This window comes from Brevundimonas bullata (genome assembly GCF_014207965.1).
Taxonomy (GTDB): Bacteria; Pseudomonadota; Alphaproteobacteria; order Caulobacterales; family Caulobacteraceae; genus Brevundimonas; species Brevundimonas bullata_A.
This window is the reverse complement of the sequence record NZ_JACHLM010000001.1, coordinates 721,309-775,241: the sequence shown is the minus strand read 5'-3', so window position 1 is coordinate 775,241 and position 53,933 is coordinate 721,309. Positions and strand designations below refer to the sequence as shown.

Here is a 53,933-nt window from a genome sequence, read left to right as displayed (position 1 = left end):
GTCCGCGTCGGCCAGGTGGTGCAGGCCGGCGGACAGATGATGTCCATCGTTCCCCTGCAAGACACCTATGTCGTCGCCAACTTCAAGGAGACCCAGGTCGGCCGGATGCGCCTCGGCCAGCAGGTCGAGATCAAGGCTGACGCCTTCCCCGGCCAATCCATCCTTGGTCACGTCGACAGCTTCGCCCCCGCCACTGGCTCCGAGTTCGCCCTGATCCCGGTCGAGAACGCCACCGGCAACTTCACCAAGATCACCCAGCGCGTGCCGGTCCGCATCGTCGTCGACCGCCGCGCCTCGGGCGAGCCTGTCGCCCTGCGTCCCGGCCTGTCGGTCGAGGTCAAGGTGGACCTGAAGAGCCAGGGCGGCGCCGCCTTCGCCGACGCCCATCTGGGCGAGGTCGCCGTCGCCTCGCTGGACCCGGCCCGGTGAGAGACGGCGTGCTTCCTGCGGACGCCCCAGCGGTCGCCGACAAGCCGGAGATCAACTGGACGGTCCTGCTGCTCGGCTTCGCCGGCATGGTCATCGGCCAGTTCATGGCCATTCTGGACATCCAGATCGTCGCCGCCTCCCTGCCCCAGATTCAGGCCGGGGTCGGGGCCTCGGCCGACGAGATCAGCTGGATTCAGACCGCCTATCTGATCCCCGAGGTCGTGATGATCCCCCTGTCGGGATACCTGTCGCGGCTCTGGGGCACGCAGAAGCTCTTCCTGGCCTCCTGCATCGGCTTCCTGATCATGAGCGTGGCCGTCGGCCTGTCGACCTCGGTCGAGATGATGATCTTCTTCCGTGCGCTGCAGGGCTTCCTCGGCGGGGCCATGATCCCGACCGTCTTCGCCGTGGCCTTCACCGCCTTCCCGCCCGAAAAGCGCGTCACCGCCAGCGTCATCATGGGCCTGATCGTGACGCTCGCCCCCACGGTCGGCCCGACCCTCGGCGGCCACCTGACGGAATGGCTCAGCTGGCGCTGGCTCTTCTTCATCAACATCTTCCCCGGCGTAGTCGTCCTGTTTCTGGTCGGTCGCTACGCCCATTTCGACAAGGGCGACGCCAGCCTGGCCAAGGGCTTCGACTGGTGGGGTCTGGGCCTGATGGCCGCCTTCCTGATGAGCCTGCAGTTCGTGCTGGAGGAAGGGGCCAAGAACGACTGGCTGGCCGACGACCACATCCTGCTGCTCAGCCTGGTGGCCCTGATCTGCGGCCCGGCCTTCATCTGGCGCTCGCTGATCTATTACAACCCGATCGTCGAGCTGCGCGCCTTCGCCAACCGCAACTTCGTCGTCGGGGTGATCATGACCTTCATCGTCGGAGCGGCCCTGTTCGGCGGCACCTTCCTGCTGCCGTTGTTCCTCGGCCGGGTGCGCGACTATTCGGCGGCCGAGGTCGGCACCACCATGGTGGTCTCGGGCCTGGCCATGTTCGCCACCGCCCCCTTCGCCGGACGGCTGGTGCGCAAGCTCGACCCGCGCATCCTGATGTTCGTCGGCTTCGGCCTGTGCGCCTGGGGCATGTGGGACGCGCGCCTCGTCACCAGCGACTGGGGCTTCTGGGAGTTCGCAGGGGTTCAGGCCGTGCGTGGCTGCGGCGTCATGATCGCCATGATCGCCTCGCAGCAGGTGACCATGTCCACCCTGCCGCCGCACATGGTCAAGAACGCCTCGGGGCTGGTGAATCTCAGCCGCAACGTCGGCGGCGCCTTCGGCCTGGCCATCCTCAACACCTCCCTGACCCAGAACACCGCCCTGCACATGGTCGAGCTGACCAGCGCTATCAATCAGTCGGACGTCGCGGTGCGCAACATGATCGCGGGCATGGCCCAGCGCTTTTCGGGCTCCATCGACCCGCACGCCGCCGCCATGAAGGCCTTCTACGGCATGCTGCAGAAGCAGGCGACGATCCTGGCCTTCGGCGACGCCTTCGCCCTCCTGGCCATCGCCTGCGCCGGCGCCGCCTTCGTCACCCTGCTGTCCAAGCCCGGCAAGGCCGACCCGTCCGCCGGTCCGTCCGAGGTCCACTGATGCCCCGCGCTCCCGGTCAGGTCGATGAGCTCAAGAGCGCCGCCATCCTTCAGGCGGCCTCGGACCTGTTCGTGGAAAAGGGCGCGGGCGCCTCGATGGCCGAGATCGCGCGCCGCGCCGGGGTGTCGAAACAGACCCTCTACAACCGCTTTCCGGCCAAGATCGATATCGCTCGGGCCCTGGCGGCCCAAAGATCCGACGCCGTCACCGCGCCCTTGAAATCCGGGGCAGCGCCGGAAGACGTGCTGACCGCCATCGCCGAGACCCTGATCACCAAGATCTGCCGCGAGGGCAAGGGCGCCTCCCTGCGCGGCGTGGCCTTGATGTCCCCCGAAGCCCCCGAACTGGCCCGCGCCATCTATGACGCCGGGCCGGGCGAGAGCGTGCGCCGCATCGCCGCCTGGCTGGCCGAGCAGGACCGTCTGGGGCTGCTGTCCGTGCCCGATCCCGCCGCCGCCGCCGAGATGTTCTCCGGCATGGTCCTGGGCCACGGCCATCTGCGTTCGGTCCTGGGTCTGCCCCATCCGCATCAGGACGAAGCCCCGGCCCGCGCGCGCGAAACCGCCCGTCGCTTCATCCGCGCCTTCGCCCCTGACTAGGCTTGTCCGGTTTGGCCCTTTGGCCGGATCGGCGTAAAGCGCAGGCCTCTTTCTGCCCCCCTCGCGGAGTTCCCCATGCTGATCCACCTGTCGTCCTGGCCCGAAATCGACGCGCGTCTGAAGTCCGGCGCCGCCCTGTCCAAGACGGTCATCGTGCCGATCGGCTCGAACGAACAGCACGGCCCGACCGGCTTGCTGGGCACCGACTGGCTCTGCCCCGAGATCATCGCCCATGCCGCCGAGAAGGGCGACGAGAACCTGATCGTGGCCCCGACCTTCAACATCGGCATGGCCCAGCATCACCTGGCCTTCGCCGGCACCATCTCCTTGCGCCCCTCGACCTTCATGGCCGCCATCACCGACTGGGTGGCGTCGCTGGCCCGCCATGGCTTCGAGCGCATCTATTTCCTCAACGGCCACGGCGGCAACGTCGCCACCATCGAGGCGACCTTCGCCGAGATCTACGCCGACTGGTCCTTCGTCGAGGAACAGCCGCCCTTCGTGCTGAAGCTGCGCAACTGGTGGGACCTGCCCGGCGTGCACAAGCTGTGCGAGGAGATCTTCCCCGTCGGTCACGGCGCCCACGCCACCCCGTCCGAGATCGCCGTGACCCAGGCCGGCTATCCCGACCGGATCAAGACCGCCGACTACAGCCCCAAGATCGCCCCCATGGGTCCGATCCGCGACGCGCTCGACTACCGCGCCCGCTTCCCTGACGGCCGCATCGGCTCGGACCCAGCCCAGGCCAGCCCGGAAAAGGGCCAGCGCATCATCAACGCCTCGATCCCGGCGCTGATCCAGGACGTCTCGGCCTTCGCCGCCGAAGTCCTGCCCTGAGCCTGACCGGTCTGTTCTGCTTGCTCGACAGGCGGAACAGGCCCACGGTCCCCGCATGACCCCCATTGATCGCGCCGCCCGCACCATCCGCGCTGGACAGGAAACGGCTGAGGCTTCGGCCCAGGTCATCGCCCGTCGTCTGACGATCATGGGCGAGGCCATGGCCAACCCCCTGCGCGCCGACCACGCCGAACTGGGGCGGATGGGCTCGGAGAAGGTCGAGGCCCTGACGGCCTCCGCCGGCGCCGTCGCCGCCGGCGCCATGGATCTGGCGGACCAGGGCCGCCGCATCGCCGACCGCGAAGGCGCCGAGGCCTCGGCCCACATGACCCGTCTGGCCAGCGCCGACAGCCTGGCCGGCGCCGCCGCCTTGCAGGCCGCCTGGGGCATGGGCGTCTGGTCGCGCGCCCTGTCCGACAGCTGGACCATGGGCGAGTCTATGCTGAAGCTTCAGGCCAAGGCCCTGTCGCCGATCCACGCCGCCGCGGTCGCCAACGCCAAGCGCCTGAAGCCCTAGTCAAGCCGCCGTGATGGAACGGCGATGCATGGCCCGTGTTGCTTGCTGTAGTCCAGCAAGGAGCCCGACATGGCCGAGCAAGACCCGAAAAAGACCGACCCCCATCCCGGCATGATGGGCGACGGCACCGAAGAACAGAATCTCAACCAGCCCGGCGACCCGTCCAAGCGGATCACCGAGGAAGAGGTCGACGACGCCTTCACCAAGGACCCGAAGATCGTCCCGAAGGAATAGTCAGGCCGTTCGGATGACGCCGCCCCGCGCCTCGACCGGCCAGGGCGTCAGCTTGCCGCCCGCGCAGGGCCCGCCGACGCAGGCGCCCGACAGCGGCTCGAACACCGCCCCGTGCCAGCCGCACATGATCAGCGCCCCGTCCGGCGTCAGATAGCGGTCCAGCTCCATGGCGATGGGGAAGCCCGCGTGCGGGCAACGGTCGACCCAGCCCGCGACCTGGCCGTCCTTCCTGACCACGAAACCGTGGAAAAAGGCCTCGCCGATCTGCAGCACGAAGCCGCGCGAGCCGGGATCGACGATGTCGTCCTCGGCGCACAGGGCCACGTTCGGCGGCGTCTTCCAGACGCGCTTGCGCTCGTCAGTAGCGGGTTGGTCGGTCATCCCAGACCCCGCTCATCCCCGCGGAGGCGGGGACCCAGTGCTTTGGCCAGAAGTGCTTTGGCCCCAAGGCGTGCGAGTTGAATAGTCATCGGCATAGGTTGCGAAACGGCTCAAACTGGGTCCCGGCCTCTGCGGGGATGCGCGGAAAATAGGGTCTGGCTATTCGCGTTCGGGCTTGAGCGGCCGGGTCAGCAGGGCCTCGATGGCCGCGTCCACCGTGGTCTCACCCGCCAGGACGGCGGCGACGGCCTCGCAGATGGGAGTTTCGACGCCCAGCTTGCGCGTCAGCTCGCGCACCGCGGGCGCGCTTTCATAGCCCTCGGCCACGGAGCGCTTGCCGGCCAGGGCCTGCTCGACGCTCATGCCCTGACCCAGGGCCAGGCCCAGGCTCATGTTGCGCGACTGGGGGCTGGAGCAGGTCAGGACCAGATCGCCCAGACCGCACAGGCCGGCGACCGTCTCGGCCTTGCCGCCCAGGGCGATCGCCACGCGGGTCATTTCAGCGAAACCGCGCGTGATGACGGCGGCGTGGGCGCTGCGGCCCAGTTCGCGACCCTCGACGATGCCGCAGGCGATGGCCAGGACGTTCTTCAGCGCCCCGCCGGTCTCGGCCCCGATCAGATCGTCGGCCAAATAGGGGCGGAAGACCGGCCCCGACAGCGCGGAGGCCAAAGCCACGGCCAGGGCTTCATCCTCGCAGGCCAGGGTCACGGCGCTGGGCAGGCCGCGCGCCACCTCGGCGGCGAAGCTCGGCCCCGACAGGACGGCGGGCGTGGCCGACGGGATGGTCTCCGCCAGCACCTCGGTCATCAGCTTCAGCGAGCCGCGCTCGATCCCCTTGGCGCACAGGACGATGGGCAGGCCGGGCCGGGCGTAGGGCGCAAAGGCGGCCAGCGTCGCCCGCATATGCTGGGCCGGCGGCACCGCCAGAATCAGATCGCAGTCGGCCAGATGGGCCAGGTCCGAGGTGACGTTGATGGCCGAGTCCAGCTCGATCCCCGGCAGGAAGGCGTCGTTCATCCGCCGCGCGCGGATGCTCTCGATCACCTCGGGCTCGCGCGCCTGCAGCACGACCGCAAGGCCCGCCGCTGCTGCGCTCTGCGCCAGGGCCGTGCCCCATGCGCCGCCGCCGATTACGCCTGCCGTATGAAATTCCATGTCTTCTCCGGTCCCCCGACCACCGCTCAAACCCCGGCTGATCAAGCCTTGGCGCCCTTGCGGCCCGTTTTCTTGTGCACAGGATCGGCGTTCGCGCGCGCCTCGTCCAGAGGCCATCGCGGCCGGGCGGCGACATCAATGTCCGAGGTCAGCCCTTTTTCCAGCCGTTCGGCCCCCGCTAGGGCGATCATGGCGGCGTTGTCGGTGCAATAGACCATGGGCGGAGCCATGAAACTGAAACCATGTTTCGTCGCCAGATTCTCCAGCGTGCACCGGATGGTCTTGTTGGCCGCCACCCCGCCCGCGACGACGAAATGCAAAGCCTCATGCGCCTCGGCATAGGCCAGCATGGCCCGCTCGGTCCGCTCGGCCAGCTGGCGCGCAATCGCCTTCTGCACCGCGTCGGCCAGATCGGCCTTGTCCTGATCCGTCTCGCAGGTCTGGGCCAGGCGCGAGGCCGCCGTCTTCAGTCCCGAGAAGGAAAAGTCGCAGTCCTTCCTCCCCAGCAGCGCCCTCGGCAGCTCAAAGCGCGAGCCGTCGCCAGACGCCGCCATTTTCTCCAGCGCCGGCCCGCCCGGATAGCCCAGCCCCATGGCCTTGGCGATCTTGTCGAAGGCCTCGCCCGCCGCATCGTCGATGGTGGTGCCCAGCCGGCTCATGTCGCCGATGCCGCGCACCTCCAGCAACTGACAGTGCCCGCCCGAGACCAGCAGCAGCAAAAACGGATAGGTCGTCTCCGCCCCCAGCCGCGCCGACACCGCATGGCCCTCCAGATGGTTGACCGCGATCAGCGGCAGACCGCGCGCCAGGGCCACCGCCTTGCCGTAGCTGAGGCCCACCATGACTCCGCCGACCAGTCCCGGCCCAGCGGTCGCCGCCACCCCGTCCAGGGCGGCGTAGTCGATCCCGGCCTCGCTCATGGCCCGGCGCGCCACCCCGTCGATCATCTCGACATGGCTGCGGGCGGCGATTTCCGGAACCACGCCGCCAAAGGCCGCGTGCTCGTCGATCTGGCTGTGGATGACGCTGGACAGGACCTCGGCCCCGCTCGCCGACAGGCGCACCACCGAGGCGGCGGTCTCGTCGCAGCTGGTCTCCAGACCCAGAACCGTCAGCCCGGCGCCGGGGGCGCGGCTTTCGGCCCCAGTGCTCGGGGAGGCCAGCTTGGTTGCCCCCGTGGTCCCGCTGCTATAGTCCGCGCCAGTGTTCATCGGGTCGAGGTAGCGGCCCGGTTCCCCTTTCGCAACGGCTGCGCGACCTCATGACCCCGCTTCTTCGCATCGGCACCCGCCGCTCCAGGCTGGCCCTGGCCCAGTCCGGCATGATGCAGCGCGCCATCGGACGCGCGCTCGGCGTGGCCGAAGCCGACATCGAGGCCTTGGTGCCGCTGGTCGAGATCGTCACCACCGGCGACCGGATTCAGGATCGCCGCCTGCTGGAAGTCGGCGGCAAGGCCCTGTTCACCAAGGAAATCGAAGAGGCCCTGATCGACGGTCGCGTCGACGTCGCCATCCACTCGATGAAGGACGTGCCCGCCGAACAGCCCGAGGGTCTAGCCATCGCCGCCGTGCCGGAACGCGAAGACGCCCGCGACGGCTTCATCAGCGAGCATTTCGCGACCTTCGCCGACCTGCCCCAGGGCGCCCGCCTCGGCACCGCCTCGTTGCGGCGTCAGGCCCAGGCTCTGGCCCTGCGCCCCGACCTGCAGATCGAGATGCTGCGCGGCAATGTCGACACCCGTCTGAAGCGGCTCAAGGACGGCGACTTCGACGCCATCCTGCTGGCCTGCTCGGGCCTGAACCGTCTCGGCTTCTCCGAGGTCATCCGCGAGCGCCTGTCGCTCGACGCCTTCCTGCCCGCCCCGGGCCAGGGCGCCCTGGCGATCCAGACGCGCGAAGGCGACGCCGACGCCGACTGGACCCGCGTCCTCAACCACGGCCTGACCTCGCTAGCCGTCGCCGCCGAGCGCGGGGCCATGACGGCGCTGGAGGGTTCGTGCCGCACCGCCATCGGCGCCTATGCGGCGATCGAAGGCGACGTTCTGCGCCTGACCACCGAAATGCTCAGCCCCGACGGCTCTGCCCGCTGGCGCCGCGCCGGTGAAATCTCAGGCTTCACCCCCTCTTCCGCCCTCGACGACGCCCGCGCGCTCGGCCTGCGCCTCGGCGCCGAGGTCCAGGCCGAGGCCGGCGACCAGAAGATCGCCCTCTAGGCCATGCGGCCGATCCGCCGCGTCTGGATCACCCGCGCCCAGCCCGGCGCCGCGCGCAGCGCCGCCCGGCTGACGGCGCTCGGCTTCGAACCCGTCGTCGCCCCCCTGCTGGCCATCCGCCCCCTGCCTGACGCCCTGGCCCATGCGCCCGACTTCGTCACGGTCGCGGCCCTGGCCTTCACCAGCCCCAACGGCGTCGAGGCCTTCGCCGCCCTGACCCCGGACTTGCGCGACCGCCCCGTCTTCGCCGTCGGCGACGCCACCGCCCAGGCCGCCCGCGACGCCGGCTTCACCGACGCCTGCTCGGCCGCCGGCGACATCCACGCCCTGGCCGCTCTCATCGCCGCCACGCCGCCCGACGGCCTGATCCTCGCCCCCGGCGCCCGCGAGCCCGCCGGCGACCTGCCCGCCCTCCTGTCCGACCACGCCGTTCAGCGCCTGCCGGTCTATAGGGCCGAGGAAACCGGCGCCGCCGTCCCCGCCGATTTCGACGCCGTCCTGCTCCATTCCCCCCGCGCCGCTCGCGCCCTGGCCACGGTCCTGACGCCCGACCTCGCCGCAAACCGCGTCGCCGTCTGCATTTCCGCCGCCGCCGCCGCCCCGCTGGCCGCCCTCAGCTTTGCCGAAAAACGCACCGCCGAGGCGCCCGACGAAACTTCCATGCTGACAGCGCTTGGCAAGTCCGCCGGAGCCGTATAAAGACCCGACCTCGCGCGGCCCTCGACACTCGTCAGGCCGCCGACCGGAGCCGCTTTAGCTCAGCCGGTAGAGCACATCATTCGTAATGATGGGGTCAGGTGTTCGAGTCACCTAAGCGGCACCACTCCTTCCAGACATCATAAATCTGAGAAAACCGGCCCAGGCCGTCGATGCGCCCTGCTGCGCGCCCGCGATGATTCCGCGCTACGTTTCGGTCATCCCTTGAACGTATAAGCATATCTTTATATGTCTGTCGGCCTCACCGTCTTGCAGGAGCCTGCCTTGGCCCGTTCGTCGTTTCTGTTTACCTCCGAGAGCGTCTCGGAAGGCCACCCCGACAAGGTCGCGGATCAGATCTCCGACTCGATCGTCGATCTGTTCCTGTCTAAAGATCCCGAAGCGCGCGTGGCGTGCGAGACCCTGACGACGACCAACCTGGTGGTGATCGCCGGCGAGATCCGCGGCAAGGGCATCATGGACACCGAGGGCAACTGGGCCCCCGGCGTTCAGCAGGAGATCGAGGACACCGTGCGCGGCGTCGTGCGCGACATCGGCTATGAGCAGGACGGCTTCCACTGGAAGACCTTCCAGTTCCAGAACCACCTGCACCCGCAGTCGGCCCACATCGCCCAAGGCGTGGATGCGGCCGAGGACAAGGACGAGGGCGCGGGCGACCAGGGCATCATGTTCGGCTACGCCTCGAACGAGACGCCCGAGCTGATGCCGGCCACCCTGCAATACAGCCACAATATCCTGAAGGCTCTGGCCGACGCCCGCCACGCAGGGACCGAGCCGGGCCTGGAGCCCGACGCCAAGAGCCAGGTGACGCTGCAGTACGAGAACGGCCGCCCGGTGCGCGCCACCTCGATCGTCGTCTCGACCCAGCACAAGGCCAACCTGAGCCAGAGCCAGGTCTCCGACATCGTCAAGCCCTACGTCGAGAAGGTGCTGCCGGAAGGCTTCATCACCGCCGAGACCGAGTGGCACATCAACCCGACGGGCACCTTCGTCATCGGCGGGCCTGACGGCGACGCCGGCGTGACGGGCCGCAAGATCATCGTCGACACCTACGGCGGCGCGGCCCCGCACGGCGGCGGCGCCTTCTCCGGCAAGGACCCGACCAAGGTCGACCGTTCGGCCGCCTACGCCTGCCGCTACCTGGCCAAGAACGTGGTCGCCGCCGGCCTGGCCGACCGCTGCACCATCCAGATCTCCTACGCCATCGGCGTGGCCAAGCCCCTGTCGGTCCACGTCGACCTGCATGGCACCGGCAAGATCGACGCCGCTGTGCTGGAGGCCGAACTGCCCAAGCTGATCGGCGGCGCCACCCCGCGCGCCATCCGCGAACACCTGGGCCTGAACAAGGCCATCTATCGCCGCAGCGCCGCCTACGGCCACTTTGGCCGCACCCCCGACGCCGACGGCGGTTTCAGCTGGGAGAAGACCGATCTGGTCGACCAGCTCAAGGCCCTCGTCTGAGGTCAGCGTTCGCCTGAATGAAGAAGGGCGTCGCGGCTTCGGTCGCGGCGCCTTTTTCATATCTGCGGCCCACGACACAATCATGCCCTTGCATCAGGGGGCGTCTGGTCCTTTAAGCGCGCCAGATACGCCTCCCCGCGCCGATAAGGATTTTTCAACCCATGACCTCGCCCGCCCCCAAAGACCGGCCGATCAAGAAAGTCGTCCTCGCCTATTCGGGCGGGCTGGACACGTCGATCATCCTGAAATGGCTCCAGACCGAATACGGCGCCGAGGTCATCACCTTCACCGCCGACCTGGGCCAGGGCGAAGAGCTGGCTCCGGCCAAGGAAAAGGCGCTGAAGCTGGGCATCAAGCCCGAGAACATCTTCATCGACGACCTGCGCGAAGAGTTCGTGCGCGACTTCGTCTTCCCCATGTTCCGCGCCAACGCCCTCTATGAAGGCCAGTACCTGCTCGGCACCTCGATCGCGCGTCCGCTGATCGCCAAGCGCCAGATCGAGATCGCCCGCCAGCTGGGCGCCGACGCCGTCTGTCACGGCGCCACCGGCAAGGGCAACGACCAGGTCCGCTTCGAGCTGGGCTACTACGCGCTCAACCCCGACATCCACGTCATCGCGCCCTGGCGCGAGTGGGAGTTCCGTTCGCGCGAAGCCCTGCTGGACTTCGCCGAGAAGCACCAGATCCCGATCTCCAAGGACAAGCGCGGCGAGGCCCCCTTCTCGGTCGACGCCAATCTTCTGCACTCCTCGTCCGAGGGCAAGGTGCTGGAAGACCCGGCTGTCGAGGCCCCCGAGTTCGTGCACCAGCGCACCATCTCCCCGGAAGCCGCGCCCGACGTGGCCACGGTCATCACCATCGGCTTTGAAAAGGGCGACGCCGTCTCGATCAACGGCGAGGCCATGTCGCCGGCGACCCTGCTGACCGCGCTGAACCAGTACGGCCACGACAACGGCATCGGCCGTCTGGACCTGGTCGAGAACCGCTTCGTCGGCATGAAGTCGCGCGGCGTCTATGAGACCCCGGGCGGCACGATTTTGCTGGCCGCCCACCGCGGCATCGAGTCCATCACCCTGGACGGCGGCGCCATGCACCTGAAGGACGAGCTGGCGGTCAAGTACGCTCACCTCGTCTACAACGGCTTCTGGTTCTCGCCCGAGCGCGAGATGCTGCAAGCCGCCATCGACCACAGCCAGCAGAAGGTGTCCGGCACGGTCACGGTCAAGCTCTACAAGGGCAACGCCACGGTCATCGGCCGCGAGAGCGAGAACAGCCTCTACGATCAGGACCTCGTCACCTTCGAAGAAGGCGTCCAGGCCTATGACCACCACGACGCCGAGGGCTTCATCAAGCTGAACGCCCTGCGCCTGCGCGTCCTCGCCAAGCGCGACGCCCGCAACAAGGGCTAAGACCCTGCTTAGGTCTCCTCCTCGTCGGCGCCGCCGATGGGGAGGGGACGAACTGCACACTGGCTGAAAGCGGCATAGCCAGAGCCAGCCCGATGTAGAAAGGCTTACCAACTCCTTTTTACATACTAGAGTTATTTAAAGCTCGACTTCACAGTCCTCACTGGCCCAAAAGGGCCGACCAAGCTGGGGGGCTGAAGCGTGAATCGTCGCACAATATCTTTTATCGGGGCCCTGACTCTGACTGCGGTCGCGGGCCTATCCATGCCCGCCATGGCTCAAGTGTCAGCGGCCACCTCGGTCGATCGGGTCGGATGCACTGGCGGCGCCTTCTCATTAAACCGGATTGGATCCGGCTATGACGGCGGGCAATATACCGTGCGTTCAAAAGCCACCATTGGTGGCGTCATCTACCAAGACAGCGCCTTTCTCAGTAACCTCCCCAACGGACCGGCAACCAGCCAGGTGATCGTGACGGGCGCCGTCGGCGCCTGGCCGATGCCGGAAAACCAGAGCCTGACCATCGAGCAGTCAATCGAAAGGCCCGCGGGTACAGTCCTGACTACCTGGCGGACCGTCGTCGACGGCTGCAACACCGGCAACATCACCTTCAATGCTCAGGTCTATCCGGCCCCTATACCGAGTCTGACCACATGGGCGCTCCTGGGTCTGATGGGGGGCCTGATGCTGATCGGCCTGGTGCGCGTCCAGCATAGACGACGCCACGGCTAGGCTACTCTCAGCCCGCAACCGCTTCGTCATGAAGAACAGCGGCCTGCATGAGCTCCCCTGCAGACTGTGATCAAGGCCGGGCGATCCTCAGGATCGCCCGGCTGCGGTCGTCCGTGACCCAGATCGAGCCGTCGGCCGCGACCGCCATGACCACCGGCGAGCCGCGCGGCTGACGCCCGGCCACGCGATCCCAGCCCGGCGTCAGCACCCTGCCCTTCACGCTCGGTGCCCTCTCTGGATAGGCCAGCGACCCGCGCGGGTAGATGGCGTAGCGCCCGCCGACGTCGGTCAGGGGCGCACCCTCCGCGTCCGTTTCCACCGCCGTGATCCGGCCCGCCGTGCGGCGATAGCCATGCCAGGTCATCAGCAGCCGCCCGCGCAGTTCGGGGAACATCGCCCCGTCGTAATAGATCATGTCCAGCGGCGCCGCGTGCGGCGGCAGCAGGGCTGTCGGCCGATCCCGCTCGCCACACCGCGCCTGACGCGCGGGCCAACCCGGCAGCGGCGTCTGCAGATCCACGCAATAGGGCCAGCCGTAGTGCCCGCCCTGCCGCAGCACATTGACCTCGTCGAACGGATGCTCGGGTGTGGTCAGATCAACCGAGTTTTCGGCCTGAAGGATGGTCCCCGACGGGTGCCGCACCAGGGCGATCGAGTTGCGCAGGCCCGACGCGAAGACCGTGCTCTCCTCGGCCCAACGTCCATTCCCCAGATAGGCGTGACGCCGTACCTGGGCGGTCGCCGCCTCCTCGACGCAGGATCCGCGCGCATTTGTCCTAGGCTTGCCCTTGGCGTCCAGGCAGCGGTCGCTGGGCGCCCCGACATTGACCAGCAGGTCGCCGTTCCCGTCGAAGACAAAGCTCGACAGCGGGTGGCGGTTGTCGTGGAGCCGGTTGTCCGGCAGGTCGCCGATCACTGTCCTGACCGTCGCCGCCGGATCGGCCGCATCGGGGTCCAGCGTCAGGATGCGGTTCATCTCTGACACATAGATGCGCCCGTCCGGCCCGCGCGCCACGGTGTGCGGCATCGACAGCCCGCCCGCCAGGCGCCGCCAGCGCGCCGCGCCGTCGCTGGCGAACGACATCCGCCAGACCGCGCCCTTGCCCGCCTCCCAACCGCCCAGATCGGTCACCAGCCAGTCGCCGTCGGCCAAGGGCATCAAGCCGCGCGGCATCCTCGGCCCTTCTGCGCCCGTCCCCTGCCACACCAGACCCAGGCAGAACCCCGGCGCCAGGCGCACCGTGGTCGCCGGCCGGCCGCCGCAATCGCCCTGGACCGCATAGGCGCGCGCGGCGGTCTGCCCCGTAGCGTGTTCAGCGGCGAGCGGTGCGACCGACAGGATCAGAGCGGCGACGGCGAGCGGGATCAATTTCATACCGGCATGCTGACGCTTGCGCTCGCCTCGTGGCAAGGCCAACTTGCGCCCCTCTCCGGTCGTCCGAGCCGGTGTTTTGTTTGACCGGCCCCAGCCTGTCCCCTTCCGGAGTTTCTCCATGTCCCGCCTGACCCTCGCCGCCGCCGCCGCGGCCCTCATCGCCTGCGCCGCGCCCGCCGTCGCCCAGGACGTCGCCCCTGCGGCCCCGGCCGTCGCCGCCGCCCCCGCCATGTCCCCCGAAGAAACCGCCTTCGAGGCCAAGGGCCAGGCCTTCGACGCCGAATCTCGCCAGATGGGCGTGGAACTGCAGGCGGTGATGGAAGACGCCAGCCTCGACGCGGCGACCAAGAAGACCCGCACCGACGCCATCATCACCCGCTACGAGCCCCGGTTCGAAGCCTTCGCCGGCGAGCTGGAAAGCTTCCTGCGCGCCATGGCCGCCGTGCCCGAGCGCGCCGCCCAGAAGGATCAGATCCTCGCCGCCGCCGAAGCCGCCCCGGCCCAGCTTCGCGCTGTCCCGGCCCAGATCCGCGCCAGCATCGACCAGGCCCTCGCCGCACCGGCGGCGCCCGCCGCGCCGAACTGATCCGGACAGGCGACAGCTTGCCTTACCGCGATTTCACTTGAGCTGATCCCTCCTTCGGCAGACCTTGCAGCGTCCGCCGAAGGAGAGATCCATCATGATCCGCGCCCTGTCGCTCGCCGCCGCCCTGGCCCTGCTGCCCGTCTCCGCCGCCGTGGCGCAGGAGAGCAAGACCGCTGCGGAGGTCCAGCTGGAGGCGGCCGCCGCCGCCTTCGAAAAGAAGATGGAAGAGTTCGGCGAACGCGCCGAAGCCATTCAGGACGACGACGCCATCGATGAAACGGTCAAGGGTCTGCGCGTCGCGGCCCTGTGGTCGGAATACCAGCCGCACGTCACGGCCTTCACCGCCGTAGCCGCGCAGCAGGCCGGCGAGATCGCCAACCAGGCCCTGGCCGAGATCGACATCGACGCCATCGTGACCGAGACCCTGGCCGGCGTGGCGCCCATGGTGAACGGCCTGGCGAGCAACAGCGCCTGGGCCACCCCCGATCCCGATCAGATGGTGACCTATGGCCTGATGGCCGACTACGCCGTCGGCCAGTCGATGGATGCGATCGAAGAGGTCAACGAGGCCTTTGCCGCGCCGGTCGTAACCCCGGCGCCGCCCGCGCCGCCCGCCGACGCCTGACCACCCTCGACAAGGCTTGACCTGACCGGGCCTCCGCCGGAAAGGGTCTTATGGCCGCGCTTCCCGTCGATCCACATCTCTACGCCGCCTTCCTCGGCGTCATGGCCGTCATGGCCATCACGCCCGGCCCCGCCAACCTGTTCGCTGTGGCGACCGGCATGGAGAAGGGCCGCGCCTCGGCCCTGATCGGCGTGGTCGGCATGAACGCCGCCACCCTGGTCTGGTTCGGCGCCGCCGCCCTGGGCCTCGGCGCCCTGGTCGCCGCCTTCCCCCAGGTCTTCCGCCTCATCGCCGTGCTCGGCGCCCTCTATGTCGCCTGGTTAGGCGTCAAGGCGCTGAAGGGCGCCTTCGCCACCGCCGCCGAGCCGGATCATGTCGAGGTCCGGCGCGGGCGCAGCGCCCTGATCGACGGCTTCACGGTCCAGATCGCCAACCCCAAGGCCATCCTCTTCTTCACCGCCGTCCTGCCGCCCTTCCTGGACATGAACCGCCCGGTCGCGCCCCAGCTGGCCCTGTTCGCCCTGGCCACCATCGGCATGGACGTGATGTCGATGAGCGCCTACGGCCTCGGCGGCGCCGCCCTGGCGGACCGGATGAACCAGCCCCGCTTCAAGCGCGGCTTCGGAATTTTCGTCGGCGCCCTGCTGATCCTTGCAGCCATCCTGATCATCACCAGATTGCACGGTTAGGTCATCTGTGTTCGCTTCAAGGAACTTGGCCGTTCACGCCTCGTTCAGACCCACAGACGTTCAATGGACGTTCAAGGAGAACCTCCCATGAAACATCTTCGCAAAGCCCCGGTTCTGCTCGCCGTCGCCGGCGCCCTGGCCCTGGGCGCCTGCGCCACCGCCACCCCCTATCAACCCGCCGGCTACAACGGCGAGCGCGGCGGCTACGCCGAGCAGCGCCTGGAAGCCAACCGCTACAGCGTCAGCTTCTCGGGCAACTCGGTCACCTCGCGTGACCAGGTCGAGATGTCTCTGCTGCTGCGCGCCGCCGAACTGACGGTCGAGAACGGCTACGACTGGTTCGCCACCGTGACCCGCGCCACCGACCGCGACACCCGCTTCTATACGACGCCCGATCCCTTCTACTACGACCGCTATGGTCCCTACTGGGGTCCCCAGTGGCGCTTCTATCAGCGTGGCTACTGGAGCACCTGGGATCCCTACTGGGGTCGTGACCGCGACATCCGTCAGGTCGACCGCTACGAGGCCACCGCCGAGATCGTCATGGGCCGCGGTCCCAAGCCCGCCGGCGACCCCAACGCCTTCGACGCACGCGAGGTCATCAACAACATCGGCCCGCGCGTCCTGCGGCCCGCGTCCAAGTAAGAGCGCTATCGCGAGCGACGCGGTCGCTCGCTGCTTGAGCGCATTCTTGTGGCGCTAACGGCCTTCGGCCGGCTTGAGCGCCGAACTAAAAACGCCCGCCTCAGCGATGAGGCGGGCGTTGTTGTTTCTAGTCTGGGGCCTCAAGTAGCGCGAAGCGCGATAGGCCCCCTCAGGAAAGACGCCTAGGGTCGGCGTCAGCCGACCCTAGGCGTCTTCAGCCGGCGCTTGTTGGCGTGGGTCGCGGGCGCAGTGCCCAACGCCTCGGGCACCTCGCCCTTGAAGTAGAAGCGCTGCCAGGCCTCCTTGGCCGCGTCGGGATCGCCCGAGGCCAGGCGGGTGTTGAAGTCGGTGCGCGCCCGGTTCCAGGCGTCGAACTGGCCCCTCATGCCTGGATTGGACTCCAGCGAGCGGATCACGGGCTCGAAGGCCTCCACCTTGCGATGCTCGACCGGCAGGATGAAGCAGAAGGGCTCGCCCTTCTCGAACTTGACCTTGCCGGGCCGGGTGAAGATCCAGTTCATCGTGAAGGGGAAGGGCAGCCAGTCGGTCTCGATCAGGCCGGTCAGCGGCTGGATGCCGTCCTTGACGTGGTTGGGCGAGCCCTGCGCCAGCATGCCCCAGCCCGGCGGCGTGCGGAACAGATACTGCGGGTGCATGGTCAGCACCCCGCGCGAGAAGTGCGAGGTGACGAAGTGGTCCATCTCCGGCTGATGCCGGTCGGGGGTGATCTTGATGTCCGACTGGGCCGGGCCGCCGTTCCACTCGGCGGTGAAGCCGAACGGGACCAGGATCTCCCAGCCGGTGGTGTTGGCCATGGTCAGCGGCAAGCAGCGATAGGGATGCCGGCTGGCGAAGGCGTCCATCCAGTTGCGCGACTGGCGGCCCGGCACCAGGTCGCACGGCCGGGCGGTCATCGGATAGCATTCCAGTTCCAAGTCGCGGCTCCCAAACAGGTCGAACAGAGGATAACGATAGTCCTCCCCTATCGCCCCCGCCGCCCGCCCGACAAGGCCGAGATGACCGACACCGCTTCCGAACTGCCCGTCCAAGACACTGTTCCCGCCTATGACCGCGCCCGCCTGCTCGCCTGGATGGCCGAAAACGACGTGGTCCAGACCACCCGCGACCACCCCGCCGTCTTCCGCGTCGAGGAGGGGCTGGAGCTCAAGGCTGACCTGCCCGGCGTCCACACCAAGAACCTGTTTCTCAAGGACAAGAAGGGTCGGCTCTGGCTGATCTCGGCGGCCCAGGACACGGTCATCGACCTGAAACGCGCCCATCGGACGCTGGGCTCCGACCGCCTGTCCTTCGGCAACGAGACCCTGATGTGGGAGACCCTGGGCGTCCGCCCCGGCTCGGTCACCGCGCTCGCCCTGATCAACGACGCGGATCGCCGCGTGACCTTCGTCCTGGATCAGCGCCTGTGGGAGGCCGACATCGTCAACTTCCACCCCCTGACCAACACCGCAACCACCGCCCTGGACCAGGCCGACTTCCGCCGCGTCCTGTCACTGCTGGAGCGCGAACCCCTGGTGGTGGATTTCGACGCCCTCTGAGGCTGGAGGCCTTCATCGACGCTGGCGCGCCTTCCGAGCTTGGCTATAAAAGACCCCAAGTCGGGGAGCAGCGTATGACGAATTTGAAATGGACGGCCCTGGCGATCGCCGGCTTGGTCGCAAGCCAGGTCCAGGCCCAGACGCCCGCGCCGCTCCCCATACCCTTCGGCGACAGCCTGGCCCAGGCCGCGACTCCCCTGGCCGTCGGCCCTGAGGGCCTTTCCGGTCCCGGCGCGACCGTCCTGTCCGAGGCCGTCGCCGCCAGCCGCTATGTCCTGATCGGCGAGAGCCACCTTTCGCGCGAGATTCCGGCCTTCACCACCCAGATCTGCCGCCTGATGGCGCCGTCAGGCCTGACCGCCATGGCCGTCGAGATCGGCCCCGAGGCCGCCCGCGTCGTCAACGCCCACATGCGCGCGCCGGATCGCGAGGCGCAGATCGGCGCCTTCATGCGCAGCCATCCCGACGCCATGGCCTTCTTCAACGGCGCCGACGAGGGCCGGATGGCCGCCGACTGCGCCGCCGCCGCCGGTTCCGACTTTTCGCTCTGGGGGCTGGATCAGGAATTCCTCGGCGCCAGCGGCCACCTGCTGGAGCAGATGCTGGCCGCTGACCCCGGCCCCCTCGCGCGCGCCGAAATCGAATCCCTGATGACGCTGGAGCGCGCCTCGACCCGCGCTGCTCTGGAATCCGGCTCGCCCGGCGACCTGTTCCTGTTCACCGTCACGGACGAAGCCCTCGACAAGGCCCGCCTCGCCGTGGCCCAGGACGGCGGCGCCCGCGTCCAGGCGCTGTTCGAGGGTCTCAGCGAGACCCACGCCATCTACCACGCCTCTCAGGCGCAGGAAGGCGACCCGAACGGGCGTCGTGCGCGCCTGATGAAACGAACCCTGGCGGCCCATCTGCAGGCCCATCCCGGGGCCCGCGTGTTGATGAAGTTCGGCGCCTGGCACGGCTACAAGAGCCTCAACCCGCTCAACCAGCGCGACCTCGGCGCCTTCGTCGCCGAACGCGCCGACGGCGAAGGCGAGAAATCCCTCCATGTCATTGTCCTGGGCGCTCGCGGCTCGGAAGCCAGCTACAACGGCGTCGGCCGTGAGGCCGCCGTGCAGGCGTTCGACGTCATGACGTCCGAGGACGCCGACTGGCGCAAGGATGTGACCCTCGCACGGCGCGCCGACATGGCGCCGCAGGACTGGATCCTGGTGGACCTGCGCAAGCTGCGCACCCGCGCCGTCGAAACCTACACGCCCGAGTGGCGACAGCTGGTGCTGGGCTACGACATCGCCCTCCTGGCGCCGACCCTCACCGCAACCCGCTTTCTCGGCGCTCCGGAAAAGACCGCGCCCTAGATCCGCGCCGCGAAATATGCGCCGCTCGCGCGTCCCCTTCTGACGCAGGCGCCTGCTATGGCGAGCTTCATAGCGGGCCGCGCGGCGGTCGATTTCAGACGATTCAGACGAATTGGACTCTGTTTTTTCGCCGCCAGGTCCAAAGCCTCGCGGCGCGGCGCCGACTGCGTCCATTTCAACGCTTGATGGCGAGGCATCCCGACGCCATCTGATCCGTTACGATTCTTCGACCCTTATGCGGACCCGATCATGACCTTCGCCGATCCGACCACCACGCCCGACGACCTGATCAAGGACGGCACCGACGCCTCCTTCATGACCGACGTAGTCGAGGCCTCGAAACATCAGCCGGTCATCGTCGATTTCTGGGCCACCTGGTGCGGCCCGTGCCGGACCCTGGGCCCCGCACTGGAAAAGGCCGTTCGCGGCGCCCAGGGTGCGGTGAAGATGGTCAAGATCGACGTCGACGCCAACCCGGCCTATGCGGGCCAGCTCAAGGTCCAGTCGATCCCGACGGTCTACGCCTTCGTCAACGGCCAGCCGGTCGACGGCTTCCAGGGGGCCATCCCCGACAGCCAGATCAAGGCCTTCATCGACAAGCTGACCGGCGGCGCCGGCGTCAACACCGACATCGAGCAACTGCTGTCGCTGGGCGAGGAATCCCTGTCGCTGAACGACCTCGGCGGCGCGGCTCAGGCCTTCGCGCACGTCCTGACCATGGAGGCCGACCACCCCAAGGCCATCGCCGGCATGGCCCGCGTCTACCTGGCCGAGGGCGACACCGAACAGGCGCGCCAGACCATCGCCATGGCCCCCGCCGATTCCACCGACCCCATGGTCCAGAGCGTCCGCGCCCAGCTGTCGCTGGCCGCCTCGGCTCCGACCGGCGCCACCGCCGAGCTGGAGGCCAAGATCGCCGCCGACCCCAATGATCATCAGGCCCGCTACGACCTGTCGCTGGCCCTGGCCTCGGCGGGGGATCTGGGCGGCGCCGTCGATCAGCTGCTGGCCATCGTCAAGGCCGACCGCGAGTGGAACGACCAGGTGGCGCGCAAGCAGTTGCTGACCGTGTTCGAGGCCGCCGGCGCCACCAGCGAGGTCGCCCGCGACGGTCGCCGCCGCCTGTCCTCCATCCTGTTCGCCTGACCGGAGAGAGCGGCGATGGCGCAGGGCTATATCAAGGCGATTGAACTGCCCCAGGTGATCCCGGTGTTTCCGCTGCCGGGCTCCATCCTGCTGTCGCGCGGCCAGCTGCCGCTGAACGTGTTTGAGCCGCGCTATCTCAACATGGTCGATGACGCCATGGCGGGGGATCGGATCATCGGCCTGATCCAGCCCCTGACCGGGCTGGACAACCCCCAGCCGCCGCTCGCCCGCGTCGGCTGCGCCGGGCGCATCACCAGCTTCAACGAAACCTCGGACGGCCGCTATCTGATCACCCTGACCGGGGTCTGCCGGTTTCGCGTGAGCAGCGAGCTTCAGGTCAAAACCCCCTATCGTCAGGTCCACGCCGACTTCGCCCCGTTCGAAGCCGACCTGCGCGCGCCCGACCCCGCCGCCGACTTCGACCGCGACCACTTCCTCGACGCCCTGCGCCCCTATCTGGAGCACCGGGGCCTGAACGTAGACTGGGACACCGCCGAGATCGCGCCTCAGGAAGCCCTGATCAACAGCCTGGCCATGGCCCTGCCCTTCGAACCCGCCGAGAAACAGGCCCTGCTGGAAGCCATCACCCTGGAAGACCGCGCCGAGGCCCTGACCGCCCTCCTCCGCATCGAAGCCGCCGCCAGCGACGACGACGACGGCCCGGCGATGCAGTAGGCGCCGGGGCTCAAGTAGCGCGAAGCGCGATAGCCCCCTAAGAAGCCACTTCCTCAAGCAGCGAGCGCCCGCGGCGCGAGCGATAGGAAACAAAGAAGATCATGAGCGACGCCTTCAACACCCCCGTCTCGGTCGATCCCCGCCTGCTGGAGGTGCTGGTCTGCCCCGTCACGCGCGGCCGCCTGACCTATGACCGCGAGCGCAATGAGCTGATCTCGGCCGGCGCCAAGCTGGCCTTCCCGATCCGCGACGGCGTGCCGATCATGCTGGCCGAGGACGCCCGCCCTCTGGACTGATCCTTTACGCCGCGCTTAGGCGGGCGCCCGCTTTCCGCATCGCGCCCTTACGCCCCTTGGGCGTCTTCTTCAGGCTCTGAAGGAGACCCCCATGAGCCGCCGCGCCCTGCTGAACCAGTCCCTTAACCGCGCCGCCCCGCCTAGAGCCCCATCCAGCGTCTGGCGCATGACCCAGACCGTTCTGACCCTCTATCTCGGCTGCACCCCGCGCGACCCCGCCGACCGGAGCCGCCCGCGATGATGAGCGGCTATCCCGACGCCGGCGTCCCTGAAATTCAGGCCGAGGCCGTGCCCCACAGCAGCCGCACCTATGGCGTCGTCGCTCGCGACGGCGGCTGGTGCGTCACCCTGGACAGCTGCGCCACGCGGCCCTTTCCTGACCGCGAGGCGGCGCTGCGCATCGCCAAACAGCTTCAGCGCCAGGCTGACCGCCTGAACCACGCCGAGGCCAGGTCATGACCGCCCAGCCCCTGGCCTCGTCGCCCCGTCCCGTCCTGTTCGAGATCCAGAGAGCGGGCCGGGTCTGGCGCCTGGCCTCCTCGGACGGCCTCTTCTTCGGCCTGTTCCAGAACCGCGCCTCGGCCCTGCGCTGCGCCGTCGAGGAAGCCGACCGCCGCGACGGCGGCGACGTGCTCCTGCACACCCACGACTAGCGCCAAACGGGCCTCAAGCAGCGAGCCGCCGCGCGGCGAGCGATAGGCCCCCTTCTTAAAGAGCCTCGCCTCGCAAGAGGCGAGGCAAATCCCCCGTCGCCCCGCCCGCCTCGTGCATGAAGGCGCGGCGGAGGGGGGCGACGCGGTTGACCGCCGCCATGCCCAGATCGCGCGCCAGCCGCACCGGCGCCAAGTCATTGGAGAACAGGCGCACGAAGCCGTCGAAGCCTGCCGCCAGCGCCGCATTGTCGAAGCGGCGCCAGCGGGCGTAGCGCTCCAGCACCAGCTCCGAGCCGATGTCCTCGCCGATCCGCACGGCGTCGGTCAGGACCTCGGCCAGGGCGGCGGCGTCCTTCAGCCCCATGTTCAGCCCCTGCCCCGCCACCGGGTGCACGCCATGGGCGGCGTCGCCCAGGATGGCGATGCGCGGCGCGGTCAGCTTCTCGGCCAGTTGCAGGGACAGCGGATAGACAAAGCGCGGCCCCACGACCTCGACGCCATCGAGGAACTCGCCGAAGCGCCGCATCAGGTGGGCGTGGAAGGCCTCGTCCGGAGCCGCCTTCAGCGCCTCGGCCCGGCGCGTGCTCTCGGTCCAGACCAGGCTGGCGCGCTGCTCCGTCAGGGGCAGGATGGCGAAGGGCCCGTCCGGCAGGAAATATTCATGGGCGACATTGCCGTGGTCGCGACCCAGCCTGACCGTCGCCACCACGCCGCTCTGGCCATAGCCCCAGCCAAAGGTGTCGATGCCGGCCGCACGGCGCACGGTCGAGCCGCGCCCCTCGGCGCCGACGACCAGAGGCGCACTGATGGTCGCGCCGTCCTTCAGGGTCACGGTCGCCAGGCCCGGCCCGACCTCGACGCCACCCACCGAAGCCGGCGCGCGGACTTCGATCCCGGCGGCGGTGACGGCCTGCGCCAAGGCCGTGCGGATGCGCCGGTTCTCGAGCATATAGCCCAGGGGCTCGCCGCCATTGCGGTCGCCGATCTCATCGGCGTCGAAGCGAATATAGGCCGGCGACGGCGGGCGGCTGGCGGCGCCGGGGCGCTTGCCGTCCGTCACCAGAATGCGGTCCATGCGGCAGGCGTGGGGGCGCAGGCTCTCGCCCAGGCCAAGCGCGTCCAGCATGCGGAAGGTGGAATAGGCGATGGCGGTCGAGCGCCCGTCGAAGGTCGGCGCCAGTTGGGCGTCGAACGGCTGGGGATCGACCAGCACCGGCTTCAGCCCGCCCTGCGCCGCCGCCAGGGCGAACGTCGCCCCCGCCAGTCCCGCGCCCGCGATGATGATGTCGTAATCCGTCTGAGCCATGCCGCCTGTGTCGCGCCGATGGCCGCCCGCGTCCAGAGCCCAGACGTCGCGGTCGCCTGATCGATGGCTGGTAAACAGCCCCTTAACCCTGTCGCGCGACAAGGGAGGCCTAGTCTTCTGAGGTTCGCCTTCATGTCCGCCGCCCTCGCGCTCGGCCAACGCGCCTGGTCCACCGCCCGCATCGTCTGGGGCGCGCCCTTCGCCGTGCGTTTCCGCGGCGTGCTGCAAGCCCTGCTGTCGACCCTGTTGCTGGTCGCCATGATCTCGTGGAACCCGGCGGACCCCAGCTGGAACGCCGCCTCGACGCAGGGCGCAACCAACTGGCTAGGCGGAGCGGGCGCGACCCTGGCCGACCTGATGATGCAGTCTCTGGGCCTGGCGGCCTGGCCCGCCGTCCTGCTGCTGATCGCCTTTGGACTGGCCACGGCCATCGGCGACGCCCTGCAACACCGGCTTCAGCCCACGGCCTTCAAGGTCTTTTGCTCAATCTCCGGCGTCCTGCTGCTGTCGGCGGCGCTTTCCGCGCTGGCGGCGCCCGCCAAATGGCCGCTGGCCGCCGGGCTGGGCGGCCTGTGGGGCGACGGCGTCACGGGCCTGTCGGCGCAAGGTCTGGCCGCCCTGCACATTCCCGCCGGGCGCTGGATCGCCGGCGGCCTGTTCCTGATCCTGGGCCTGTGGGCCCTGGGCTATGCGGTGGGCCTGCGCCTGCGTGACTTCACCGACACCGCCGGCTGGGCTGCCGAGAAGCACGCCGCCCACCGCGCGGATCGCCCCGCCAAGGTCAAGACGCCTTCAAAAGCCGGCCTCAAGGGCGACGCCCGCATCGTGGCCGAGGCCGCCGCCCCGTCTGCGCGAAGGCCTCGCCGCGCGCCCGAACCGGAAGCCGCGCCCGCCGACCATGCGGCCGAGGACAATCCCTACGCCGCCGATCCCTATGCCGACGACGAGGCGCCCGGCGCCTCGGTCCCGCCGTGGGAAGACGCGGCCCCCGTCGCCCCCATCGCGCCCCCCTCAGCACGCGGCGCGACCCGCCCGGCCGAGCCCAGGGTCGCCGCTGTCAAGGCGCCCCGCCCCGCCCGCGACGCCGACCAGCAGACCTTTGAGTTCGAGCCCAGCGACGGTTTCGACCTGCCCTCGCTCGGCATCCTGGCCAAGCCGCAGCAGCGCGTCGGCGCCGTCGATGAGGAATCGCTGAAGCAGAACGCCAAGATGCTGGAGGGCGTGCTGCAGGAGTTCGGCGTGCGCGGCGCCATCGACCAGATCCGCCCCGGCCCCGTCGTCACCCTCTATGAACTGGTCCCCGCGCCGGGCGTAAAGCACGGCCGCGTCGTGGCCCTGGCCGACGACATCGCCCGCTCCATGTCGGCCCGCGCCTGCCGCATCGCCGTGGTTCAGGGCCGCAACGCCATCGGCATCGAACTGCCCAACGCCAAGCGCGAGACGGTTTACTTGCGCGACCTGCTGGCCTCCGGCGAATACGACAAGAAGAGCCATCTGCTGCCGCTCGCCCTCGGCGAAACCATCGGCGGCGAGCCTTACGTCGCCGACCTGGCGCGCATGCCCCACCTGCTGATCGCGGGCACCACCGGCTCGGGCAAGTCGGTGGGGGTCAACGCCATGATCCTGTCGATCCTGTATCGCCACACGCCGGCCGAGTGCCGCTTCATCATGATCGACCCCAAGATGCTGGAGCTGTCGGTCTATGACGGCATCCCGCACCTGCTGGCGCCGGTCGTGACCGATCCCAAGAAGGCGGTCGTGGCCCTGAAGTGGACCGTGCGCGAGATGGAGGACCGCTATCGCCGGATGTCCAAGCTCGGCGTCCGCAACGTCGCCAGCTACAACGAGCGCGCCCGCGAAGCCCAGGAAAAGGGCGAGCATTTCGAGCGCACCGTCCAGACCGGCTTCGACGAACAGGGCCGCCCGGTTTATGAATCCGAGAAGATCCGCCCCGAGCCCATGCCCTATCTGGTCGTGGTCATGGACGAGATGGCCGACCTGATGCTGGTCGCCGGCAAGGACGTGGAGGGCGCGGTGCAGCGTCTGGCCCAGATGGCCCGCGCCGCCGGCATCCACCTGATCATGGCCACGCAGCGCCCGTCGGTGGACGTCATCACCGGCACCATCAAGGCCAACTTCCCGACCCGGATCAGCTTCCAGGTTACCTCCAAGATCGACAGCCGCACCATCCTGGGCGAACAGGGCGGCGAGCAGCTGCTGGGTCAGGGCGACATGCTCTACATGGCCGGCGGCGGCCGCATCACCCGCCTGCACGGCCCCTTCGTCACCGACCAGGAAGTCGAGGAGGTGTGCAAGCACCTGCGCAGCCAGGCCGAGCCCGACTACCTCGACCTGATCACCGACGAGCCGGACGGCGACGGCGACGGCGCCTTTGACGAGGACGGCGGCGGCTCCGGCGACGACCTCTACGACCGGGCCGTGGCCGTCGTCACCCGCGACCGCAAGGCCTCGACCTCCTACATCCAGCGCCGTCTGCAGATCGGCTACAACCGCGCCGCCACCCTGATCGAGCGCATGGAACAGGAAGGCGTCGTCAGCCCCGCCAACCACGCCGGCAAGCGCGACATCCTGGCCGGCCCTCCTCCTTGACCTAGTCGGCTGCGCCGAAGCGGCAGCTTCGCTGCCGGGCGCTATCGCTCGCGACGCGGTCGCTCGCTGCTTCAGCGCCGAAGCAGACAGGGTGAAACGGAACCGCCCTCCTCCCAGACCCGTTGAAGCGCCCATGTCCTCAAGCAGTGAGCGACCGCGTCGCGAACGATAGGACCCTAAAGACAATGAACGACGCTTCATCGGGCCGCCGAAATATGGTCAGGCTGGGGTCATGGGGTCGCCGTCTGCCTGCGGCTTGATGACCATCCGAACCCTCATCCCGAACGGGAGAAGACAAGACATGACGATTTCACGCCGCGCCTTTGGTTTCAGCGCCGCCGCATTGGCGATCATCGCCGCCGCGCCTGCTTCGGCCCAGTCCAACCTGTCCGCCGAGGACCAGGCCACCCTGCGGCAGGCTCAGGCCTATCTGACCGCCCTGACGGCGGCCCAAGGCAACTTCATCGAGACCGGCCCCGGCGGCCAGCAACGCTCTGGCAAGTTCTGGCTGCAGCGCCCGGGCAAGATGCGCTTTGAATACAGCGACCCGGCGGGCCTGCTGGTCGTGGCCGACGGAAACAACGTCAAACGCTACGACCCGCGCCTGAACGTCTTCCGTCAGGTGCCGCTGGCGGCCACGCCGTTATCCACCTTCCTGGCCCGCGAGGTCCGGCTGGATCAGGGCGTGCGCGTCGATCGCGTCACCCGCATGGCGTCGGGCGCCTTCGCCATCACCGCCCGCGATGCGTCAAAGCCGGCCGAAGGTTCGGTCATCCTGGCCTTCGCCGGATCGCCGCTGCGGCTGCAGGAATGGACCATCACCGACGCGCAAGGCTCGCGCACCCGCATCCAGCTGACCTCGCTGCAGCCCGCATCTAGCCTGGCCGCCAGCCTGTTCCAGCTGCGCGATCCAACGCGTCGCCCCAGCCGCAACTAAGGCGAGCGTCACAAGGCCTGCACAGCCCTGACGTATTTTGTTGATTTGACTTTTTTCTCAGCTGTGACACTTTGAGCACAGGAACGACGGCGGTCGTTCTGTCCGCCATGGAATCATCCCCTCCCGGCGGCGAGAGAGACGAACCTGTTCAGCGCCCGGACCCGTTCCGGGCGCTTTTTTCTGGTCGCGACCATGCTAAGGCCGGGCCATGAGCCTTCGCATCGTCACCTGGAACATCAACTCGGTCCGCCTGCGCGTCGATCAGGTCGCCCGCTTCGTCGCCGAATACGCGCCCGACGTCCTGTGCCTGCAGGAAATCAAATGCACAGAGGACCAGTTTCCTCGAGAAGCCTTTGAGCAGATGGGCCTGCCCTATCTGAAGATCCGCGGCCAAAAGGGCTGGCACGGCGTGGCCATCGCCAGCAGGCTGCCGATCCTCGACGGCGAAGGCCCTGCGCTCGACGTATGCCGCGAGGGTCATGGCCGCTGCGTCTCGGGCCTGATCAACGGGATCGAGGTGCAGAACTTCTATATCCCGGCCGGCGGCGACATTCCCGACCGCAAGCTGAACCCCAAGTTCGATCACAAGATGGATTTCTATGAGCGCCTGACCGCCGAGATGAAGACCCGCGACCAGCAGAGACCTCTGGTCCTGGCGGGCGACTTCAACATCGCGCCTGGCGACAACGACGTCTTCAATCACAAATTCATGCTGAAGGTGGTCAGCCACACGCCGGGCGAGATCGAGACCCTGCGTCGTCTGCAAGACGCCGGCGGCTTCGCCGACGTGGTGCGCGATCAGATCCCGGACCCGGTCAAGCTGGCCAGCTGGTGGAGTTATCGCGCCAAGGACTTCCGGGTGTCGAACCGGGGCCTGCGGCTGGACCACCTGTGGACCTCGCCGGGCCTGACGCCCGCCGTGGTCAAGGGCAGCGCGCGCATCCTCGACACGGTGCGCGAATGGGAACGGCCCAGCGACCACGCCCCCGTGGTCATGGACCTGGCCGTCTAGAAAACGTCAGATGAGCAGAAGACAGGCGGCCGGGGGAGCGACCGCCTGTCCTTAGAACCTGGCGCGAAGATCTGAGTTCAGATGCGATCGCATCTGAACCGATTTCGCTATGCAGCTCAGGCGGCGCCGAGCAGCTTGGCGCCGGCCAGAACGCCCAGCAGGATCAGGGTGACGCTGCCGGTGAAGACGACGACGGCTTCGAACGAAGCGTCGGCGCGGGGATGCACGAGTTTCATGTCTGGGTCCTTTCGGCGGGGAGATCCGAATGCACCGAACATGGTCCATCGACCCGCTGTGGACAAACCACGGTTAGGCTGGGTCGAGTGAGTTCAGATCACTCGATGGGGCCGGCGTGGGCCTCAGCCTCGATCCAGTTCAGGAAGCGCCGCAGCTTGGGCTCGTCCGCCCGTTCAGGCAGGACCACGGCCCAGTAGGCCAGGTTGTTGGTCAGGGCGTGATCGACCGGCTGGATCAGCCGCCCCTCCTTCAGGTCGTCCGCGGCAAGGGGCGCCGACGTCAGGGCCACGCCGCGTCCCGACAGGGCGGCCTCCAGCGCCAGATGGCTGTGGCTGAAGACCGGACCGCGCAAGTGCTGGACGCGGGGATCGACGACGCCCGCGCTCTCGAACCAGGCCTTCCAGCCCATGCGGTCGGCGAACGGCAGATCGTGCCAGCTTTCATGGATCAGAACGGCGCCCAGCAGGTCCGCCGGGGTCCGCATGGCCCGCGCCGCCGCCAGCGACGGGGCGCAGACCGGGATCAGGCGTTCGCTCATCAACCGACGCGCGACCTGGCCGGGATAGGGGCCTTCGCCGTAGCGCAGGGCCACGTCGGCCTCGCCGTTCGACAGGTCGGCGATGCGGTCTTCGGCGAAGACGATCAGGTCGAGGTCGGGGTTGTCCTCGCTGAAACGGTGCAGGCGCGGCGACAGCCACTTGCCGGCCAGCGACGGCAGGGCCGAGATCCGCAGCTGTCTTGATCGGCCAGGCCGCACGGCCTCCAGGGCGCTTTCCAGCCGCTCGAAGGCGTCGGCCACGCCTTGCGCCAGACGGCGACCGTCGGCGGTCAAGACCACGGAACGGTTGAAACGGTCGAACAGACGCAAGCCCAGCCGCATCTCGAGCGCCTTGATGTGGCGACTGACGGCGCCGGGCGTGACGCCCAGCTCCTCGGCAGCCTCGCGGAAGCTGCCGAGGCGCGCCGCCGCGTCGAACGCCCGAAGCGCCACCAGAGGCGGGGTCGGGCGACGTTCGCTCATCGTCCGGTCGTCAGGGCTGCAGGCGGTAGCCGCCCGCGTCGGTCAGCAGCAGACGCGCCTGACCGGGCTCGGGCTCGATCTTCTGGCGCAGGCGATAGATGTGGGTTTCCAGGGTGTGGGTGGTGACCCCGGCGTTGTAGCCCCAGACCTCGGTCAGCAGCTCCTCACGCGACACGGGCTTGGCCCCGGCGCGATAGAGATACTTGAGGATGTTGGTTTCCTTTTCCGTCAACCGGACCTTCTTGCCCTTGTCGTCCAGCATCATCTTCGACGCCGGGCGGAACTCGTAGGGGCCGATCTGGAAGACGGCGTCCTCGGACTGCTCGTGGCTGCGCAGGTGAGCGCGGATGCGGGCCAGCAGGACGGCGAAGCGGAAGGGCTTGGTGACATAGTCGTTGGCCCCTGAGTCGAGACCCAGGATGGCGTCGGAGTCCGAGGACTGGGCCGTCAGCATGATGACCGGGGTCGAGACCCCCGCCTTGCGGATCAGGCGGCAGGCCTCGCGCCCGTCCATGTCGGGCAGGTCGACGTCCAGCAGGATCAGGTCGGCGCGAACCTCGCGCGCCTGACGCACCCCGTCGGTGGCGGTGGAGGCCTGGACGGGACGAAACTCCTCGTGCAGGGCCAACTGCTCGGCCAGCGCCTCGCGCAGGTCGTCGTCGTCGTCGATGATGAGGATCGTCTTGGGGGTCGCCATGACTAGAGAATGGCGAGGCTTGAGGGGTTCGCCAAGGGTGCTCCGCTATTTCATCGCTTTAAGAGGGCTTTAGAGGCGTATTTCGTTCCCCGAACAGGGCCGAACCGACCCGGACATGGGTCGCGCCGGATCGAATGGCGGCTTCATAGTCGCCGCTCATGCCCATCGACAGCACCGACAGACCGTTGCGGGCGGCGATTTCGCCCAGCATCTTGAAATGCGGATCCGGCGCTTCATCCGCCGGGGGGATGCACATCAGACCCTCGACGGTCAGGCCGTGGACATCGCGCGCGGCGGCGATCAAGGCGTCGGCGTCGGCGGGCAGGACCCCGGCCTTCTGCGGTTCGGCGCCGGTGTTGACCTGAACCAGGACGCGGGGGCGGCGCCCCGTCTTCTGCATGGCTGCGGCCAGGGCGCTGGCCAGCTTCTCGCGATCCAGGGTCTCGATGACGTCGAACAGTTCGACCGCCTCGACCGCCTTATTGGTCTGCAGCGGGCCGATTAGACGCAGCTCCAGATCGGGAAGGGCGGCGCGGCGCTCGGCCCAGTGCGCCTGCGCCTCCTGCACCCGGTTCTCGCCGAAAACGCGCTGGCCGGTCGCCAGAGCCGCCTCCAGCGCCTCGGACGGCTGGGTCTTGGACACGGCGGTCAGGATCACGGACGCCGGGTCGCGTCGGACCTCGACGCAGGTCTGGGCGATCCGCTGGCGCACGGCGGCGAAGCGATCATGGATGGACGGAACGACGGAAGCGGGATTAGAGGCGGTCATGACCCTGTCCGAGGACGCGCGCACGCTGTGGCAGACGGCGACGGCTCTAGCCCGTGCGGCGGCGGCTGTCAGCCCGTCGAAAGTCCCCCTGCCCCCGCTGCTCTTCTTCACCGATCCCGCGCGCACGCCGCGACCCTGGGAAACGGCGGCGCGTCTGCCGCCCGGGGCCGGCGTGGTCTTCCGTCATTTCGGGGCGACCGATGCGCTGGAGATCGGCCTGCGGTTGCGGGCGGCGACCAAGGCGGCGGGCGTGCGCCTGCTGGTCGGCCTGGACGCCGATCTGGCCGAGCGGATCAAGGCGGACGGCGTGCATCTGCCGGAACGGGCCCTGTCGGCGGCCTACGCCCTGTCCGGACGACGCCCCGACTGGCTGCTGACCGGGGCGGCGCATTCGACGAAGGCCGTGAAGGCGGCGCGCGATCTGGACGCCCTGGTGCTGTCGCCGGTGTTTCCGGCGGGCGGCGCCTCGGCCGGCAAGCCCGCGCTGGGGATCGAAGGCTTCAAGGCTCTGGCGGCGCCGGCCCCCTGCCCCGCCTACGCCCTCGGCGGAATCAGCGCGGCCAATGCCGAAACCCTGATCGGATCAGGCGCGTGCGGCATCGCGGGCGTGGACGCCGTGCAGACCGCCTTCAGGCCCTAAGGCCGGACGCAATCAGAATTTGAAGATGGTTTCCAGACGGACGCGCGGCGCGGCGCGACGGTCGGCGGCGCTTTCGGGGGCGCGGGCCGGATCAACCTCGGGCGAGGCCAGATTGGCGGCGGCGCCGACCCGCAGACGCGGGCTGAGGCGGTAGTAGGCGCCCGCCTCGACGTCGCCCCAGTCGGTCTCGCGACCGACGGGCTGGTTCAGGTTGAAGTTCAGGCCCCAACGACCGCTGTCGTTCCAGCGCAGGCCGCGACGTTGCGGGGTCGCGGTCGAATGCGGCGTCTGGGCGGCTTCGGTCAGGGAGACGGCGGGGGCCCGACGCGTCTGGGCCGAGGCGTCATGAGCCGTCCCGGCGATCGCCAGGATGCCCACAGTCGCAGCGATGATCGCAACGAAACGCATCTTCCAACCCTATAAGACCGGCTTTAACGCCGACCCATTGTTTCCTGAACCTGAGCCTTAGCTCAAGGACACAGCGATTAGACACCGCTGGTCCGCCCGGTCAACGAAACGTCGTCATCCACAGGTCGTTCCTCACGACTCTTGCGTGTCCTGTGGCCCGGACACCACGCCAATAAGTCGACTTACCGTCGCGGGAACATCGGTTCGCCTTGTCACAGCCCCTTTTCGCCGTGTTATAGAGCGTGGCTGCGGCGCAGACGTGTGCGGACCGGTGGGCGTTTGCGCCCAGGGCTCGCTCTACGCTTCGACCTCGAACCTTTACGGAGACCTCGGAATGGCATTTGTTCGCGGCGCTGCGGTCGCCCTTATCGCGTCTGGCCTGCTGCTGGGCGGCTGTTCCAGCCTGCCCTTCGTCGGCAGCAAGGATAAGGCCCCCAAGGCTGACGTCCAGCTCGGCATCGGCGTGAACGCCTATCTGTGGCGCGCGACGCTGGACACCCTGTCCTTCATGCCGCTGGCCAGCGCCGACCCCTGGGGCGGCGTCGTCAACTATGACTGGTACGTCAATCCTCAAGCGCCGAACGAGCGCTTCAAGGCGACCGTCTTCATCCTGGATCGCCGCCTGCGCGCCGACGCCCTGAACGTCTCGGTGACCAAGGAAGTCAAGGACGCCGCCGGCGCCTGGACCGCCGCCCCGGTCGCGGCCCAGACGGAAACCGATCTGGAAAACGCCATCCTGACCCGCGCACGTCAGCTTAATCTCGCCAACGCGGCTCGCTAAGAGCCGCCTTCTCCGCCACCCCAACGCAGACCTCAGGGCCGCCTCAAGCTTCGCGCCTGAGGCGATACCTCAGGATACGCCGTGGCCACTCGTTACGAGTCCAAGACCGCCGAACCCCGCCAGCAAGCCCGCTGGGCGGCTGCTGACGCCTTCTCCGTGTCGAACGAGGACACCGGTCGGCCCAAATACTACGTCCTCGAGATGTTCCCCTATCCGTCGGGCAACATCCACATGGGCCACGCCCGCAACTATGTGATGGGCGACGTGGTGGCGCGTCACAAGCGGGCGCAAGGGTTCGACGTCCTGCATCCGATGGGTTGGGACGCCTTCGGCATGCCGGCCGAGAACGCGGCCATGGAGCGCGGCGTCCACCCCGGCGACTGGACCTGGTCCAACATCGCCACCATGCGCGACCAGCTGAAGCTGCTGGGCCTGTCGCTGGACTGGTCCAGAGAGTTCGCCACCTGCGATCCGGACTATTACGGCAAGCAGCAGGCCTGGTTCCTAGAGCTGTTGAAGCGCGGTCTGGTCTATCGCAAGGACGGCGTGGTCAACTGGGACCCGGTCGACAATACGGTCCTGGCCAACGAACAGGTCATCGACGGACGCGGCTGGCGCTCGGGCGCCCTGGTCGAGAAGCGCAAGCTGAACCAGTGGTTCCTGCGCATTACTCAGTATGCGGATGATCTGATCGATGGTCTGTCGGAACTGGAAGGCCGCTGGCCTGACAAGGTCCGCCTGATGCAGGAAAACTGGATCGGCCGATCCAAGGGCCTGCAGATGAAGTGGGCCTTCGCCGCTGGCGCCGCCCCCGCCGGTCACGACGCGGTCGAGGTCTATACTACCCGCCCCGACACCCTGTTCGGCGCCAGCTTCGTCGGCCTGGCCCCTGACCATCCGATCTCGAAACAGCTCGCCGAAGCTGATCCCAAGGTCGCCGCCTTCGTCGCCGAATGCCGCAAGGGCGGCGCTTCGCAGGCCGAGATCGAACAGGCCGAGAAGATCGGCTGGGACACGGGCCTGAAGGTCGTCCATCCCTTCACCGGGGCCGAGGTTCCGGTCTGGATCGCCAACTTCATCCTGTCGGAATACGGCACGGGCGCCGTCTTCGCCTGCCCGGCCCACGATCAGCGCGACCTCGACTTCGCCCGCAAGTACGGCCTGCCGGTGATCCCGGTCGTCCGTCCTGAGGGCGCCGGCGACGACTTCGCCGTGGCCAACGAGGCCTATACCGGCCCCGGATCGCTGTTCCACTCCGACTTCCTCGACGGCCTGGACATCGACACCGCCAAGGCCAAGGCCATCGCCCGTATCGAGGCCGCCGGCCAGGGCGAGGCCAAGACCATCTATCGTCTGCGCGACTGGGGCGTCAGCCGCCAGCGCTACTGGGGCTGCCCCATCCCCGTCATCCACTGCGAGGCCTGCGGTCCCGTCGCCGTGCCGTCGGAGCAACTGCCGGTCGAACTGCCGAAGGACGTGACCTTCGACGTGCCCGGCAACCCGCTGGACCGTCACCCGACCTGGAAGCACGTCAACTGCCCGACCTGTGGCGGCGCGGCCCGTCGCGAGACGGATACGCTGGACACCTTCGTCGATTCCAGCTGGTACTTCGCCCGCTTCGCCGACCCCAAGGCGGCCGAGCCGATCAACAAGGCCGCCGCGTCCAAGTGGCTGCCGGTCGATCAATACATCGGCGGCGTCGAACACGCGGTCCTGCACCTGCTCTACGCCCGCTTCATCACCCGCGCCCTGTCGGACGCCGGTCTGATGGACGTGAAGGAGCCCTTCGCCGGCCTGTTCACCCAAGGCATGGTGGTTCACGAGACCTATTACGAAGGCCATGAAGCCAGCGGCAAGCCGCGCTGGGTCGAGCCTTCGGACGTCCGCATCGAGACGGTGGACGGCCAGCGCGTCGCCACCCGTCTGTCCACCGGCGCCGCCCTGACGATCGGCGACATCGAGAAGATGTCCAAGTCCAAGAAGAACGTGGTCGCGCCCCAGGACATCATCGAGGCCTACGGCGTCGACGCCGGGCGCCTGTTCGTCCTGTCGGACAGCCCGCCCGAACGCGACGTTCAATGGTCCGCCGGGGGCGTTGAGGGCGCCAGCCGCTTCGTCCAGCGCGTCTGGACCGAGTTCGACGGCTTCGACCCCGCCGCCCCGGCCAACCCGGACGTGGACGCCAGCCTGATCCGCGAGACGCACAAGACCATCAAGGCGGTCAGCGAGGGCGTCGAGGGCTTCCGCTTCAACTCGGCCATCGCCAAGCTCTACGCCTTCCTGGCGACCCTGCGTCAGCACGACAAGGCGGGCGGCGAGGCGAAGAAAACCGCCCTCTCGACCATGGCCCGCCTGATCGCCCCCTTCACCCCCCACCTGGCCGAAGAAGCCTGGGCGCGGTTGGGCGAAGACGGCATGGTTCTGGACGCGCCCTGGCCCGTCTATGACGCGGCTCTGGGCGCCGACGACGCCGTCACCCTGCCCGTCCAGATCGGCGGCAAGCGCCGCGGCGAGGTCGTCCTGCCGCGCGGGTCGGACAACGCCGCGGTCGAGGCCGCCGCTCTCGCCAATCCGACGGTTCAGGCCTACCTTGCCGCCAACAACCTCAGCGTCCGCAAGGTGATCGTGGTGCCCGACCGTATCGTCAATCTGGTGGCCGGCTGATGCGTCGCGCCCTCGCCCTGATGGCGGTGGCGGGCGCGGCCCTGCTGTCCGGCTGCGGCTTCACGCCCCTGTACGGCGACACGGGCGTGGCTGCGGGCCTGTCGCGCATCGCCGTGACCACGCCGGACAACCGCCTGGGCTATCGGCTGCGCGAGCAGTTGGAGGACGCCTTCGGTCGCGACGGTTCGGCCCAGCCCCTCTATCGCCTGGCAACGGAAGTGACGCAGGAGCGCCGCCCCCTGGGTCGGCGGATCGACGACACGGCCAGCCGTTATGAACTGACAGTCAAGGCGGACTGGACCCTGACCCCGGTCAGCGGCGGGGCGCCGATCAAGGGCTCGCAGACCACGACCACCACCTATGCCGCCGCCGACCAGCCCTATGCCGCCATCGCCGCCCAGCAGGACGGCGAGGACCGGGCCGCCGCCGATCTGGCGCGCCTGATCCGGCTGGACATGATGCGCGCCCTGGCGGGCCAGTGAGGCCTGTTCTGAAGGGCCCAGCCGAGGGAATGCTCGCGTGATCCTGGCCAAACGGCCCGAGGTCGATCGCTTCCTGAGGTCGCCGGACGCCGGGATCCGCGCGGCCGTGATCCACGGCAAGGACCGCTCGGGCGTCACCGAGCGCGCCCTGACCCTCTACAAGGCCATCACGCCTGACCTGAACGACCCGTTCAACGTCACCTTCCTGACTGAGGCCGACATCGACGGCGATGCGGTCAAGCTGGAGGAGGCGCTGACGGCGCTGAGCATGATCGGCGGGCGCCGCCTGGTGCGCATCCGCCTGTCCGACGGCAAGCCGAGCGTCGACAAGGCCATCGCCGCCGCCCTGACTATCCACGCCGACGGCGGCTACAATCCCGACGCCATGCTGGTCATCGAGGCCGGGGCCCTGGGTCGCGAATCCGCCCTGCGCAAGGCCGCCGAGAAGTCGCCCGGCGCCGTCGGCATCGCCTGCTACGAGGACGAGGTCGGCGACGTCGCTCGCATGACCCGCGAGGCCCTGAGCGCCGACAAGGTCGGCCTGACCGGCGACGCCCTGGATCGCTTCGTCGCCCGCCTGCCCCGCGAACGCGGCCTGATGCGTCAGGAGATCGAACGTCTGGTGCTCTACATCGGCCCCGGTTCGGGCCGCACCATCGACGTGCCGGAGCTGGAAGAGCATCTGGGCGTCGAGCCCGACGCCTCCCTGTCCGACGCCGCCCTGCAAGCCTTTGGCGGCCGCCCCGGACCCGCCCAATCAGGCCTGCGCCGCGCCCTGGCCGAGGGCGAAAGCGCCGTCATGGCCGTGCGCATGGCCGCCATCCATCTGGGAAAACTGCGCCGGATCAACGTCCTGCAAGCCTCAGGCGCCGGCGCCAAGGAAGCCGCCAAATCCGCAGGGGTCTTCTGGAAGCAGGAGGCCGAGATCCTGCGTCAGGTCCGCGCCTGGCGGCTGGAATTGCTCGACGAGGTGCAGGACAGCGTCAACACGGCCGACATCGCCACCAAGACCACGGGCATGCCCGAGGCCCTGATCGCGGAACGTCTCCTGCTGGAAATCTCCGCCCGCGCCAAGCGCATGGGGCTTTGATTTAGGGGCCTACCGGCCTTCGGCCTACTTGAGGCTCGTCTCCTCTTTCCTCCCCACTTTGTGGGGAGGGGGGCCGCGTAGCGGTGGAGGGGGCGACGCAAACGTCAGCCACTCGAGCGCCCCTCCGTCACGGCGCTATCGCGCCACGCTACCTCCCCATTCTTAGGGGAGGAAGGCTGAAATCAGCCGCGCTTCGACGCCTTGCGGAAGGCCGGCTTATTCGCCGCCGCCGCCTGACGCTGCATGGCCTTTTCGGGCGCCTTGCCGACCGTCTTCACGCCCGGCTGGCCGCCTGGGACTCCAGCCTTCTTGGCCGCGAGGGCGCGTTTCAGGGATTCGGTGGCGCTGGTCTTATCGGTCTGTTCAGTCATGGCCGCACCCTAGCACGGTCTGGTGAGAAACGCCCGTCAGCCGCGCATCAGGCGCCGGCACAGGTCGTCGAGCTGTTCCAGCGTGGCGTATTTGATGGTCAGCTCGCCCTTGCCGCCCTTGTCGGTCAACTCAACCTTCAGGCCCAGGGCGTCGGCCAGATCCTGCTCCAGGGCGGCGACGTCGGCGGCGCCCTCACCGCTCGGCATCGGCTTGGCCTTGGAGGCCTTGGGACCATCGCTGGCGCGACGGGCCAGGGCCTCGGTCTGACGCACGTTCAAGCCCTTGGACAGAACCTGTTCGGCCAGGGCCTCGGGGTTCGGGGCCGTGATCAGGGCGCGGGCGTGACCGGCCGAGAGCCGGTTCTCCATGACGTGGGTCAGGACGCTGTCGGGCAGTTGCAGCAGGCGCAAGGTGTTGGCGACGTGGCTGCGGCTCTTGCCGACCACGCCGGCCAGAGCGTCCTGGGTACGGCCGAAACGCGAGATCAGCGAACCATAGGCCATGGCCTCTTCGACCGGGTTCAGATCGGCGCGCTGGACGTTTTCGATGATGGCGACCTCCATCACCTCCACATCGTCCATCGGGCGCTCGATGATCGGCACGAATTTCAGACGGGCGGCCTGGGCCGCGCGCCAACGCCGCTCACCGGCGATGATCTGCCACATGCCGTCCTGGCCCGGCTGGGCCCGCACCAGAATGGGCTGAAGCACGCCCTTGTCACGAATCGAGGCGGTCAGCTCTTCCAGATGCTCGGCGGCGAACTGCTTGCGCGGCTGATCGGGATTGGGCTTCAGGCTCTCGATCGGGACGGCGCGCACGCCCGTCGGCTGAGCGCCGCCGTCCACCGGCGCGCTCTCGGCGACGTTCTCTCCCAGAAGGGCCGACAGACCACGACCCAGACCACGTTGACGTTCGGACAAGATGCTGATTCCGTTCTACTTAATCGGGAAAGCCGCCGATCAGGCGGCGAGCGCCTGACGGCGCTGGCGTTCACGCGCCACAAGCTCGCGCGCCAGCTTCAGATAGGCCTGGCTGCCGGTGCATTTCAGATCATAGATCAACACCGGCTTGCCGAAGGACGGCGCCTCCGAAACCCGCACATTGCGGGGAATGACGCTGTCATAGACCTTGTCGCCGAAGTGACTGCGCACATCGGCCGCCACCTGCCCCGACAGGGCGTTTCGGCGGTCGTACATGGTCAGGACCAGGCCCTGAATCTCCAGCGCTGGATTGAGGCTCTGCTTGACCATGTCGATGGTCCGCATCAGTTGGGTCAGGCCCTCCAGCGCAAAGAACTCGCACTGCAAGGGCACCAGGACCGCGTCGGCGGCCGCCATGGCGTTCAGCGTCAGCAGGTTCAGCGACGGCGGGCAGTCGATCAGGACATAGTCATACCGCGTATGACCATTGCCGCCCTGCGCCGCCAGGGCGTCACGCAGACGATAGGAGCGGCGATCCGCCTGGCTCAGTTCGATCTCGACGCCCGACATGTCGGCGTCGGCCGGCACGATAAAGAGGCCCGGGACAGCGGTTTCGACCGCCGACTGGTCGATCGGGCGGCCATCGACGATGACGTCATAGATCGTTGCTCGGCGTGTTTCACGTGGAACACCCAGACCCGTCGAGGCATTGCCCTGCGGGTCCATGTCGACGATCAGCACCTTCTCGCCAATGGCGGCCAGCGCCGTGCCGAGGTTGATGGCGGTCGTGGTCTTGCCCACTCCGCCCTTCTGGTTGGACACAGCCAGAACTCGAGTCTGTTTTTCGCGATCAGCGGACACGGCGAAGACTCCGGATGTGGACGATACGGCCGCGCGGGTCGCTGCGCGAGACGGAGAGGTCGCTGTTAAAATGCCAGACCTTGGCCGCCTCTTTCAACTCAGCTTCGGCCTTCTCGCCCTTCAGGAACAGGCCTTGTGCACCGTGCTGGAAGTAAGGTTGTGCATAAGCCAGCAGTTTCTCCATCGGCGCCACGGCGCGGGCGGTGACGATGTCGACTTCGACGTCCTGCTCCTCGGCCCGACCGTTGACGACCGTGGCCGGCAGATCCAGGGCTTCGACCACCTGATCGAGGAACCGACAGCGTTTGCCCAGGCTGTCGATCAGCCAGACATGGGCGTCAGGACGGTCCTTCAGCAAGATGGCCAAAACCACGCCGGGGAAGCCGGCGCCGGCGCCCAGATCGGCCCAGGTCAGGGCCTCGGGCGCCAAGGCCAACAGTTGGGCGCTGTCCCAGGCATGACGGTTCCAGAAATCGGGAATGGAGTCGGGGCCAACGAGGTTCATCACCTCATTGGCCTCGGTCAACATGCTGAGGAAGGTCGTCAGATCCTTGATCTGGGTGTCGCTGGCCCCGGTGTGGGTGCGGAAGACGGCGATGGGGTCCAGGGTCACGCGACGATGGTCTCGACTTCTGCGGCGAGCGACGTCGCCTTCTTCACATGGGCCAGCAGCGCGGTGAGCGCCCCCGGGGTCATACCTTCGATCCGGCCCGCCTGCCCGAGGGTGCGGGGCTGGACCATGGTCAGCTTCTCACGGACCTCGTTCGACAGCCCGCCAATGAGGGCGTAGTCGAGACCTTCGGGCAGGGACAGGCCCTCCTCCCGACGCAGGGCCTCGGCCTCGGACGCCTGACGATCCAGATAACCGGCATAGACGGCGTCGATCTCGACCTGCTCGCGCACGGCGGGCGACCAGTCGGCGACTTCCGGATGGATGGAAACGAAGTGGTCCAGCGTCACGTCCGGGAAGGACAGCAGGTCGCGGATCGAACGGCGCTGACCGTCAGCATTGACCGTGATGCCTAGGACCCCAGCCTCCTTGGGCGTGAACTGCGTTTCACGTGAAACGCGGTTCGCCCGCTCCAGCTGGCCGGCCTTCTCGAGCCATACCTTGGCGCGGTCACTGCCGACGATGCCCGCCTCGATGCCGATGGCCGTCAGGCGCACGTCGGCATTGTCGGCGCGCAGGGTCAGGCGGTACTCGGCCCGGCTCGTGAACATGCGATAGGGCTCGGTGACGCCGCGTGTCACCAGATCGTCTATCATGACGCCGATATAGGCCTGGTCGCGGCCGAGAATGATCGGGTCGGAGCCAGCCGCGGTCCGGGCGGCGTTGAGCCCGGCGATCAGGCCCTGGGCCCCCGCTTCCTCATAGCCCGTCGTGCCGTTGATCTGCCCTGCCAGATAGAGGCCAGGGCGCTTCTTGACCTCCAGCGCCGGGGTCAGTTCACGCGGATCAACATAGTCGTATTCGATCGCGTAGCCGAAACGGAAGACCTCGACGGCCTCAAGGCCCGGCATGGTTCGCAGGAAGGCCATCTGCGTGGCGTCGGACACCGAGGTCGAAATGCCGTTGGGATAAACAGTCGGGTCGTCGAGACCTTCGGGTTCCAGGAAGACCTGATGGCTGGTCTTGTCAGCGAAGCGGACCACCTTGTCCTCGATCGAGGGGCAGTAACGCGGGCCGCGACCCGACAGCTTGCCGCCATAGACGGCGCTCTCGCCCAGGTTCTCGGCGATGATGCGGTGGGTTTCTTCGGTCGTATGCGTGATGCCGCATGCGATCTGCGGCACTTCAATCTTGTCGGTCAGGAAGCTGAACGGCACAGGCTGGTCATCGGCCGCCTGCATCTCCAGCCGATCCCAGGCGATGGTGCGGCCGTCCAGGCGCGCGGGCGTGCCGGTCTTTAGACGGCCCATCATCAGGCCGGCGCCATAGAGGTCGGCGGCCAGGCCGACAGACGGCGCCTCGCCAAAGCGGCCGGCAGCGATACGCTCCTCGCCGCGATGGATGACCCCGTTAAGGAAGGTGCCGGTCGTCAGGACCACGGCTCCGGCGCGCAGTTCAGTCCCCTCGCCCGTCGTGACGCCGACCACGCGGTCGCCGTTCAGGATCAGGGCCTCGGCGGTCCCGGCCATCAGGGTCAGGTTCGGCGTCTGGGCCAGTTCGGCCTGCATGGCCTCACGGTACAGGCGACGGTCGATCTGGCTGCGCGGTCCGCGCACGGCGGCGCCCTTGGAGCGGTTCAGCAGGCGGAACTGGATGCCCGAGACGTCGGCCAGGCGCCCCATCACGCCGTCCAGGGCGTCGATCTCCCGCACCAGATGGCCTTTGCCCAGGCCGCCGATAGCCGGGTTGCAGCTCATCTCGCCCACGGTTTCCAGCTTCTGGGTCAGCAGCAGGGTGCGGGCGCCGGCGCGCGCCGAGGCGGCCGCCGCTTCGCAGCCGGCGTGACCGCCGCCGATGACGATGACGTCGAAGGTCGTGGAGGGGGAGGAAGTCATGGCCGAGCACATAGTCTATCCGGCCCGACATCGCCACAGCCACGACGCCGTTGTTTCACGTGAAACACCGAAGTTCTGTGGCTACTTGCCGATGCAGAAGGTCGAAAAGACCTCGCCGAGAATGTCCTCGACGCCGATGGCGCCGGTGACACGCGCCAGGGCGTCAGCCGCCCGGCGCAGGTCGTCGCCCGCCATCTCTGGCGCCAAGTCCAGAGCGCGACGCCCTGCCTCCACCGCGGCAAGGGCTTCGACCAGGCGACGACGATGGCGCTCGCGCGTCACCGCCGGGAAATCGGCGCCCGACAGGTCGCGCGCCAGACGGGTGGCGATCCAGCCATGGAGATCGGACAAGCCCTCCCCGCTCGTCGTGCTGACGGACAGGGCCTCAAGCCCGTCAACCGGCGTAGCGGCGCCGAGATCGGCCTTGTTCAGGATCTGCAGATCCTCAGTCTGGGCGAAGGCCGCGGCGGGGTCATCCCCCTGCCCTTGATCTGGCGCGCGGACCCAGAGGCGCAGGTCCGCGTCTTGCGCTCGAAGCCGCGCACGGCGGATGCCCTCGGCCTCGACCACGTCCTCGCTGTCGCGCAGACCGGCGGTGTCGGACAGGGTGACGGCATAGCCGCCGATCATCAGTTCGGCGTCGAGAACGTCGCGGGTGGTGCCGGCGATGGGCGTCACGATCGCCGCCTCACGCGCCGTCAGGGCGTTGAACAGCGACGACTTCCCGGCGTTGGTCTCGCCGATCAGGACGATGCGGTAGCCCTCGCGCACCCGCCGCCCCCGGTCGGAATCGGCCAGAGCCGCGCGCAGATCGGCGGCCAGCTGGTCCAGAACCGGACCGGCGGTGCGGGCCAGATTGTCGGGGACTTCCTCGTCGGGGAAATCGATCTCGGCCTCGACCAGAGACAGGGCCTTCAACAGGTCGCGACGGAAACCCGCATAGGCGGCGCTGAGGGCGCCGTCCAGCTGACCCAGGGCCTGAGCTTTCTGGGCGGTCGTCTCGGCGTCGATCAGGTCAGCGACGGCCTCGGCCTGCGCCAGGTCCATGCGGCCGTTCTGGAAGGCGCGACGGGTGAACTCGCCCGGTTCAGCGGGGCGCACATCGAGCGCGATCAGCGCGCGGCTGGCGGCCTCGAGCACGGCCTGGCCGCCATGCAGATGCAACTCGGCGGAGTCCTCGCCGGTATAGGAGTTGGGGCCGGGGAAGCGCAGGACCAGGGCTTGATCGACCGTCTCACCGTCATGGCGCAGGGTGCGCAAGCTCGCCAGACGCGCGGTCAGGCCCCCGGCCCCCAAAGCGGTCAGGGTCGCGTCCACGCCCGGCCCGGACAGGCGGATGATGGCTATGGCGCCTCGTCCCGGCGGGGTGGCCAGGGCGAAGATGGTGTCGGCGTTGGTGGTCAAATCGTCAGCCCTTGGGGGCGCCCGTGACGGCGGCTTCCATCAGGCGACGGAACTGATCCTGGGCCTGGGCGCCGAAAGACGTCCAGGTCTTCATCAATTCATCGGGCTGCAGGGACGCCATGTTGGCGTCCATCCGCTTCTGCATCTCGGCGACCAGATGGTCGTTGAGCACGGTCACGTCGGGCAGGCCCAGGAAGGCGCGGGCCTCGGCCGGGGTGCAGTCGATTTCAATGTTCAGCTTCATGTCGTCTGCCTTTCAGGCCGGACTTCGTTTCACGTGAAACATCCCCTCAAGCAGCCGCCCGCCGCGCGGGCGGCGCTAGGGCCGGGATTATGTGTTCATGGACTGGAAGAAGTCGCCGTTGTTCTTGGACTGGCGCATCTTGTCGAGCAGGAACTCGATCGCGTCCTGCGGCCCCATCGGGTTGAGGATGCGGCGCAGGACATAGGTCTTGGCCAGCTGATCCTTCGGCGTGATGAGGTCTTCCTTGCGGGTGCCGGACTTGAGCACGTCGATGGCCGGGAAGATGCGCTTGTCGGCGACCTTGCGGTCCAGAACGATTTCCGAGTTACCCGTGCCCTTGAACTCTTCGAAGATGACCTCGTCCATGCGGCTGCCGGTGTCGATCAGGGCCGTGGCGATGATGGTCAGCGAACCGCCCTGCTCCACGTTGCGCGCGGCGCCGAAGAAGCGCTTGGGCCGTTGCAAGGCGTTGGCGTCGACGCCGCCGGTCAGCACCTTGCCCGACGACGGGACGGTGGCGTTATAGGCGCGGCCCAGGCGGGTGATGGAGTCCAGCAGGATCACCACATCCTTCTTGTGCTCGACCAGACGCTTGGCCTTTTCGATGACCATTTCGGCGACGGCGACGTGGCGGGTGGCCGGTTCGTCGAAGGTCGAGGCCACGACCTCGCCCTTCACCGTGCGCTGCATGTCGGTGACTTCTTCGGGCCGTTCGTCGATCAGCAGGACGATCAGGAAGACTTCCGGGTGGTTGCGCTCGATCGACTTGGCGATGTTCTGCAACATCACCGTCTTACCCACGCGCGGCGGGGCGACGATCAGGCAGCGCTGGCCCTTGCCGAGCGGGGCGACGATGTCGATGATCCGGCCCGAGCGGTCCTTCAGCGTCGGGTCCTGGATTTCCATGTGCAGGCGCTCTTCGGGATAGAGCGGCGTCAGGTTGTCGAACAGGACCTTGGTCTTGACCATCTCCGGATCTTCGAAGTTGATCGTATCCACCTTGAGCAGGGCGAAGTAGCGTTCGCCTTCCCGCGGACCGCGCACGGCGCCATGCACCGTGTCGCCCGAGCGCAGGCCGAAGCGGCGAATCTGCGACGGCGAGACATAGACGTCGTCCGGACCCGGCAGGTAGTTGGCGTCGGGGCTGCGCAGGAAGCCGAAGCCGTCGGGCAGGATCTCCAGCACGCCCGAGGCGATGATCTCGACTTCTTCGTCGGCCAGGGTCTTCAGGATGGCGAACAGCAGGTCCTGTTTGCGCAGGTTGCCGGCGTTCTCGATCTCCAGGCTTTCAGCGAAGGCGACCAGGTCTTCCGGCGTCTTCTCGTTCAGTTCCTGCAGGGTGATGCGACCGTTGGGCACCATCGGTTCGCCGTCGTCGTCCTCATCGTCGGCCGTGGTGTCGACGCCGGTGTCGTCGTTGACGATCTGAGTTTCCTCGGCCTCGACTTCGGGCTCCGCAGGCGCCTCGACCGGCGCCTTGGCGCCGCCCAGCGTCAGCGTTTTGCGCGGACGTTCGGCAACAACTTCAACGGCTTCGGTGGACTGGTCGTTGTTTTCAGGCGTGTCGGTCATGGCGTGCTCGCTCGCGCGCTCGGACGCATTCCTGCGTCGAGGCGGTTCGTCTGTCGATGTCGCGGCCTTGCGGCCAGAGGGAGGGCGACGGGCTCCCGCAGGATCAATCCGGCAGGCGTCGCGAGAAGAGAGGGACCGTCCTGCAGCCTAGGCCGAACGGTTCATCGCCAGCGGAACCACGAATGACCGGGCGCCGTCAAGCAAGGCCATTCTTTTTGACCGCGATCAAAAGGCTCCGCCTCTTCGACCCGACGCGGCCTGGCGCTTCGCGCGCTCAGACAGCAAGCGACCGCGTCGCGAGCGATAGCCCCCTAAAATGCCCACTCCAGCGTGACGGACAGCACCATGACGATGGCCAGGATAAAGGGGATCTCATTGGTCATGCGCCAGAAGCGGCCCGAGTATTTCGACGTCCCGGCGGCGATCTTCTTCCGTTGACCGGCCAGGAAGCCGTGCCAGCCCGCCAGCAGGAAGACCCCGACCAGCTTGGTGACCATCCACGGTTGATGCGCGAAGCTCCAGTCGGCGCCGTCGCCGCTGCGCAGCCACAGCAGCCATCCGCCGAAGACGAAGGCCAGGATCATGGCCGGATTGATGATGATCCGCAGCAGGCGAGTCTGCCACAGGCGCAGCAGGGCCTGCATTTCGCCGCGCAAGGGCTCGGGCTTGGCGTTTTGCTCGGCGTCATAGGCGAACAGGCGCGGCAAAAAGAGCATGCCGGCCATCCAGGCGATCACCGCCAGGATGTGGAGCCCGCGGGCCAGGTTGTAATAGTCCATGAGGCTCCCCTCGGCCGGTCAGGCCGCCTTTGAACACCCTGCAGGACAGGCTTTCAAGCGGGCGCATGGTCCCCCCTTGGACGCCCCCTGCGGCGCCACGCCCGGCGTTTCCAGCGCGGCCTCGACGGCCTGGGCCAGAGCGGCGATGAAGGCCGGCTCTACGCCCAAGGCTGGCGCGCGCAGATAGGGGGCGCAACCGACCTGTTCGGCCAGTTCGCCATACTCGTGGTCCAGTTCGACCAGGGTCTCGATGTGCTCGGACACGAAGGCGATGGGCACGACCACGGCGCCCACCCCGTCCCGGCCCGCCTGCTCGACCGCCTCGGGCGTCGACGGCCCTAGCCATTTCAGCGGCCCGACCCGGCTCTGATAGCAGATCGCCCAGTCGGTCAGCCCCATGCGGGCGACGACGGCGGCCACGGTGGCCTCGACCTGGGCCTGATAGGGATCGCCGGCGGCGACCAGTTTTTCCGGAATGCCATGGGCCGAAAACAGCACGCGCACCGGCTGGCCCTCGGCACGATCCATGGTCTCGCGGATCAGTCGGGCCTGGGCTTCGATCAGACCTTCGGCGTCGGGATAGCAGCAGACGGCGTGGACCTCGCCCGGCCCCTTGTAGGCCTCGCGCCAGGCCTTCAGCGACGAGGCGGTCGTGGTGGTCGAGAACTGCGGATAGAGCGGCAGCAGCACCACGTGATCCGGCTGGAACTCCGCCACCGCCTTGGCCGTGTCCTCGGTGAAGGGGTGCCAATAGCGCATGGCGATGAAGACCTCGGTCTCGTCGCCCGGCGCCGCGTCGGCTAGAGCCTCCGACAGGGCCGCCGCCTGTTTCAGCGTTTCGGGCAGCAGAGGCGAGCCGCCGCCCATCCGGGCGTAGTTGGCCTGGGCCGACTTCTCGCGGCGCGACGAGATCAACCGCGCCAGAGGCGTGCGCACAATGCCCGGCAGACCGATGATGGCCGGGTCGTTGAACAGGTTGAACAGGAAGGGCTTGACCGCGTCCGGCCCGTCCGGCCCGCCGAGATTGGTCAGCACGACCGCCACGCGCCGGCCCGCTCGCTTGGTCTCGGCGGTCTGGGTCATTGGGCGCCGATCCGACGCAGGACTTGCTCCACGTGCGCGATCGGCACGTCCGGCAGAATGCCGTGGCCCAGGTTGAAGATCCACGGCCCCTGCCCCCAGGCCTCCATCAACTGATCGACGCGACGATCCAGCATCGGACCGCCCGCGCGCAGCAGCAGCGGATCTAGAGCACCCTGGATCGGCTTGAGGGCCTGAACGCGCTTGCCGACCTCCAGAGGACAGGCGGTGTCAAGCGCCACGGCCTGAACGTCGCACTCGGCGGCATAACGCTCCGCAAGCGCCGCAGAGCCTCTTGGGAAGCCGATGATCGGCACGGTGACCCCCAGGGCCCGCGCACGCGCCACAAGCGCCTGGTGAGGCTTCAGGACCAGAGTCTCGAAGAGATCGTCAGGCAGACCCTCGGCCCAGCTCTCGAAGATCTTCAGCACCTGGGCGCCGGCGTCCTGCTGCATCTTCAGATAGTGGGCGGTGGCCTCGACCAGAACCTCCAGCAGGGCCGCGACCTTTTCGGGTTCGGCATAGGCGTAGGTCCGAGCGGCGGCGCGCTCCCCCTTCATGATGGTGCGGGCTTCGCCGTCCAGCATATAGGTGGCTACAGTCCAGGGCGCGCCGGCGAACCCGATCAGAGCCTTGGACGGATCCAGTTCAGCGCGCACCAGGCTCAGGGTCTGGCCCACCGACTTCAGGGCTTCCCCAGCTCCGGATGCCAGCTCCCGCATCGACTCCACAGACGGCAGGGCGCCTAGGCGCGGACCTTCGCCGGCTTCAAACCACACCTTTTGTCCCAGGGCCCCCGGGATCAGCAGGATGTCAGCGAAGACGATGGCGGCATCGAAGCCGAACCGGCGCATCGGCTGAAGCGTCGCCTCGGCCGCCATCTCCGGGTTCATGCAGAAGGCGATGAAGTCCGGCGCCTTGGCCCGCAGTTCACGGTACTCGGGCAGGTAGCGCCCCGCCTGACGCATGAACCATACGGGCGGACGTGTCGTGGTCTGGCCCTGGAGAGCCTGGATCAGAAGAGGAGTGCTCATGCTCTCGGCTTTAGGATGCACACCCCCAAGCCTCAATCCCTATTCAAGAATAAGAATTTGAAAGAATTGGAGGATGGAAGCAGGGCGCTGGACAGCGGGGACAGAATTGGAAACTCCCGTCGATCGACAGGTTTCTCCCCGTTTTTGAGAGAACGAATCCTGGGGCCGGCTGGATGGGGTGTTCATAACGGGGATAACCCGCTTCAGGCCCGGTGTGACAGGAGTCCGATCTGGGCGCCGTTGTGGGAAAGGCGCCGGGCGCCAAATTTGGATAAGGCGCCTTATCCCCTGGTGAGGATAAAAATTCGGCGCCTGTATGAACGACTCCAGGCGCCGTTCGGCAATCGGCGCCCGTGATCCCCGCTCGCGACCGGGGCGAGAGCTTGCTAGAGGATTCGGCGCCCAGTCGGCGCCCAGCCGATGTCAAACGGCGCCCCGGCTTTTGCACAGGCTTCGGGGAAAGAGTCCGACGCTATCCGGGCGCGACAGGATGAGGAGACGATCAGAGCCATGAGCCCCGCCCGCCCCTCGTCGCGCCTCGCCACCTATTTCCATGTCCACCTGGTCTCGGACTCGACCGGCGAGACCCTGAACGCCATGGCCAAGGCCGTGATCGCCCGTTTCGACGGCGTCATTCCGATCGAACACATCTACGCCCTGGTCCGCTCGCCCAGGCAGATGGAGCGGGTGCTGGAGGAGGTCGCCGGGGCGCCGGGCGTGGTGCTGCACACCCTGGTCGACCGCGAACTGCGCGAACAGCTGGAGGAAGGCTGTCGTCGTCTGCAGACGCCGCAGATCGGGGCGCTGGATCCGCTGGTCGGCGCCCTTTCGGGCTATCTGGGGACCAATATCTCGACCCGCGTGGGGGCCCAGCACGCTCTGGACCACGGCTATTTCAACCGTATCGGCGCCCTGGACTTCGCCATCGCCCACGACGACGGCCAGGGGACGCTGGAGCAGCTGGAGCATGCTGACGTGGTCCTGTGCGGTGTCAGCCGGACCTCCAAGACCCCGACCTGCATCTATCTGGCCAACCGCGGCATTCGCGCCGCCAACGTCCCCCTGGTGCCAGGCCAGGAAGACGGCGAGCGGCTGACCCAGTTGAAGAACCCCCTGGTCGTCGGTCTGACGGTCTCGCCCGACCGGCTGGTGCAGATCCGTCGCAACCGGCTGGAGGGGCTGAACGCCCACCATGCCTCTGACTATGTCGATCATGACGCGGTGCGGGAAGAAACCGTCAAGGCGCGGCGCGCCTTTGAACGGCGCGGCTGGCCGACCATCGACGTGACCCGCCGCTCGGTCGAGGAGACCGCCGCGGCCATCATCAACCTTCTGAGCGAGCGGCGCACTCGCCGTGTGGGGACTGCCTGGTGAAAAACGACGGCGAACGGCTGATCCTGGCCTCCAAGAGCGCGGCGCGACGCGCCATCCTGACCGAGGCGGGCGTGCCGTTCACGGTTCAGGTCGCCGACGTGGACGAGGACGCGTTGAAGGCGCCGGGCGTCGATCCGGCCGCACTGGCGGTCGAGCTGGCCCGCGCCAAGGCCCTGGCCGTGTCGCGCCATGACGCCGACGCCTGGGTCCTGGGCGCCGACCAGACCCTGGCCTTCGACGGCGGCCTGGTCTCCAAGGCCCCGACGCTGGAGGCGGCGCGCGAACGCCTGATCGCTATGCGCGGGCGTTCGCACCAGTTGCATTCGGGCGCCGCCCTCGCCCGCAACGGCCAGGTGGTCTGGTCCGGCGTGGACACGGTCGAGATGAAGATGCGCGACTTCTCGGACGCCTTCCTCGACGCCTATCTGGCGGCGGAGGGCGCGGCCCTGCTGGCCTGCGTCGGCTCCTACCGGCTGGAGGGCCTGGGCTCTCAGCTGTTCGAGGCCGTCGAGGGCGACTACTTCACCGTTCTGGGCCTGCCGCTGTGGCCGATTCTGGCCGAGCTGCGCCGCGCCGGAGTGATCGGCTCGTGAGCCCCTCCCCTGCCCTCGGTAAGAACCGCATCACCGGCGCCGCCATGCTGGCGGGCATCGCCGGCCAGCCGGTGACCCATTCGCTCAGCCCCGTGATCCATAACGCCTGGCTCGAAGCCGGCGACATCGACGGCGCCTATATGCCGTTCGCGCCGAACGATGCGGCCGGCTTCGATGCTCTGGTCACCGCCGGACGGGCCGGTCTGGTTCAGGGCCTGAACGTCACCGCCCCGTTCAAGGAACAGGCTTTCGCCTTGGCCGACGAGGCCAGCCAAGCCGCTCAGGCGACCGGCTCCGCCAACATCCTCGTCTTCGACAACGGCCGCGTCCTGGCCGACAGCTCCGACGGCGTCGGCGTCCTTTACGCCCTGGCCGAACAGGCGCCGGCATTGAATCTGAAAGGCGCCGTCGTGGTCATGCTGGGCGCCGGGGGCGCCGCGCGCGCTGGCGCGGGCGCCCTGATCGAGGCGGGGGCGCAAATCCGCATCCTCAACCGTTCGCGTGATCGGGCCGAGGCCCTGGCCGCCGATCTGGGACCCGCGGTCAGCGTCGCCGACGAGACCGCCCTGGCTGAAGCCGATCTGGTCATCAATGCGCTGAGCGTTCAGCCGAGCATCGACCTGTCGGTGCTGAAACCGAACGCCGTGGTCATGGACATGACCTACAAGCCCGTCGTCACCCCCTTCCTCGCCGCTGCCCGTGCGCGTGGTCTGACCACGGTGGACGGTCTGGCCATGCTGATCGGACAGGCGGCGCCCTCGTTCACCGCCCTGTACCGCCGTCCGCCGCCGCCGATGGACCTGCGCGCCCTGCTGCTGGCCCATCTGGGAGAAGCCGCGTGATCATCCTCGGCCTGACCGGCTCGATTGGCATGGGCAAGTCCACTACGGGACGGATGTTCGCCGACGAAGGCGCCCTGGTCTGGGACGCCGACGCCGCGGTGCATCGCCTCTATGCGCGGGGCGGGGCGGCGGTCGAACCCCTGGGTCAGGCCTTCCCTGGCGTGGTCGTCGACGGCGCCGTGGACCGCACCCGTCTGACCGAGTCGCTCGGTCGCGACGAGACCGCCTTCAAACGCCTGGAAGCTATCGTCCATCCTCTGGTGGCCCAGGACCGAGCTCAGGATCTGGCGGCGGCGCGGGCTGAGGGGGTGCGGCTGGCCGTGCTGGACATTCCCCTGCTGTTCGAAACCGGGGGCGACGCCTTCGTGGACGCCGTGGTCGTGGTCACCGCCGATCCCGAGATCCAGGCGGCGCGCGTCCTGGCCCGCCCCGGCATGACCCGCGAGCGCTTCGAGGCCATCCTGACCCGGCAGACGCCCGACGCCGAGAAACGCCGTCGCGCCGACTTCCTGGTCGACACTGGGCGCGGGCTGGACGCGGCTCGTGAACAGGTGGCCCAAATCGTGGGGACAGTTCTTGATCCCGCGTGGACGCCTCCGCGCCGAGGCTGAGGCCGCCCTTCCGTTGCGATGCGGCTTGCCTCATTAAGGGGCATGGCCCGCGAAATCGTTCTCGACACCGAAACCACTGGCTTCGATCCCAAGACGGGCGACCGTCTGATCGAGGTCGGCTGCATCGAGATCCATGACCTGCTGCCGACGGGACGGACCTTTCACCGTCTGGTCAATCCCGAGCGGCTGATCCCGCCGGATGCGATCCGGGTCCACGGCATTACCGACGAGCACGTCAAGAATGCGCCGAAGTTCCACGAGATCGCCGCCGACCTCCTGGAGTTCGTCGGCGATGCGCCTCTGATCGCGCACAACGCCAACTTCGACCGCAACTTCATCGACTTCGAATACAGCCGCATCGGCCAGAAGCCGCCGCCGCAGGAGCGGTGGATTGACACCCTGCAGCTGGCGCAGAAGCGGTTTCCGGGGATGCCGAACTCGCTGGACGCCCTGTGCAAGCGCTTCAAGATCTCTCTGGTGGACCGCACCCTGCACGGCGCCCTGATCGACTCCCGCCTGCTGGCCGAGGTCTATCTGGAGCTGCGCGGCGGCAAGGAACGGGCGCTGGACCTGACCACGACCCGCAGCCCGCAGGCCGTGGCGGCGGCGGCCTCGGTCAGCCATGGGGCGCGGCCCAACCCCCTGCCGTTGCGCTCGACCGAGGCCGAACAGGCGGCGCATCTGGCCTTCCTGAAATCCACGCTGAAAGACTACAGCCTGTGGGCGGGTTACGGCGTGACCGTCGAGGTCGAAGCCAAGGACGAGGCGGCGGCCTAAACCACGGCGTTCATCAGGATGTAGGTCCCGGGCTTGTCCTGATGGGCGTCGATCTGCGGCGCCAGACGGCGGAAATGCTCGCTGGCGCAGTGGGCGCCCAGCGCCGCCTGATCGGGCTATTCCTCGATGAAGATGAAGTGGCCGGGCTGGCGCTGATCCGCAAACAGATCATAGGCGACGCACAGGGGCTCTTGCCGCGTCAGGCCCACCAACTCGCGATAGAGCGGCATGACGGTTTCGACATGCCCGGGCTTGATGAAGTCCTCGGCGATGACCTTCAGCATCATGGTTTTCTTTCCACATAGAAAAAGGGACGCCCCAAAGGACGTCCCTCAACTCTTCCGCTCAAGCAGCGAGGCGCCGCGCGCTTCGCGGTAGCGGTCTTACTTGAATTACGCCTGGCCGGTTTCGGCCGGGCCGCTGGCGATCTGCTGCTGGCGGGCGACGTAGATGGCGGCGAAGTCGATCGGGTCGACCATGAAGGGCGGGTAGAAGCCGCCGTCCGAGGTGGCCTGGGCGATGATCTGGCGCGCGAAGGGGAAGAGGTAGCGCGGGCATTCGATCAGCAGCATGGGCTCGATGTCCTGCGGGGCAACTCCGGTCAGGGCGAACAGGCCGCCATAGACGAGTTCCACGTGAAACACTGGGGTCTTGTCGTCGCCCGTGGCCTTGACCGAAAGCTTCAGGTCCAGCTCGAACAGGCCGTCGGGACGACCGGCCGCGTTCATTTCCACGCCCATGTCGATGGCGGGCTTGCCCTCGATGCGCAGGCTTTCCGGGGCGCGCGGGTTCTCGAAGGACAGGTCGCGGACGTACTGCGCCATGATGCGGAAACCGGGACCGGCGGGCTGGCCCTGGCCTTCCATCGTCTCGGTCTGGCCGTTGGCGGTGTCGGCGGGGGCGGTGGCGTCGGTCATGAAGGTAGCCGTCAGTCTGAAAACTAAGGGACGCCGGACCGCTCCGGGCCCGGGGTGAAGGGCTCGCGACTACCACGGCGAGGCTATTGGCCGCAACGGCGACACCCGCGTTCTGAGCCCCCCTTGCCTTGCGTATGGCGAGATCGCCCCCTAATCCTCACCATAACAGATGCGCGCCCGTCGCCCCCCTTGGGCGCGCGCCAATCAGGTGAAGCCCGTGCCCATCCAATTCCAGATCGTCATGTTCGCCATCGTCGCCGCGGTGCTGCTGTTCATGCTCTATAATGTGCTGGGCAAGAAGGTCGGGCGTCAGCCTCAGGAAGACGCCCGCCTGCCCCAGGCCGCCGCCATCGGCGGCCAGGCGCCGGCCCCCGCCACGCCGAGCCTGGACGCCGCCACGGCCGCCGCCGTCGCCGGTCTGAAAGCCCGCGACCCGGCCTTTGATCCCGCCCGCTTCATCGAAGGCGCGCGTCAGGCCTATGAGACCATCGTGCGCGGCTACGCCTCGGGCGACCGCGAGGCTCTGCGCCCCCTGCTGACCCCCTCGGTCATGACCTCATTCGAAGCCGGCATCGCGGCCCGCGAAGCGCGCGGCGAGCGTGAGCAGGCCGAGTTCCTGCACACCCCCCGCGCCGACCTGGAGCTGGCGACGGTCAAGGACGACCGCGCCGTCGCCAAGGTCCGCTTCCTGGCCGAGATGCGCAGCACCGTCACTCCCGCCGAGGGGGAGCCGACGACGGAAGAGCGTCGCACCGCCGAACTGTGGACCTTCGAGCGCGCCCTGGGCGCCGCCGATCCCAACTGGGTCCTCGCCCGCGTCGAGCCGGCCAGCGCCTGATGTCGGCGTTCGCCCTGCCGCCCGTCCCGCAATGGGGGCGGTCGGGCGTGATGAAGCTCGGCGCCCTGTCGCTGCTGCTGTTCGCAGCCGCCTGCGCTTCGACGCCGCGCGTGACGCCGCCGACGCCGACCGGCCCCGGACCGATCTCGCCGCCCAAGACCTCGGTTGACGGCATGAGCCTGAGCGCCCTGCCCGGCTGGGCCGAGGAAGACCATCTGGCCGCCTTTCGTGCCTATGCCATCGGTTGCGCCCCGGCCCGACGTGGCGGCGCCGACGCCGTCTGCGTCCGCGCTCGCGGTTTGTCGTCTGCGCGCCTGTCGCCTAGCGAGGCCCGCGCCTTCCTCGAAGCCAACTTTGTCGCCGTCGAGGCCCGTACCGACGACGGCCGCGCCGGCCTGCTGACTGCCTATTTCGCACCCGAGTATCCGGCCCGCCGCGTCCCCGACGACGAGTTCGACGCCCCGGTGCTCAGCCGTCCGGCCAATCTGTCGGAGGTGGGCGACCGCAGCGCCATCGAGGCCGGTTCGGCCCAATCGACCGCCCTAGCCTGGATGCGGGCCGAGGACCTCTTCTTCCTGCAGATCCAGGGCTCAGGCACCCTGACCTTCCCGGACGGCGCCCGGCTGCGCGCCGCCTACGCCGCCGACAATGGGGCTCGGTTCGTTGGCATCGCGCGCCCCATGGCCGAG

Annotated in this window: 61 protein-coding genes and 1 tRNA gene (2 of these 62 only partly in view); 39 read left to right on the top strand and 23 right to left on the bottom strand. The window is 68.2% G+C overall.

Features of this window, described 5'->3' with window-relative positions; genetic code table 11:
- The 6 genes from HNP51_RS03795 to HNP51_RS03770 all read left to right on the top strand — a co-directional run.
- Positions 1-429, top strand: partial view of an HlyD family secretion protein gene (locus HNP51_RS03795; RefSeq protein WP_184267193.1) — the end only. The gene continues 684 nt to the left of window position 1, outside the view; 429 of the gene's 1,113 nt are visible here — the last part of the coding sequence; its start codon lies off the left edge, out of view; the stop codon is at positions 427-429.
- The gene (locus tag HNP51_RS03790; protein WP_409360096.1) at positions 426-2,015 is read left to right on the top strand and encodes a DHA2 family efflux MFS transporter permease subunit; all 1,590 of its coding nucleotides are present in this window, start codon (positions 426-428) and stop codon (positions 2,013-2,015) included. The genes HNP51_RS03795 and HNP51_RS03790 overlap by 4 nt, the downstream gene beginning before the upstream one ends.
- Positions 2,015-2,614, top strand: a complete 600-nt coding sequence (locus HNP51_RS03785) for a TetR/AcrR family transcriptional regulator (RefSeq protein ID WP_184267191.1) — start codon at positions 2,015-2,017, stop codon at positions 2,612-2,614. Before HNP51_RS03790 ends, HNP51_RS03785 begins: the two co-directional genes overlap by 1 nt.
- Positions 2,615-2,689: 75 nt before the next feature.
- Positions 2,690-3,451 (top strand): creatininase family protein, encoded by a 762-nt coding sequence (locus HNP51_RS03780; RefSeq protein WP_184267189.1) that lies wholly within the window; start codon positions 2,690-2,692, stop codon positions 3,449-3,451.
- A 55-nt stretch (positions 3,452-3,506) separates the two neighbouring features.
- Entirely contained in the window at positions 3,507-3,968 is a 462-nt protein-coding gene (locus HNP51_RS03775) for a phasin family protein (protein WP_184267187.1), read from the top strand.
- 69 nt (positions 3,969-4,037) lie between these two features.
- Positions 4,038-4,202 carry a hypothetical protein gene (locus HNP51_RS03770; protein WP_170136976.1) on the top strand — a complete coding sequence of 55 codons (165 nt, stop codon included), beginning with the start codon at positions 4,038-4,040 and terminating at the stop codon, positions 4,200-4,202.
- On the opposite strand, the gene HNP51_RS03765 is transcribed toward HNP51_RS03770, so the two are convergent.
- The 3 genes from HNP51_RS03765 to tsaD form a co-directional block, all read right to left on the bottom strand.
- A complete protein-coding gene (locus tag HNP51_RS03765) occupies positions 4,203-4,583 on the bottom strand; it encodes a Rieske (2Fe-2S) protein (protein ID WP_184267185.1) in 381 nt (126 codons plus the stop codon).
- Between the two features lie 159 nt (positions 4,584-4,742).
- The gene (locus HNP51_RS03760; protein ID WP_184267183.1) at positions 4,743-5,741 is read right to left on the bottom strand and encodes an NAD(P)H-dependent glycerol-3-phosphate dehydrogenase; all 999 of its coding nucleotides are present in this window, start codon (positions 5,739-5,741) and stop codon (positions 4,743-4,745) included.
- 41 nt (positions 5,742-5,782) lie between these two features.
- Positions 5,783-6,952, bottom strand: coding sequence for a tRNA (adenosine(37)-N6)-threonylcarbamoyltransferase complex transferase subunit TsaD (gene tsaD, locus HNP51_RS03755; RefSeq protein WP_260398295.1), 1,170 nt, complete (start codon positions 6,950-6,952; stop codon positions 5,783-5,785).
- Between the two features lie 50 nt (positions 6,953-7,002).
- Between tsaD and hemC the strand changes: the two genes are divergently transcribed.
- The 6 genes from hemC to HNP51_RS03725 all read left to right on the top strand — a co-directional run bounded on the left by hemC (position 7,003) and on the right by HNP51_RS03725 (position 12,269).
- Positions 7,003-7,953: a hydroxymethylbilane synthase gene (hemC, locus tag HNP51_RS03750; protein WP_184267181.1), complete on the top strand. Its 951-nt coding sequence runs from the start codon at positions 7,003-7,005 to the stop codon at positions 7,951-7,953.
- Between the two features lie 3 nt (positions 7,954-7,956).
- Positions 7,957-8,652, top strand: coding sequence for a uroporphyrinogen-III synthase (locus HNP51_RS03745; protein ID WP_184267179.1), 696 nt, complete (start codon positions 7,957-7,959; stop codon positions 8,650-8,652).
- A 48-nt stretch (positions 8,653-8,700) separates the two neighbouring features.
- A tRNA-Thr gene (locus HNP51_RS03740) sits at positions 8,701-8,776 on the top strand.
- A gap of 158 nt (positions 8,777-8,934) precedes the next feature.
- The gene (gene metK / locus HNP51_RS03735; protein ID WP_184267177.1) at positions 8,935-10,131 is read left to right on the top strand and encodes a methionine adenosyltransferase; all 1,197 of its coding nucleotides are present in this window, start codon (positions 8,935-8,937) and stop codon (positions 10,129-10,131) included.
- A gap of 161 nt (positions 10,132-10,292) precedes the next feature.
- Positions 10,293-11,540: an argininosuccinate synthase gene (locus HNP51_RS03730; RefSeq protein WP_184267175.1), complete on the top strand. Its 1,248-nt coding sequence runs from the start codon at positions 10,293-10,295 to the stop codon at positions 11,538-11,540.
- 261 nt (positions 11,541-11,801) lie between these two features.
- Positions 11,802-12,269, top strand: a complete 468-nt coding sequence (locus tag HNP51_RS03725; RefSeq protein ID WP_184267173.1) for a hypothetical protein — start codon at positions 11,802-11,804, stop codon at positions 12,267-12,269.
- Positions 12,270-12,339: 70 nt separating this feature from the next.
- On the opposite strand, the gene HNP51_RS03720 is transcribed toward HNP51_RS03725, so the two are convergent.
- Positions 12,340-13,644 (bottom strand): sorbosone dehydrogenase family protein, encoded by a 1,305-nt coding sequence (locus HNP51_RS03720; protein WP_221415700.1) that lies wholly within the window; start codon positions 13,642-13,644, stop codon positions 12,340-12,342.
- 118 nt (positions 13,645-13,762) lie between these two features.
- Here HNP51_RS03720 and HNP51_RS03715 point away from each other — a divergent pair, with 118 nt between their 5' ends.
- The 4 genes from HNP51_RS03715 (at position 13,763) to HNP51_RS03700 (ending at position 16,189) form a co-directional block, all read left to right on the top strand.
- Entirely contained in the window at positions 13,763-14,230 is a 468-nt protein-coding gene (locus HNP51_RS03715) for a translation initiation factor IF-2 (protein ID WP_184267171.1), read from the top strand.
- A gap of 94 nt (positions 14,231-14,324) precedes the next feature.
- Positions 14,325-14,855: a hypothetical protein gene (locus tag HNP51_RS03710; protein WP_184267169.1), complete on the top strand. Its 531-nt coding sequence runs from the start codon at positions 14,325-14,327 to the stop codon at positions 14,853-14,855.
- Positions 14,856-14,905: 50 nt separating this feature from the next.
- On the top strand, positions 14,906-15,544 hold the full coding sequence (locus tag HNP51_RS03705) for a LysE family translocator (protein WP_184267166.1): 639 nt from the start codon (positions 14,906-14,908) through the stop codon (positions 15,542-15,544).
- An 87-nt stretch (positions 15,545-15,631) separates the two neighbouring features.
- Positions 15,632-16,189 carry a CC0125/CC1285 family lipoprotein gene (locus HNP51_RS03700; protein ID WP_184267164.1) on the top strand — a complete coding sequence of 186 codons (558 nt, stop codon included), beginning with the start codon at positions 15,632-15,634 and terminating at the stop codon, positions 16,187-16,189.
- 194 nt (positions 16,190-16,383) lie between these two features.
- On the opposite strand, the gene HNP51_RS03695 is transcribed toward HNP51_RS03700, so the two are convergent.
- Positions 16,384-17,124, bottom strand: a complete 741-nt coding sequence (locus HNP51_RS03695; protein ID WP_184267162.1) for a DUF6065 family protein — start codon at positions 17,122-17,124, stop codon at positions 16,384-16,386.
- Between the two features lie 81 nt (positions 17,125-17,205).
- On the opposite strand from HNP51_RS03695, the gene HNP51_RS03690 reads away from it, so the two are divergent.
- From HNP51_RS03690 to HNP51_RS03655, 8 genes are all read left to right on the top strand, one after another.
- Positions 17,206-17,745: a prolyl-tRNA synthetase associated domain-containing protein gene (locus HNP51_RS03690; RefSeq protein WP_184267160.1), complete on the top strand. Its 540-nt coding sequence runs from the start codon at positions 17,206-17,208 to the stop codon at positions 17,743-17,745.
- A gap of 74 nt (positions 17,746-17,819) precedes the next feature.
- Complete coding sequence (locus HNP51_RS03685) at positions 17,820-19,097, top strand: hypothetical protein (RefSeq protein ID WP_184267158.1); 1,278 nt, start codon at positions 17,820-17,822, stop codon at positions 19,095-19,097.
- A 249-nt stretch (positions 19,098-19,346) separates the two neighbouring features.
- Positions 19,347-20,243: a thioredoxin gene (gene trxA, locus HNP51_RS03680; protein ID WP_184267156.1), complete on the top strand. Its 897-nt coding sequence runs from the start codon at positions 19,347-19,349 to the stop codon at positions 20,241-20,243.
- Positions 20,244-20,258: 15 nt separating this feature from the next.
- Positions 20,259-20,918 carry an LON peptidase substrate-binding domain-containing protein gene (locus HNP51_RS03675; RefSeq protein WP_184267154.1) on the top strand — a complete coding sequence of 220 codons (660 nt, stop codon included), beginning with the start codon at positions 20,259-20,261 and terminating at the stop codon, positions 20,916-20,918.
- A gap of 101 nt (positions 20,919-21,019) precedes the next feature.
- Positions 21,020-21,214 carry a Trm112 family protein gene (locus HNP51_RS03670; protein WP_046652703.1) on the top strand — a complete coding sequence of 65 codons (195 nt, stop codon included), beginning with the start codon at positions 21,020-21,022 and terminating at the stop codon, positions 21,212-21,214.
- A gap of 91 nt (positions 21,215-21,305) precedes the next feature.
- Positions 21,306-21,455 (top strand): hypothetical protein, encoded by a 150-nt coding sequence (locus HNP51_RS03665; protein WP_184267152.1) that lies wholly within the window; start codon positions 21,306-21,308, stop codon positions 21,453-21,455.
- Positions 21,455-21,673, top strand: coding sequence for a hypothetical protein (locus tag HNP51_RS03660; protein ID WP_184751182.1), 219 nt, complete (start codon positions 21,455-21,457; stop codon positions 21,671-21,673). Before HNP51_RS03665 ends, HNP51_RS03660 begins: the two co-directional genes overlap by 1 nt.
- The gene (locus HNP51_RS03655; RefSeq protein WP_184267148.1) at positions 21,670-21,867 is read left to right on the top strand and encodes a hypothetical protein; all 198 of its coding nucleotides are present in this window, start codon (positions 21,670-21,672) and stop codon (positions 21,865-21,867) included. Before HNP51_RS03660 ends, HNP51_RS03655 begins: the two co-directional genes overlap by 4 nt.
- Before the next feature lie 55 nt (positions 21,868-21,922).
- On the opposite strand, the gene HNP51_RS03650 is transcribed toward HNP51_RS03655, so the two are convergent.
- Positions 21,923-23,173 carry a UbiH/UbiF/VisC/COQ6 family ubiquinone biosynthesis hydroxylase gene (locus tag HNP51_RS03650; protein WP_184267145.1) on the bottom strand — a complete coding sequence of 417 codons (1,251 nt, stop codon included), beginning with the start codon at positions 23,171-23,173 and terminating at the stop codon, positions 21,923-21,925.
- Between the two features lie 132 nt (positions 23,174-23,305).
- Here HNP51_RS03650 and HNP51_RS03645 point away from each other — a divergent pair, with 132 nt between their 5' ends.
- The 3 genes from HNP51_RS03645 (at position 23,306) to xth (ending at position 27,732) form a co-directional block, all read left to right on the top strand.
- Complete coding sequence (locus tag HNP51_RS03645; protein ID WP_184267143.1) at positions 23,306-25,783, top strand: DNA translocase FtsK; 2,478 nt, start codon at positions 23,306-23,308, stop codon at positions 25,781-25,783.
- 301 nt (positions 25,784-26,084) lie between these two features.
- Positions 26,085-26,720 carry an outer membrane lipoprotein carrier protein LolA gene (locus HNP51_RS03640; protein ID WP_184267141.1) on the top strand — a complete coding sequence of 212 codons (636 nt, stop codon included), beginning with the start codon at positions 26,085-26,087 and terminating at the stop codon, positions 26,718-26,720.
- Positions 26,721-26,928: 208 nt separating this feature from the next.
- Positions 26,929-27,732 carry an exodeoxyribonuclease III gene (xth, locus tag HNP51_RS03635; protein ID WP_184267139.1) on the top strand — a complete coding sequence of 268 codons (804 nt, stop codon included), beginning with the start codon at positions 26,929-26,931 and terminating at the stop codon, positions 27,730-27,732.
- Between the two features lie 334 nt (positions 27,733-28,066).
- Here the strand turns inward: xth and gcvA are convergent, their stop codons facing one another.
- From gcvA to HNP51_RS03620, 3 genes are read right to left on the bottom strand one after another with little or no spacing between them, the layout of a single operon-like run.
- Entirely contained in the window at positions 28,067-28,990 is a 924-nt protein-coding gene (gene gcvA, locus HNP51_RS03630; RefSeq protein WP_184267137.1) for a transcriptional regulator GcvA, read from the bottom strand.
- Between the two features lie 10 nt (positions 28,991-29,000).
- The gene (locus HNP51_RS03625) at positions 29,001-29,687 is read right to left on the bottom strand and encodes a response regulator transcription factor (RefSeq protein WP_114818220.1); all 687 of its coding nucleotides are present in this window, start codon (positions 29,685-29,687) and stop codon (positions 29,001-29,003) included.
- Between the two features lie 58 nt (positions 29,688-29,745).
- On the bottom strand, positions 29,746-30,456 hold the full coding sequence (locus HNP51_RS03620; protein ID WP_184267135.1) for a YggS family pyridoxal phosphate-dependent enzyme: 711 nt from the start codon (positions 30,454-30,456) through the stop codon (positions 29,746-29,748).
- Here HNP51_RS03620 and HNP51_RS03615 point away from each other — a divergent pair.
- The gene (locus HNP51_RS03615) at positions 30,455-31,096 is read left to right on the top strand and encodes a thiamine phosphate synthase (protein WP_260398294.1); all 642 of its coding nucleotides are present in this window, start codon (positions 30,455-30,457) and stop codon (positions 31,094-31,096) included. The genes HNP51_RS03620 and HNP51_RS03615 overlap by 2 nt on opposite strands.
- A gap of 12 nt (positions 31,097-31,108) precedes the next feature.
- Here the strand turns inward: HNP51_RS03615 and HNP51_RS03610 are convergent, their stop codons facing one another.
- On the bottom strand, positions 31,109-31,504 hold the full coding sequence (locus HNP51_RS03610) for an NtrZ family periplasmic regulatory protein (RefSeq protein ID WP_184267131.1): 396 nt from the start codon (positions 31,502-31,504) through the stop codon (positions 31,109-31,111).
- Positions 31,505-31,838: 334 nt separating this feature from the next.
- On the opposite strand from HNP51_RS03610, the gene HNP51_RS03605 reads away from it, so the two are divergent.
- From HNP51_RS03605 to holA, 4 genes are all read left to right on the top strand, one after another.
- Complete coding sequence (locus tag HNP51_RS03605; RefSeq protein ID WP_184267129.1) at positions 31,839-32,285, top strand: DUF3576 domain-containing protein; 447 nt, start codon at positions 31,839-31,841, stop codon at positions 32,283-32,285.
- An 81-nt stretch (positions 32,286-32,366) separates the two neighbouring features.
- Complete coding sequence (gene leuS, locus HNP51_RS03600; protein ID WP_184267127.1) at positions 32,367-34,949, top strand: leucine--tRNA ligase; 2,583 nt, start codon at positions 32,367-32,369, stop codon at positions 34,947-34,949.
- The gene (gene lptE / locus HNP51_RS03595; RefSeq protein WP_184267125.1) at positions 34,949-35,431 is read left to right on the top strand and encodes an LPS assembly lipoprotein LptE; all 483 of its coding nucleotides are present in this window, start codon (positions 34,949-34,951) and stop codon (positions 35,429-35,431) included. Before leuS ends, lptE begins: the two co-directional genes overlap by 1 nt.
- A 37-nt stretch (positions 35,432-35,468) precedes the next feature.
- Positions 35,469-36,521: a DNA polymerase III subunit delta gene (gene holA / locus HNP51_RS03590; RefSeq protein ID WP_184267123.1), complete on the top strand. Its 1,053-nt coding sequence runs from the start codon at positions 35,469-35,471 to the stop codon at positions 36,519-36,521.
- 182 nt (positions 36,522-36,703) lie between these two features.
- On the opposite strand, the gene HNP51_RS03585 is transcribed toward holA, so the two are convergent.
- From HNP51_RS03585 to hemE, 11 genes are all read right to left on the bottom strand, one after another.
- Complete coding sequence (locus tag HNP51_RS03585) at positions 36,704-36,892, bottom strand: hypothetical protein (protein ID WP_184267121.1); 189 nt, start codon at positions 36,890-36,892, stop codon at positions 36,704-36,706.
- Between the two features lie 36 nt (positions 36,893-36,928).
- Entirely contained in the window at positions 36,929-37,813 is an 885-nt protein-coding gene (locus HNP51_RS03580) for a ParB/RepB/Spo0J family partition protein (RefSeq protein WP_221415699.1), read from the bottom strand.
- 39 nt (positions 37,814-37,852) lie between these two features.
- Positions 37,853-38,674 (bottom strand): ParA family protein, encoded by an 822-nt coding sequence (locus tag HNP51_RS03575; protein ID WP_184267119.1) that lies wholly within the window; start codon positions 38,672-38,674, stop codon positions 37,853-37,855.
- Entirely contained in the window at positions 38,664-39,287 is a 624-nt protein-coding gene (rsmG, locus tag HNP51_RS03570) for a 16S rRNA (guanine(527)-N(7))-methyltransferase RsmG (RefSeq protein ID WP_184267117.1), read from the bottom strand. Before rsmG ends, HNP51_RS03575 begins: the two co-directional genes overlap by 11 nt.
- Positions 39,284-41,179 (bottom strand): tRNA uridine-5-carboxymethylaminomethyl(34) synthesis enzyme MnmG, encoded by a 1,896-nt coding sequence (mnmG, locus tag HNP51_RS03565; RefSeq protein ID WP_184267115.1) that lies wholly within the window; start codon positions 41,177-41,179, stop codon positions 39,284-39,286. Before mnmG ends, rsmG begins: the two co-directional genes overlap by 4 nt.
- An 81-nt stretch (positions 41,180-41,260) precedes the next feature.
- Positions 41,261-42,583, bottom strand: a complete 1,323-nt coding sequence (gene mnmE / locus HNP51_RS03560; RefSeq protein ID WP_184267113.1) for a tRNA uridine-5-carboxymethylaminomethyl(34) synthesis GTPase MnmE — start codon at positions 42,581-42,583, stop codon at positions 41,261-41,263.
- Between the two features lie 4 nt (positions 42,584-42,587).
- A complete protein-coding gene (locus HNP51_RS03555) occupies positions 42,588-42,827 on the bottom strand; it encodes a DUF6489 family protein (RefSeq protein ID WP_184267111.1) in 240 nt (79 codons plus the stop codon).
- Positions 42,828-42,914: 87 nt separating this feature from the next.
- Positions 42,915-44,399: a transcription termination factor Rho gene (gene rho, locus HNP51_RS03550; protein WP_184267109.1), complete on the bottom strand. Its 1,485-nt coding sequence runs from the start codon at positions 44,397-44,399 to the stop codon at positions 42,915-42,917.
- A 311-nt stretch (positions 44,400-44,710) separates the two neighbouring features.
- Positions 44,711-45,178 (bottom strand): CopD family protein, encoded by a 468-nt coding sequence (locus tag HNP51_RS03545; RefSeq protein WP_184267107.1) that lies wholly within the window; start codon positions 45,176-45,178, stop codon positions 44,711-44,713.
- An 18-nt stretch (positions 45,179-45,196) separates the two neighbouring features.
- The gene (gene hemH / locus HNP51_RS03540; protein ID WP_184267105.1) at positions 45,197-46,261 is read right to left on the bottom strand and encodes a ferrochelatase; all 1,065 of its coding nucleotides are present in this window, start codon (positions 46,259-46,261) and stop codon (positions 45,197-45,199) included.
- Positions 46,258-47,292 carry a uroporphyrinogen decarboxylase gene (gene hemE, locus HNP51_RS03535; protein WP_184267103.1) on the bottom strand — a complete coding sequence of 345 codons (1,035 nt, stop codon included), beginning with the start codon at positions 47,290-47,292 and terminating at the stop codon, positions 46,258-46,260. Before hemE ends, hemH begins: the two co-directional genes overlap by 4 nt.
- Before the next feature lie 510 nt (positions 47,293-47,802).
- Between hemE and HNP51_RS03530 the strand changes: the two genes are divergently transcribed.
- From HNP51_RS03530 to dnaQ, 5 genes are read left to right on the top strand one after another with little or no spacing between them, the layout of a single operon-like run.
- Positions 47,803-48,666 (top strand): pyruvate, water dikinase regulatory protein, encoded by an 864-nt coding sequence (locus HNP51_RS03530; protein WP_184267101.1) that lies wholly within the window; start codon positions 47,803-47,805, stop codon positions 48,664-48,666.
- On the top strand, positions 48,660-49,259 hold the full coding sequence (locus HNP51_RS03525) for a nucleoside triphosphate pyrophosphatase (protein WP_184267566.1): 600 nt from the start codon (positions 48,660-48,662) through the stop codon (positions 49,257-49,259). The genes HNP51_RS03530 and HNP51_RS03525 overlap by 7 nt, the downstream gene beginning before the upstream one ends.
- A 44-nt stretch (positions 49,260-49,303) precedes the next feature.
- Positions 49,304-50,101, top strand: a complete 798-nt coding sequence (locus HNP51_RS03520) for a shikimate dehydrogenase (protein ID WP_184267564.1) — start codon at positions 49,304-49,306, stop codon at positions 50,099-50,101.
- Positions 50,098-50,712 (top strand): dephospho-CoA kinase, encoded by a 615-nt coding sequence (coaE, locus tag HNP51_RS03515; RefSeq protein ID WP_184267099.1) that lies wholly within the window; start codon positions 50,098-50,100, stop codon positions 50,710-50,712. Before HNP51_RS03520 ends, coaE begins: the two co-directional genes overlap by 4 nt.
- Before the next feature lie 42 nt (positions 50,713-50,754).
- Positions 50,755-51,489, top strand: a complete 735-nt coding sequence (gene dnaQ / locus HNP51_RS03510) for a DNA polymerase III subunit epsilon (protein WP_184267097.1) — start codon at positions 50,755-50,757, stop codon at positions 51,487-51,489.
- 116 nt (positions 51,490-51,605) lie between these two features.
- Here the strand turns inward: dnaQ and HNP51_RS18455 are convergent, their stop codons facing one another.
- Both HNP51_RS18455 and secB read right to left on the bottom strand, forming a co-directional pair.
- Positions 51,606-51,776: a putative quinol monooxygenase gene (locus HNP51_RS18455; RefSeq protein WP_260398293.1), complete on the bottom strand. Its 171-nt coding sequence runs from the start codon at positions 51,774-51,776 to the stop codon at positions 51,606-51,608.
- Positions 51,777-51,881: 105 nt separating this feature from the next.
- Positions 51,882-52,406: a protein-export chaperone SecB gene (gene secB / locus HNP51_RS03500; RefSeq protein WP_184267095.1), complete on the bottom strand. Its 525-nt coding sequence runs from the start codon at positions 52,404-52,406 to the stop codon at positions 51,882-51,884.
- Between the two features lie 223 nt (positions 52,407-52,629).
- On the opposite strand from secB, the gene timA reads away from it, so the two are divergent.
- Complete coding sequence (gene timA, locus HNP51_RS03495) at positions 52,630-53,244, top strand: TIM44-related membrane protein TimA (RefSeq protein ID WP_311769900.1); 615 nt, start codon at positions 52,630-52,632, stop codon at positions 53,242-53,244.
- Positions 53,244-53,933, top strand: the 5' portion of a protein-coding gene (locus tag HNP51_RS03490) for an MltA domain-containing protein (protein ID WP_184267092.1). The gene runs 426 nt beyond the window's last position; the window shows 690 of its 1,116 coding nt (coding positions 1-690); the start codon lies at positions 53,244-53,246; the stop codon falls past the right edge of the window. Before timA ends, HNP51_RS03490 begins: the two co-directional genes overlap by 1 nt.

Excerpts from the sequence above, each read along its gene's own strand:
- HNP51_RS03520 (WP_184267564.1), top strand. The coding sequence starts at position 49,304 with ATGCTGGCGGGCATCGCCGGCCAGCCGGTGACCCATTCGCTCAGCCCC.
- HNP51_RS03730 (WP_184267175.1), top strand. The coding sequence starts at position 10,293 with ATGACCTCGCCCGCCCCCAAAGACCGGCCGATCAAGAAAGTCGTCCTC.
- mnmG (WP_184267115.1), bottom strand. The coding sequence starts at position 41,179 with ATGACTTCCTCCCCCTCCACGACCTTCGACGTCATCGTCATCGGCGGC.
- HNP51_RS03610 (WP_184267131.1), bottom strand. The coding sequence starts at position 31,504 with ATGCGTTTCGTTGCGATCATCGCTGCGACTGTGGGCATCCTGGCGATC.
- trxA (WP_184267156.1), top strand. The coding sequence starts at position 19,347 with ATGACCTTCGCCGATCCGACCACCACGCCCGACGACCTGATCAAGGAC.
- HNP51_RS03675 (WP_184267154.1), top strand. The coding sequence starts at position 20,259 with ATGGCGCAGGGCTATATCAAGGCGATTGAACTGCCCCAGGTGATCCCG.
- gcvA (WP_184267137.1), bottom strand. The coding sequence starts at position 28,990 with ATGAGCGAACGTCGCCCGACCCCGCCTCTGGTGGCGCTTCGGGCGTTC.
- tsaD (WP_260398295.1), bottom strand. The coding sequence starts at position 6,952 with ATGAACACTGGCGCGGACTATAGCAGCGGGACCACGGGGGCAACCAAG.
- hemH (WP_184267105.1), bottom strand. The coding sequence starts at position 46,261 with ATGACCCAGACCGCCGAGACCAAGCGAGCGGGCCGGCGCGTGGCGGTC.
- HNP51_RS18455 (WP_260398293.1), bottom strand. The coding sequence starts at position 51,776 with ATGATGCTGAAGGTCATCGCCGAGGACTTCATCAAGCCCGGGCATGTC.
- rho (WP_184267109.1), bottom strand. The coding sequence starts at position 44,399 with ATGACCGACACGCCTGAAAACAACGACCAGTCCACCGAAGCCGTTGAA.
- secB (WP_184267095.1), bottom strand. The coding sequence starts at position 52,406 with ATGACCGACGCCACCGCCCCCGCCGACACCGCCAACGGCCAGACCGAG.
- HNP51_RS03765 (WP_184267185.1), bottom strand. The coding sequence starts at position 4,583 with ATGACCGACCAACCCGCTACTGACGAGCGCAAGCGCGTCTGGAAGACG.
- HNP51_RS03645 (WP_184267143.1), top strand. The coding sequence starts at position 23,306 with ATGTCCGCCGCCCTCGCGCTCGGCCAACGCGCCTGGTCCACCGCCCGC.
- HNP51_RS03785 (WP_184267191.1), top strand. The coding sequence starts at position 2,015 with ATGCCCCGCGCTCCCGGTCAGGTCGATGAGCTCAAGAGCGCCGCCATC.
- HNP51_RS03615 (WP_260398294.1), top strand. The coding sequence starts at position 30,455 with ATGACCCTGTCCGAGGACGCGCGCACGCTGTGGCAGACGGCGACGGCT.
- HNP51_RS03720 (WP_221415700.1), bottom strand. The coding sequence starts at position 13,644 with ATGAAATTGATCCCGCTCGCCGTCGCCGCTCTGATCCTGTCGGTCGCA.
- HNP51_RS03545 (WP_184267107.1), bottom strand. The coding sequence starts at position 45,178 with ATGGACTATTACAACCTGGCCCGCGGGCTCCACATCCTGGCGGTGATC.
- HNP51_RS03775 (WP_184267187.1), top strand. The coding sequence starts at position 3,507 with ATGACCCCCATTGATCGCGCCGCCCGCACCATCCGCGCTGGACAGGAA.
- HNP51_RS03685 (WP_184267158.1), top strand. The coding sequence starts at position 17,820 with ATGACGAATTTGAAATGGACGGCCCTGGCGATCGCCGGCTTGGTCGCA.
- HNP51_RS03700 (WP_184267164.1), top strand. The coding sequence starts at position 15,632 with ATGAAACATCTTCGCAAAGCCCCGGTTCTGCTCGCCGTCGCCGGCGCC.
- lptE (WP_184267125.1), top strand. The coding sequence starts at position 34,949 with ATGCGTCGCGCCCTCGCCCTGATGGCGGTGGCGGGCGCGGCCCTGCTG.
- HNP51_RS03640 (WP_184267141.1), top strand. The coding sequence starts at position 26,085 with ATGACGATTTCACGCCGCGCCTTTGGTTTCAGCGCCGCCGCATTGGCG.
- HNP51_RS03620 (WP_184267135.1), bottom strand. The coding sequence starts at position 30,456 with ATGACCGCCTCTAATCCCGCTTCCGTCGTTCCGTCCATCCATGATCGC.
- HNP51_RS03780 (WP_184267189.1), top strand. The coding sequence starts at position 2,690 with ATGCTGATCCACCTGTCGTCCTGGCCCGAAATCGACGCGCGTCTGAAG.
- hemC (WP_184267181.1), top strand. The coding sequence starts at position 7,003 with ATGACCCCGCTTCTTCGCATCGGCACCCGCCGCTCCAGGCTGGCCCTG.
- HNP51_RS03760 (WP_184267183.1), bottom strand. The coding sequence starts at position 5,741 with ATGGAATTTCATACGGCAGGCGTAATCGGCGGCGGCGCATGGGGCACG.
- HNP51_RS03690 (WP_184267160.1), top strand. The coding sequence starts at position 17,206 with ATGACCGACACCGCTTCCGAACTGCCCGTCCAAGACACTGTTCCCGCC.
- HNP51_RS03745 (WP_184267179.1), top strand. The coding sequence starts at position 7,957 with ATGCGGCCGATCCGCCGCGTCTGGATCACCCGCGCCCAGCCCGGCGCC.
- xth (WP_184267139.1), top strand. The coding sequence starts at position 26,929 with ATGAGCCTTCGCATCGTCACCTGGAACATCAACTCGGTCCGCCTGCGC.
- HNP51_RS03530 (WP_184267101.1), top strand. The coding sequence starts at position 47,803 with ATGAGCCCCGCCCGCCCCTCGTCGCGCCTCGCCACCTATTTCCATGTC.
- HNP51_RS03660 (WP_184751182.1), top strand. The coding sequence starts at position 21,455 with ATGAGCGGCTATCCCGACGCCGGCGTCCCTGAAATTCAGGCCGAGGCC.
- HNP51_RS03655 (WP_184267148.1), top strand. The coding sequence starts at position 21,670 with ATGACCGCCCAGCCCCTGGCCTCGTCGCCCCGTCCCGTCCTGTTCGAG.
- HNP51_RS03555 (WP_184267111.1), bottom strand. The coding sequence starts at position 42,827 with ATGAAGCTGAACATTGAAATCGACTGCACCCCGGCCGAGGCCCGCGCC.
- dnaQ (WP_184267097.1), top strand. The coding sequence starts at position 50,755 with ATGGCCCGCGAAATCGTTCTCGACACCGAAACCACTGGCTTCGATCCC.
- HNP51_RS03670 (WP_046652703.1), top strand. The coding sequence starts at position 21,020 with ATGAGCGACGCCTTCAACACCCCCGTCTCGGTCGATCCCCGCCTGCTG.
- HNP51_RS03625 (WP_114818220.1), bottom strand. The coding sequence starts at position 29,687 with ATGGCGACCCCCAAGACGATCCTCATCATCGACGACGACGACGACCTG.
- HNP51_RS03650 (WP_184267145.1), bottom strand. The coding sequence starts at position 23,173 with ATGGCTCAGACGGATTACGACATCATCATCGCGGGCGCGGGACTGGCG.
- HNP51_RS03725 (WP_184267173.1), top strand. The coding sequence starts at position 11,802 with ATGCCCGCCATGGCTCAAGTGTCAGCGGCCACCTCGGTCGATCGGGTC.
- HNP51_RS03585 (WP_184267121.1), bottom strand. The coding sequence starts at position 36,892 with ATGACTGAACAGACCGATAAGACCAGCGCCACCGAATCCCTGAAACGC.
- HNP51_RS03770 (WP_170136976.1), top strand. The coding sequence starts at position 4,038 with ATGGCCGAGCAAGACCCGAAAAAGACCGACCCCCATCCCGGCATGATG.
- hemE (WP_184267103.1), bottom strand. The coding sequence starts at position 47,292 with ATGAGCACTCCTCTTCTGATCCAGGCTCTCCAGGGCCAGACCACGACA.
- HNP51_RS03715 (WP_184267171.1), top strand. The coding sequence starts at position 13,763 with ATGTCCCGCCTGACCCTCGCCGCCGCCGCCGCGGCCCTCATCGCCTGC.
- HNP51_RS03705 (WP_184267166.1), top strand. The coding sequence starts at position 14,906 with ATGGCCGCGCTTCCCGTCGATCCACATCTCTACGCCGCCTTCCTCGGC.
- HNP51_RS03665 (WP_184267152.1), top strand. The coding sequence starts at position 21,306 with ATGAGCCGCCGCGCCCTGCTGAACCAGTCCCTTAACCGCGCCGCCCCG.
- HNP51_RS03710 (WP_184267169.1), top strand. The coding sequence starts at position 14,325 with ATGATCCGCGCCCTGTCGCTCGCCGCCGCCCTGGCCCTGCTGCCCGTC.
- HNP51_RS03605 (WP_184267129.1), top strand. The coding sequence starts at position 31,839 with ATGGCATTTGTTCGCGGCGCTGCGGTCGCCCTTATCGCGTCTGGCCTG.